General features: G+C 62.0%; 53 protein-coding genes (2 of these 53 cut by a window edge). 27 read left to right on the top strand and 26 right to left on the bottom strand.

What is annotated here, in order from left to right:
* The 6 genes from QMK50_RS19135 to QMK50_RS19110 all read right to left on the bottom strand — a co-directional run.
* Nucleotides 1–1,313, bottom strand: the 5' portion of a protein-coding gene (locus QMK50_RS19135) for a hybrid sensor histidine kinase/response regulator (protein WP_320333735.1). 979 nt of this gene lie to the left of the window's left edge; only the first 1,313 of its 2,292 coding nucleotides appear in the window; its start codon is at nt 1,311–1,313; its stop codon lies off the left edge, out of view.
* Complete coding sequence (locus tag QMK50_RS19130) at nt 1,310–1,993, bottom strand: chemotaxis protein CheW (RefSeq protein WP_095166701.1); 684 nt, start codon at nt 1,991–1,993, stop codon at nt 1,310–1,312. The genes QMK50_RS19135 and QMK50_RS19130 overlap by 4 nt, the downstream gene beginning before the upstream one ends.
* Nucleotides 1,990–3,267, bottom strand: coding sequence for a CheR family methyltransferase (locus QMK50_RS19125; protein ID WP_320333734.1), 1,278 nt, complete (start codon nt 3,265–3,267; stop codon nt 1,990–1,992). The genes QMK50_RS19130 and QMK50_RS19125 overlap by 4 nt, the downstream gene beginning before the upstream one ends.
* The gene (locus QMK50_RS19120; RefSeq protein ID WP_095166697.1) at nt 3,264–3,800 is read right to left on the bottom strand and encodes a chemotaxis protein CheW; all 537 of its coding nucleotides are present in this window, start codon (nt 3,798–3,800) and stop codon (nt 3,264–3,266) included. Before QMK50_RS19120 ends, QMK50_RS19125 begins: the two co-directional genes overlap by 4 nt.
* Nucleotides 3,800–5,362, bottom strand: coding sequence for a methyl-accepting chemotaxis protein (locus QMK50_RS19115; protein WP_413787325.1), 1,563 nt, complete (start codon nt 5,360–5,362; stop codon nt 3,800–3,802). The genes QMK50_RS19120 and QMK50_RS19115 overlap by 1 nt, the downstream gene beginning before the upstream one ends.
* 326 nt (nt 5,363–5,688) lie before the next feature.
* Entirely contained in the window at nt 5,689–6,363 is a 675-nt protein-coding gene (locus QMK50_RS19110) for a tellurite resistance TerB family protein (protein WP_159993983.1), read from the bottom strand.
* Nucleotides 6,364–6,561: 198 nt separating this feature from the next.
* Here QMK50_RS19110 and QMK50_RS19105 point away from each other — a divergent pair, with 198 nt between their 5' ends.
* From QMK50_RS19105 to QMK50_RS19055, 11 genes are all read left to right on the top strand, one after another.
* Nucleotides 6,562–7,476 (top strand): LysR family transcriptional regulator, encoded by a 915-nt coding sequence (locus tag QMK50_RS19105; protein ID WP_095166691.1) that lies wholly within the window; start codon nt 6,562–6,564, stop codon nt 7,474–7,476.
* A gap of 101 nt (nt 7,477–7,577) precedes the next feature.
* Nucleotides 7,578–9,068 (top strand): gamma-aminobutyraldehyde dehydrogenase, encoded by a 1,491-nt coding sequence (locus tag QMK50_RS19100; protein WP_320333733.1) that lies wholly within the window; start codon nt 7,578–7,580, stop codon nt 9,066–9,068.
* 87 nt (nt 9,069–9,155) lie between these two features.
* Entirely contained in the window at nt 9,156–10,307 is a 1,152-nt protein-coding gene (gene ydcS, locus QMK50_RS19095; protein ID WP_320333732.1) for a putative ABC transporter substrate-binding protein YdcS, read from the top strand.
* Between the two features lie 249 nt (nt 10,308–10,556).
* The gene (locus QMK50_RS19090; RefSeq protein ID WP_095166685.1) at nt 10,557–11,594 is read left to right on the top strand and encodes an ABC transporter ATP-binding protein; all 1,038 of its coding nucleotides are present in this window, start codon (nt 10,557–10,559) and stop codon (nt 11,592–11,594) included.
* Nucleotide 11,595: 1 nt separating this feature from the next.
* Entirely contained in the window at nt 11,596–12,543 is a 948-nt protein-coding gene (locus tag QMK50_RS19085; protein ID WP_095166683.1) for an ABC transporter permease, read from the top strand.
* A complete protein-coding gene (locus tag QMK50_RS19080; RefSeq protein ID WP_095166681.1) occupies nt 12,533–13,342 on the top strand; it encodes an ABC transporter permease in 810 nt (269 codons plus the stop codon). The genes QMK50_RS19085 and QMK50_RS19080 overlap by 11 nt, the downstream gene beginning before the upstream one ends.
* A 165-nt stretch (nt 13,343–13,507) precedes the next feature.
* On the top strand, nt 13,508–14,932 hold the full coding sequence (locus QMK50_RS19075) for a gamma-aminobutyraldehyde dehydrogenase (RefSeq protein WP_095166679.1): 1,425 nt from the start codon (nt 13,508–13,510) through the stop codon (nt 14,930–14,932).
* 182 nt (nt 14,933–15,114) lie between these two features.
* Nucleotides 15,115–16,599 carry an APC family permease gene (locus QMK50_RS19070; RefSeq protein ID WP_159993977.1) on the top strand — a complete coding sequence of 495 codons (1,485 nt, stop codon included), beginning with the start codon at nt 15,115–15,117 and terminating at the stop codon, nt 16,597–16,599.
* 60 nt (nt 16,600–16,659) lie between these two features.
* Entirely contained in the window at nt 16,660–18,522 is a 1,863-nt protein-coding gene (locus tag QMK50_RS19065; protein WP_320333731.1) for an NAD(P)-binding protein, read from the top strand.
* Nucleotides 18,523–18,699: 177 nt separating this feature from the next.
* Nucleotides 18,700–18,957, top strand: a complete 258-nt coding sequence (locus QMK50_RS19060) for a CopG family ribbon-helix-helix protein (RefSeq protein ID WP_095166673.1) — start codon at nt 18,700–18,702, stop codon at nt 18,955–18,957.
* A complete protein-coding gene (locus tag QMK50_RS19055; RefSeq protein ID WP_320333730.1) occupies nt 18,926–19,216 on the top strand; it encodes a type II toxin-antitoxin system RelE/ParE family toxin in 291 nt (96 codons plus the stop codon). Before QMK50_RS19060 ends, QMK50_RS19055 begins: the two co-directional genes overlap by 32 nt.
* Nucleotides 19,217–19,262: 46 nt before the next feature.
* Here the strand turns inward: QMK50_RS19055 and QMK50_RS19050 are convergent, their stop codons facing one another.
* Entirely contained in the window at nt 19,263–19,448 is a 186-nt protein-coding gene (locus tag QMK50_RS19050; protein ID WP_159993973.1) for a hypothetical protein, read from the bottom strand.
* A gap of 394 nt (nt 19,449–19,842) precedes the next feature.
* On the opposite strand from QMK50_RS19050, the gene QMK50_RS19045 reads away from it, so the two are divergent.
* Nucleotides 19,843–21,477: a glucan biosynthesis protein D gene (locus tag QMK50_RS19045; RefSeq protein WP_320333729.1), complete on the top strand. Its 1,635-nt coding sequence runs from the start codon at nt 19,843–19,845 to the stop codon at nt 21,475–21,477.
* Between the two features lie 76 nt (nt 21,478–21,553).
* Here QMK50_RS19045 and QMK50_RS19040 read toward each other — a convergent pair whose 3' ends face one another.
* The 3 genes from QMK50_RS19040 to QMK50_RS19030 form a co-directional block, all read right to left on the bottom strand.
* Entirely contained in the window at nt 21,554–22,660 is a 1,107-nt protein-coding gene (locus tag QMK50_RS19040) for an NADH:flavin oxidoreductase/NADH oxidase (protein ID WP_095166665.1), read from the bottom strand.
* Between the two features lie 168 nt (nt 22,661–22,828).
* Complete coding sequence (recJ, locus tag QMK50_RS19035) at nt 22,829–24,538, bottom strand: single-stranded-DNA-specific exonuclease RecJ (protein WP_320333728.1); 1,710 nt, start codon at nt 24,536–24,538, stop codon at nt 22,829–22,831.
* 81 nt (nt 24,539–24,619) lie between these two features.
* Nucleotides 24,620–25,162: a YaeQ family protein gene (locus QMK50_RS19030; RefSeq protein ID WP_095166662.1), complete on the bottom strand. Its 543-nt coding sequence runs from the start codon at nt 25,160–25,162 to the stop codon at nt 24,620–24,622.
* Between the two features lie 149 nt (nt 25,163–25,311).
* Between QMK50_RS19030 and QMK50_RS19025 the strand changes: the two genes are divergently transcribed.
* Complete coding sequence (locus tag QMK50_RS19025) at nt 25,312–26,511, top strand: CaiB/BaiF CoA-transferase family protein (RefSeq protein ID WP_320333727.1); 1,200 nt, start codon at nt 25,312–25,314, stop codon at nt 26,509–26,511.
* Nucleotides 26,465–27,418 carry a TIGR02285 family protein gene (locus QMK50_RS19020; RefSeq protein WP_320333726.1) on the top strand — a complete coding sequence of 318 codons (954 nt, stop codon included), beginning with the start codon at nt 26,465–26,467 and terminating at the stop codon, nt 27,416–27,418. The genes QMK50_RS19025 and QMK50_RS19020 overlap by 47 nt, the downstream gene beginning before the upstream one ends.
* 167 nt (nt 27,419–27,585) lie before the next feature.
* Here the strand turns inward: QMK50_RS19020 and QMK50_RS19015 are convergent, their stop codons facing one another.
* The 6 genes from QMK50_RS19015 to xerD all read right to left on the bottom strand — a co-directional run bounded on the left by QMK50_RS19015 (nt 27,586) and on the right by xerD (nt 34,212).
* Nucleotides 27,586–27,873, bottom strand: coding sequence for a DUF3509 domain-containing protein (locus QMK50_RS19015; RefSeq protein ID WP_095166656.1), 288 nt, complete (start codon nt 27,871–27,873; stop codon nt 27,586–27,588).
* A 167-nt stretch (nt 27,874–28,040) separates the two neighbouring features.
* A complete protein-coding gene (locus tag QMK50_RS19010; protein WP_320333725.1) occupies nt 28,041–29,402 on the bottom strand; it encodes a transporter substrate-binding domain-containing protein in 1,362 nt (453 codons plus the stop codon).
* A 110-nt stretch (nt 29,403–29,512) separates the two neighbouring features.
* Nucleotides 29,513–30,922: a threonine synthase gene (gene thrC, locus QMK50_RS19005; protein WP_320333724.1), complete on the bottom strand. Its 1,410-nt coding sequence runs from the start codon at nt 30,920–30,922 to the stop codon at nt 29,513–29,515.
* A gap of 63 nt (nt 30,923–30,985) precedes the next feature.
* Complete coding sequence (locus QMK50_RS19000; RefSeq protein WP_159993963.1) at nt 30,986–32,290, bottom strand: homoserine dehydrogenase; 1,305 nt, start codon at nt 32,288–32,290, stop codon at nt 30,986–30,988.
* A gap of 136 nt (nt 32,291–32,426) precedes the next feature.
* Nucleotides 32,427–33,158, bottom strand: a complete 732-nt coding sequence (locus QMK50_RS18995; RefSeq protein ID WP_095166651.1) for a DsbC family protein — start codon at nt 33,156–33,158, stop codon at nt 32,427–32,429.
* A gap of 157 nt (nt 33,159–33,315) precedes the next feature.
* A complete protein-coding gene (xerD, locus tag QMK50_RS18990; protein ID WP_320333723.1) occupies nt 33,316–34,212 on the bottom strand; it encodes a site-specific tyrosine recombinase XerD in 897 nt (298 codons plus the stop codon).
* Between the two features lie 107 nt (nt 34,213–34,319).
* Here xerD and QMK50_RS18985 point away from each other — a divergent pair, with 107 nt between their 5' ends.
* Nucleotides 34,320–36,128, top strand: a complete 1,809-nt coding sequence (locus tag QMK50_RS18985; protein ID WP_095166647.1) for a cation:proton antiporter — start codon at nt 34,320–34,322, stop codon at nt 36,126–36,128.
* A gap of 73 nt (nt 36,129–36,201) precedes the next feature.
* Here QMK50_RS18985 and rplS read toward each other — a convergent pair whose 3' ends face one another.
* From rplS to ffh, 5 genes are all read right to left on the bottom strand, one after another.
* The gene (gene rplS / locus QMK50_RS18980; protein WP_003175895.1) at nt 36,202–36,552 is read right to left on the bottom strand and encodes a 50S ribosomal protein L19; all 351 of its coding nucleotides are present in this window, start codon (nt 36,550–36,552) and stop codon (nt 36,202–36,204) included.
* A 45-nt stretch (nt 36,553–36,597) separates the two neighbouring features.
* The gene (gene trmD / locus QMK50_RS18975; protein WP_174244565.1) at nt 36,598–37,371 is read right to left on the bottom strand and encodes a tRNA (guanosine(37)-N1)-methyltransferase TrmD; all 774 of its coding nucleotides are present in this window, start codon (nt 37,369–37,371) and stop codon (nt 36,598–36,600) included.
* Entirely contained in the window at nt 37,353–37,889 is a 537-nt protein-coding gene (rimM, locus tag QMK50_RS18970; RefSeq protein ID WP_095166646.1) for a ribosome maturation factor RimM, read from the bottom strand. The genes trmD and rimM overlap by 19 nt, the downstream gene beginning before the upstream one ends.
* A 5-nt stretch (nt 37,890–37,894) precedes the next feature.
* Complete coding sequence (gene rpsP / locus QMK50_RS18965) at nt 37,895–38,146, bottom strand: 30S ribosomal protein S16 (RefSeq protein WP_003198088.1); 252 nt, start codon at nt 38,144–38,146, stop codon at nt 37,895–37,897.
* Between the two features lie 249 nt (nt 38,147–38,395).
* Complete coding sequence (gene ffh / locus QMK50_RS18960) at nt 38,396–39,772, bottom strand: signal recognition particle protein (RefSeq protein WP_095166644.1); 1,377 nt, start codon at nt 39,770–39,772, stop codon at nt 38,396–38,398.
* A gap of 208 nt (nt 39,773–39,980) precedes the next feature.
* Between ffh and QMK50_RS18955 the strand changes: the two genes are divergently transcribed.
* The 3 genes from QMK50_RS18955 to QMK50_RS18945 all read left to right on the top strand — a co-directional run bounded on the left by QMK50_RS18955 (nt 39,981) and on the right by QMK50_RS18945 (nt 43,598).
* Entirely contained in the window at nt 39,981–40,793 is an 813-nt protein-coding gene (locus QMK50_RS18955) for an inner membrane protein YpjD (RefSeq protein ID WP_095166642.1), read from the top strand.
* 12 nt (nt 40,794–40,805) lie between these two features.
* Entirely contained in the window at nt 40,806–42,047 is a 1,242-nt protein-coding gene (locus tag QMK50_RS18950; RefSeq protein WP_320333722.1) for a transporter associated domain-containing protein, read from the top strand.
* A gap of 234 nt (nt 42,048–42,281) precedes the next feature.
* Complete coding sequence (locus tag QMK50_RS18945; protein ID WP_320333721.1) at nt 42,282–43,598, top strand: MFS transporter; 1,317 nt, start codon at nt 42,282–42,284, stop codon at nt 43,596–43,598.
* A gap of 113 nt (nt 43,599–43,711) precedes the next feature.
* On the opposite strand, the gene purT is transcribed toward QMK50_RS18945, so the two are convergent.
* Nucleotides 43,712–44,893 (bottom strand): formate-dependent phosphoribosylglycinamide formyltransferase, encoded by a 1,182-nt coding sequence (gene purT, locus QMK50_RS18940; RefSeq protein WP_320333720.1) that lies wholly within the window; start codon nt 44,891–44,893, stop codon nt 43,712–43,714.
* A gap of 101 nt (nt 44,894–44,994) precedes the next feature.
* Nucleotides 44,995–45,462, bottom strand: a complete 468-nt coding sequence (locus QMK50_RS18935; protein WP_095166637.1) for a VUT family protein — start codon at nt 45,460–45,462, stop codon at nt 44,995–44,997.
* Nucleotides 45,463–45,900: 438 nt separating this feature from the next.
* On the opposite strand from QMK50_RS18935, the gene QMK50_RS18930 reads away from it, so the two are divergent.
* Entirely contained in the window at nt 45,901–46,122 is a 222-nt protein-coding gene (locus tag QMK50_RS18930) for a hypothetical protein (RefSeq protein WP_320333719.1), read from the top strand.
* A gap of 451 nt (nt 46,123–46,573) precedes the next feature.
* Here the strand turns inward: QMK50_RS18930 and QMK50_RS18925 are convergent, their stop codons facing one another.
* The 3 genes from QMK50_RS18925 to QMK50_RS18915 are packed head-to-tail and all read right to left on the bottom strand — an operon-like array spanning nt 46,574 to nt 47,959.
* Nucleotides 46,574–46,789, bottom strand: a complete 216-nt coding sequence (locus QMK50_RS18925; protein ID WP_320333718.1) for a DUF1289 domain-containing protein — start codon at nt 46,787–46,789, stop codon at nt 46,574–46,576.
* Nucleotides 46,786–47,310, bottom strand: a complete 525-nt coding sequence (locus QMK50_RS18920; RefSeq protein WP_095171168.1) for a gamma carbonic anhydrase family protein — start codon at nt 47,308–47,310, stop codon at nt 46,786–46,788. The genes QMK50_RS18925 and QMK50_RS18920 overlap by 4 nt, the downstream gene beginning before the upstream one ends.
* Nucleotides 47,311–47,359: 49 nt before the next feature.
* Complete coding sequence (locus QMK50_RS18915) at nt 47,360–47,959, bottom strand: CoA pyrophosphatase (protein ID WP_095171171.1); 600 nt, start codon at nt 47,957–47,959, stop codon at nt 47,360–47,362.
* A 148-nt stretch (nt 47,960–48,107) separates the two neighbouring features.
* On the opposite strand from QMK50_RS18915, the gene QMK50_RS18910 reads away from it, so the two are divergent.
* From QMK50_RS18910 to QMK50_RS18875, 8 genes are all read left to right on the top strand, one after another.
* The gene (locus tag QMK50_RS18910; protein WP_159993951.1) at nt 48,108–48,659 is read left to right on the top strand and encodes an NUDIX hydrolase; all 552 of its coding nucleotides are present in this window, start codon (nt 48,108–48,110) and stop codon (nt 48,657–48,659) included.
* A 40-nt stretch (nt 48,660–48,699) separates the two neighbouring features.
* Nucleotides 48,700–49,203 (top strand): L,D-transpeptidase family protein, encoded by a 504-nt coding sequence (locus QMK50_RS18905; protein ID WP_095171174.1) that lies wholly within the window; start codon nt 48,700–48,702, stop codon nt 49,201–49,203.
* Nucleotides 49,204–49,617: 414 nt separating this feature from the next.
* Nucleotides 49,618–50,349: a GntR family transcriptional regulator gene (locus QMK50_RS18900; protein ID WP_159993949.1), complete on the top strand. Its 732-nt coding sequence runs from the start codon at nt 49,618–49,620 to the stop codon at nt 50,347–50,349.
* A 32-nt stretch (nt 50,350–50,381) separates the two neighbouring features.
* Nucleotides 50,382–51,488, top strand: coding sequence for an N-acetylglucosamine-6-phosphate deacetylase (gene nagA / locus QMK50_RS18895; RefSeq protein WP_320333717.1), 1,107 nt, complete (start codon nt 50,382–50,384; stop codon nt 51,486–51,488).
* Nucleotides 51,469–52,491: an SIS domain-containing protein gene (locus tag QMK50_RS18890; protein ID WP_159993945.1), complete on the top strand. Its 1,023-nt coding sequence runs from the start codon at nt 51,469–51,471 to the stop codon at nt 52,489–52,491. Before nagA ends, QMK50_RS18890 begins: the two co-directional genes overlap by 20 nt.
* A gap of 24 nt (nt 52,492–52,515) precedes the next feature.
* Complete coding sequence (ptsP, locus tag QMK50_RS18885; RefSeq protein WP_159993943.1) at nt 52,516–55,029, top strand: phosphoenolpyruvate--protein phosphotransferase; 2,514 nt, start codon at nt 52,516–52,518, stop codon at nt 55,027–55,029.
* A 27-nt stretch (nt 55,030–55,056) separates the two neighbouring features.
* Nucleotides 55,057–56,772 (top strand): N-acetylglucosamine-specific PTS transporter subunit IIBC, encoded by a 1,716-nt coding sequence (nagE, locus tag QMK50_RS18880; RefSeq protein ID WP_159993941.1) that lies wholly within the window; start codon nt 55,057–55,059, stop codon nt 56,770–56,772.
* Between the two features lie 81 nt (nt 56,773–56,853).
* Nucleotides 56,854–57,254: the 5' portion of a membrane-targeted effector domain-containing toxin gene (locus QMK50_RS18875; RefSeq protein WP_320333716.1), read on the top strand. It continues 5,350 nt past the right edge of the window; only the first 401 of its 5,751 coding nucleotides appear in the window; the start codon lies at nt 56,854–56,856; its stop codon lies off the right edge, out of view.

Here is a 57,254-nt window from a genome sequence, read left to right as displayed (position 1 = left end):
GTAACTTTGTCGCGCAGGCTGAAGCCGGGCAGGAACAGGAACGTCAGCAGTTCCTCTTCACTCAATTGCGCCGCGGTCTCGGCCGGCGACAGTTGACGCTGGACGATGCTGCGCCGGACCCGCTCCAGGTCCACGCCGTTGCCGTCGTCGCTCAGTTCCAGCACCAGCAGGCCCGCCTGGTGGGACGCCCGCAGGCGGATCAGCCCTTCGGCCGGTTTGCCGGCCAGCAAGCGCTGCTCCGGCGACTCGATGCCGTGGTCCACCGCATTGCGCAACAGGTGCGTCAGCGGTGCTTCGAGTTTTTCCAGCACGTCGCGGTCGACCTGGGTCTTTTCGCCCTCAATCTCCAGGCGCACCTGTTTGCCGAGGCTGCGGCCCAGGTCGCGGACCATCCGCGCCTGGCCGGTCAACACGTCGGCAAACGGCCGCATGCGGCAGGCCAGCGCAGTGTCGTACAGCACCTGGGCACGCTGGCTGGCTTGCCAGGCAAACTCGTCCAGCTCTGCCGTTTGCTCCGCCAGCAATTGCTGAGACTCGGCCAGCAGCCGCCGCGCATCCTCCAGGGCCTCCTCGACTTCCAGGCTCAGGCTCTGCTCCTTGAGCTGGGCATTGAGGTTTTCCAGGGCGCGCAGGCCGTTACTTTGCATACGCTTGAGGCGCTGCAGGGTCGCCAGATAGGGTTTCAAACGCTGGGTCTCGACCAGCGATTTACTCGACAGGTCGAGCAGGCTGTTCAGGCGCTCGGCAGTCACCCGTAGCACCCGCTCGCCGCCCTCGGTGACCCGTTTGGCAGGCTTGGCGAGTTCCGCCAGCAGAGGCTCCGGCTCCGACAGTTCGAAGCGCGCGGCCGGCGGTTCGAGTTGCAACTCGGCCATCGGCAGCTCCGGCGCCAGCGGTGGCAGGCTCACCGGTGTCGGCGCCGACGCGGGATCGAGCAACTGCCCCATCAACGCCACATAGGCGTAGATATCACTGGGCCCGACCTCGTTGCCAGGCGTGGCGATGCGCATCAGCAGGTCGGTGCCTTGCAGCAACGCGTCAATGTGCTCGGGGCGCAGCAGAAGCCGGCCTTCCTGGGCACTGACCAGGCAATCCTCCATCACATGGGACACTTCGACCCCGGCATCGACGCCAACAATCCGCGCCGCGCCCTTGAGCGAGTGGGCGGCGCGCATGCAGGCTTCCAGGTGATCGGCCTGGGTCGGATCACGCTCCAGCGCCAGCAACCCGGCGCTGAGTACTTGGGTCTGGGCCTCGGCCTCCAGGCTGAACAACTCCAGCAGCGACGCGTCGCGCATTTGCTCGGGGGTCATGTGAGGCTCCGGGTCACGGCGGACAGCAACTGCTCTTCATCCAGCCAACGCAAACTGCGACCGTTAAATGGCAATACGCCTCGGGTGTACTTCGCGCTGGCCTGCTGGCCCGAGCGCGAGGCTGCGTCGAGCAGCCGTTGATCAATCGCATGGATCCCATCGACCTCGTCCACCGGTACCACCACCGGACCGCCGTGGGCGGCAATGATCAACATGCGCGGCATGACCCGCGCACCGGACGCGGCCACCGTCGAGGCCTCCAGCCCCAGCAACTCCACCAGCGACAGGCAGGCCACCAGTGCGCCGCGCACATTGGCCACCCCCATCAGCGCCCGCGAGCGCTGGTGGGGCAAGGAATGCACCGGCTGCAAAGGCGCCACTTCCACCAGGCTGCGGGTGCTCAGCGCCAGCCACTCTTCGCCCAGGCGAAACATCAGCAATGAACGGGTGGCGACCTGTACCTCGACCGTCGCCGAGCCATGGGCCTGGTCGTCCTGCTGCAGCGCATAGCGGTCCAGCAAGCGGGTAGCCGCGGCCGAGTAGACCGCGCAGTTGCGGCAATGAATATGCTCGGCCAGCAACCCACAGGACTTGTCACCGTGGACACCGATGCGGTTCCAGCAGTCGTCGATGGCCTGGGCATCGGCGTGGGTCACGTTCAACGAAACTGAACCGATCATCGTTTGCGCTCACTGTCAGCGGTACGTTCGTTGCGCGCCGCGCGCTCCTGCAAGCGTCGGCTCCCAGCCACATCGCCCTGGGACGCGAGCAACGCGGCCAGGTGCATCAGGGCTTCGGGGTGTTGCGGCTCCAGGTACAACGCCTTGCGATAAAACCCCTGGGCTTCCAGCACGCTGCCAGCCACATCACTGAGCAGGCCTAACCAGTAGAACACTTGCGCCACCGGGCCGTGGCTGCGCAGGTACGCCTCACAGGCGGCACGCGCTTGCGGGCTTTTGCCTTCGTTGGCCAGGGTCGCAATGTGTGCCAACAGCACCGCCGCATCGCCAGCGTCTGGCTGCTCGGCCCGCGGCGACACTGGGCGGGCTACGGTTGCAAAGGGTCGACTGCGCACTGGCGGCGCAGGCGCGCGGCGCACCGGCAAGCTCACTGGCAGCGCTGGCGCAATATAGGCCGGCAGTGGCTGGGGTTCAGGCTCGCTGTGGCGGCTGAAGGCAAACGACTGGGGAATGCCGATCGAGCGCATGCCCAGGCGCCCCAGCAGACTGCCTTCGGCCGGGCCGATGAACAGCACGCCATCGACGTGGGTCAGGCGCTTGAGCACTTCAAAGACCTGGGTCTGGGTCGGCAGGTCAAAGTAGATCAGCAAGTTGCGGCAAAACACGAAGTCATAGGCCGGTTCATTGGCCAGCAAGCTCGGGTCCAGTAGGTTGCCGACCTGCAAACGCACTTGTTCGCGAACCCGCTCGCTGAGGCGATAACCGTCGTCTTCAGCGCTGAAATGCCGCTCGCGAAAATCGCCCTGCTCTCCGCGAAAGGAGTTCTTGCCATAGCACGCCCGCTTGGCCCGTTCCACCGACAACGGGCTGACGTCCAGGCCGTCGACCTTGAACTGATGAGGTGCCAACCCGGCATCGAGCAAGGCCATGGCAATCGAATAGGGCTCCTCGCCGGTGGAGCACGGCAGGCTGAGGATGCGCAGAGCCCGCATGTTATTGAGCTCGCCCAGGCGTTTGCTTGCCAGCCTGGCCAGGGTGGCAAAGGATTCCGGATACCGGAAAAACCAGGTCTCGGGCACGATCACCGCTTCGATCAGCGCTTGCTGTTCGTCTCGCGAACCCAGCAAGCGTTGCCAGTATTGATCGGCCGTTTGCACCTGCTGCGCGGTCGTGCGCTGGCGTACCGCGCGCTCGATGATCGCCGGCCCGACGGAGGTCACGTCCAGGCCGATGCGTTCTTTGAGGAAGTCGAAAAAGCGCTGGTCGCTGCTCATGCTCGATCCTCAAGCATTGACAGGTCCAAGGGTGGCGACGGAAACAGCAGCGCCTGCACCTGGGCATCCAGCAGGTCCGCGACCCGCACCCATTGCAGCAGTCCCTGGGCATCTTCGCGCACGGGCCCCAGATACGGCGCCTGGCGATTGTCCAGGCCGTAGGGTTGAAACTCCGCCGGATTGCAGCGCAAGGTGTCGGTGGCCTGCTCGAGAATCAATCCCAGCAACTGCGCTGGCAGCGTGGCATCGGGTCGATAGTGCACCAGCACCAGGCGGGTGCTGGTGCGTGCTTCGGCAGCCAGGCCGAAGGTCAGCGCGCCGACATCGATCACCGGCACCACCGTCCCGCGGTAGCCGAACACCCCGGCGACCCAATGCGGCGCCTGGGCAATCGGCTTGAGCGGCAGGCGTGGCAGCACCTCCGCCACCTCGACGGCCTGCAAGGCATAACGCTCGCCACCGATGCGAAACACCAGGAACAGCGCTTGTTTCGGGGCCACACCCGCGCCCCGCTTGACCACGAGCTCGCTCATCAGACTTTGAATCGCGAGACGCCGCTGCGCAGCCCGACGGCCACCTGGCTCAATTCGTCGATGGCGAAACTGGCCTGGCGCAGCGACTCGACGGTCTGGCTGCTGGCATCGCCCAACTGCACCAGCGCGTGGTTGATCTGTTCGGCGCCGGTGGCCTGGGCCTGCATGCCTTCGTTGACCATCAGCACCCGCGGCGCCAGCGCCTGGACCTGATGGATGATCTGCGACAGTTGTTCGCCGACCTGCTGCACTTCGGACATGCCGCGGCGCACTTCTTCGGAGAACTTGTCCATGCCCATCACACCGGCCGAGACTGCGGACTGGATCTCACGGACCATCTGCTCGATGTCATAGGTGGCAACGGCCGTCTGGTCGGCCAGTCGCCGCACTTCGGTGGCGACCACGGCAAAACCGCGACCGTACTCACCGGCCTTTTCCGCCTCGATGGCGGCGTTCAGCGACAGCAGGTTGGTCTGGTCGGCGACCTTGACGATGGTCACCACCACCTGGTTGATGTTGCCGGCCTTCTCATTGAGGATCGCCAGCTTGGCATTGACCAGGTCGGCCGCGCCCATCACCGAGTGCATGGTGTCTTCCATGCGCGCCAGGCCCTGTTGACCGGAGCCGGCCAGTACCGAAGCCTGATCGGCAGCGGTGGAAACCTCGGTCATGGTGCGTACCAGGTCACGGGAGGTCGCCGCGATTTCCCGCGAGGTCGCCCCGATTTCCGTGGTGGTCGCCGCAGTTTCGGTGGCCGTGGCCTGCTGTTGCTTGGAGGTGGCGGCGATCTCGGTCACCGAGGTGGTGACCTGTACCGAAGAACGCTGGGCCTGGGACACCAGTGCGGTGAGCTCGGTCATCATGTCGTTGAAGCCGCTTTCCACGGCGCCGAACTCATCCTTGCGGTCGAGGTTGAGGCGATTGCTCAAGTCCCCGGTGCGCATGATTTCGAGGATCTTCACGATGCGGTTCATCGGCGCCATGATCGCGCGCATCAGCAGCAGGCCGCAGAGCGCCGCCGCCAGCACCGCCACCAACAACGACACGCCCATGCTGATTTTCGCCGCGACGACGGCGTCGTCGATGGCGGTGGTCGCGTGGTCGGCAACCGCCTTGTTCTCGCGGATGACATCATTGAGCTTCAGGCGGCCGGCAACCCAGGCTGGCGTCAACTGCTCGTTGAACAGCTTGATTGCCTCTTGCTCCTGGTGGTTCTTATGCAGCTCAAGGACGGTGGCCAGAATCCGCTTGAAATCCTGATGCGCTTTCTCGAAGGCATCGAACTCGGTGCGGTCCTCGACACCATGAATAGTCGCGGCGTAGTTGGCCATTTGTTCTTCGAGACGCTGCTCGAAGGCCTTGAAATCGGCGAGGTCTTGCTCATTGACCCCCTGCCCTTCCTCCAGGCCGAGCATTTTCTGGATCTTGAGGTAGCTGTCGACCCAGGCACTGCGAATCATCGAGCTGTAGTAGACCCCAGGCACGGCATCGTCGCGAACGCTGTTCTCGCTGGCTTCGATCTTCAGCAGACGTGAATAAGAGACGACCACCATCAACAGCATGATGGCGATAATCACCGCAAAGCTCGCCAAAATGCGTTGGCGCAACGTCCAGTTCTTCACAGTCAGTCCTCGGGGCCATTCAAATGGTGGGGAGTATAGCCGAGGGCGCGCTGGGTTTAAGCAGCGGTTGCGCACTGCGTCTCATCCCGAGCGAAAAGTCTGGATCCGCTCTGGGACGGCTACTTTCCGTCAGATGGGTTGGGGGCCGCCAGTGATATTTGTGTAGAAACAGACGGTGGATTGGCCATTGCGGGCGAGCCGGCGAGGCTGCGTTCGAGGACACAGTCCTCGCCGTGTTTCACTTGGCGATGGCTCACCTGCGACACTCAGAGACGCACCTGCCGCTCCAGCTCGGCCTTCAATCCTGGCTCCAACTTGAGCTGGCGGGCCAGTTCGTCGAGGTAGGACTTCTCCATGAAGTTCTCCTCGTCCACCAACATCACGCTGGCGATGTACATCTCGGCGGCCATTTCCGGGGTGCTGGCGGCGCGGGCGACGTCGGTCGGGTCCAGTGGTTTGTTGAGTTCGGCGTGCAGCCAGTGCTGCAGTTCCTGGTCGTTGTCCAGCTTGCGGAACTCGCCCTCGATCAGCTCACGCTCGCGCGCGTCGACGTGCCCATCGGCCTTGGCAGCAGCCACCAGGGCCTTGAGGATGGCCTGGCTGTGCTGCTCGACCTGCGCCGGCGGCAGGCGATCGAGGGTTTGCGGCTCGGTCTGCGGCGCCGTGCCCTGCTGGGCCTGCCAGTTGCCGTAGGCCTTGTAGGCAATCACGCCGAGTGCCGCGAGGCCGCCATAGACCGCCACCTTGCCGCCGACTTTGCGCGCCTTCTTGTTTCCCAGCAGCAGACCCATCGCGCCGGCGGCCAAGGCCCCGCCGCCAGCGCCGGAGAGCAGGCTGCCCAGTCCGCCGCCAGCTGCTTTGTTCTGGGTTCCACCGGCCTTGTTCTGCAACAGGTCCTGGCCGGACTTGAGTAACTGATCGAGCAAACCACGGGTAATCATGTGTCGCCTCCAGAAAATCACGTTTAACCAATAAATAAGGCCATCAGCCTAGATCTAAAGTGCCCGAGGCCCGTCAGCGAGAGTGCTTCCAGATGTTGCCCAGCCCTTGCGGCCGCCTTGCTAGCTGGGCTAGGGCATCGATAAAAAAGATATACACTGGGAAAAATCTATAAAAACCGCCCACCGGGTACTTTTCCCATGATGACCCTGCGTCAGATCCGTCACTTCATCGCCGTCGCCGAAACCGGCTCGATCTCGGCCGCCGCACAAGCGGTGTATATCTCCCAGTCCACCTTGACCCTGGCCATCCAGCAACTGGAGCAGGAGATTGGGGTCAACCTGTTCAACCGCCACGCCAAGGGCATGACCCTGACCCATCAGGGACACCAGTTCCTGCGCCAGGCGCATTTGATCCTGGCCACCGTGGACAATGCCAAACGCAGCCTGCAGCAGAGCACCGACCAGGTGGCCGGGCAGTTGACCATTGGAGTCACCAGCCTGGTCGCGGGCTACTACCTGGCCGACCTGCTGACCCGCTTTCAACGGGCCTACCCCAATGTCGAGCTCCGGGTCATGGAAGATGAGCGCCCGTACATCGAGCACTTGCTGGTCAGTGGCGAAATCGATGTCGGGGTGCTGATCCTGTCCAACCTCGAGGATCGTCACGCCCTGCAAACCGAGGTACTGACTCACTCGCCCCACCGCTTGTGGCTGCCGGCCCAGCACCCGCTGCTGGAGCACGACAGCATCAACCTGGCGGACGTCGCCCGCGAACCACTGATCCAACTCAACGTCGACGAGATGGACCGCAACGCCCAGCGCATGTGGCGAGCTGCCTCGCTGCAGCCACGCATCACCCTGCGCACCGCCTCCACCGAGGCCGTGCGCAGCCTGGTCGCAGCGGGCCTGGGGGTGTCGATCCAGCCCGACATGACTTACCGCCCATGGTCCCTGGAAGGCGACATCATCGAAGCACGGCCCATCGCCGACCTCAGCCAGACCCTCGATGTCGGCCTGGCCTGGCGCCGCGGCACCGCCCGCCCGGCACTGGTCGACCCCTTCCTGACGGTGGCCCGCGAACAGCCACCCGGCGGGCGCAAGCCATCTATTTAATCGAACGCTGCATTCAGTATTTAGTATTTGTCGTCCTCAAGCCCCGCCACTAGTCTTTGTACATCTATAAGACGGTCGGGGCCCCAGTCACAGGGAGCACCATGGCCACACAACAAAAGAGAATCCGAAAAATGCCCGCCGCGCAGACCCCTTTGTTCACCGCATTGCTGATCGACGGTGAATTGGTAGCCGGCCAGGGCTTTGTCGAGCCGATTCTCAATCCGGCCACCGGCGAAGTGCTGACCCACATTGCCGAAGCCAGCACCGAACAGGTCGAAGCCGCGATCCTCGCCGCCCACCGGGCCTTTGCCGGCTGGTCGCGGACCACCCCGCAACAGCGCTCGAACATCCTGCTGGAAATCGCCAACGCCATCGAAAAACACGCTGACCTGCTGGCCCGCCTGGAATCGTTGAACTGCGGCAAGCCACTGCACCTGGCGCGCCAGGATGACCTCAGTGCGACGGTCGATGTGTTCCGCTTCTTCGCTGGCGCCGTGCGCTGCCAGACTGGCCAGCTCAGCGGTGAATACCTGCCGGGCTACACCAGCATGGTGCGCCGTGACCCGATTGGCGTAGTGGCCTCGATTGCGCCGTGGAACTACCCGATCATGATGGCCGCCTGGAAAATCGCCCCGGCCCTCGCCGCCGGCAATACCCTGGTGTTCAAGCCCTCCGAACATACCCCGCTGTCGATCCTGGCCCTGGCGCCAGCGCTGGCCGAGATCCTGCCGCGCGGGGTGATCAACATCATCTGCGGGGGCGGTGAAGGGGTCGGCAGCCACCTGGTCAGCCATCCCAAAGTACGCATGGTCTCGCTCACTGGCGACATCGTCACCGGGCAGAAAATCCTCCAGGCCGCCGCCAAGACCCTCAAGCGCACCCACCTGGAACTGGGCGGCAAGGCACCGGTGATCGTCTGCAACGATGCCGACCTGCAAGCCGTAGTCGCCGGCGTGCGCAGCTACGGTTACTACAATGCCGGGCAGGACTGCACCGCAGCCTGCCGCATCTATGCCCAGGTGGGGATACACGACAAGCTGGTGGCGGAACTGGGCGCGGCGGTCAGCAGCCTGCGATTCGCCGGCAAGCGTGACGCCGACAACGAGATCGGCCCACTGATCAGCACCCGCCAGCGCGACCGCGTGGCCAGCTTTGTCGAACGCGCCCTCGGCCAGCCGCACATCGAACGGGTGACCGGCGCGGCAGTGCATTCCGGCGCCGGTTTCTATTACCAGCCAACCCTGCTCGCCGGTTGCAAGCAAAGCGATGAAATCGTCCAGCGCGAAGTGTTCGGCCCGGTGGTCACCGTGACCCGCTTCGACGAGCTGGAGCAAGCGGTGGATTGGGCCAACGACTCGGAATATGGCCTGGCGTCGTCGGTCTGGACGCAAAACCTGGACAAGGCGATGCAGGTCGCGGCGCGCTTGCAGTACGGCTGCACCTGGATCAACAGCCACTTCATGCTGGTCAGTGAAATGCCCCACGGCGGTTTGAAACGCTCCGGCTACGGCAAGGACCTGTCCAGCGACTCGCTGCAGGACTACAGCGTGGTGCGGCACATCATGGCCCGTCACGGCAATGACCTGAAATAACGCTACTAAGCTAATAACAAGCCGAAAAGGCCAGCTGCATCACGTTCAACACTGCCCCGACCATAATTTAAAGAAGAGGGAAACCCCATGTTCGTGCACAAGACCGCATTGCTCAGTGCAATCACCACCGCGCTGCTGGCCAGTGCCAGCCTCCAGGCCGCCGAACCGCTGAAAGCCGTTGGTGCCGGCGAGGGCCAACTGGACATCGTGGCCTGGCCTGGCTACATCGAACGGGGTGAAAGCGACAAGGCCTACGACTGGGTGACCGGTTTCGAGAAGGAGACCGGCTGCAAGGTCAACGTCAAGACCGCCGCCACTTCCGATGAGATGGTCAGCCTGATGGCCAAGGGCGGCTACGACCTGGTGACTGCCTCTGGCGACGCCTCGCTGCGGTTGATCGTCGGCAAGCGTGTGCAGCCGATCAATACCGCGCTGATCCCTAACTGGAAAAACCTCGACCCGCGCCTCAAGGATGCCCCTTGGTACGTGGTCAACCAGCAGACATACGGCACCCCCTATCAATGGGGCCCGAACGTGCTGATGTACAACACCAACGTGTTCAAGACGGCCCCCACCAGCTGGAACGTGGTGTTCGATGCGCAGAACCTGCCAGACGGCAAGCCCAACAAAGGCCGCGTGCAGGCCTATGACGGCCCGATCTACATCGCCGACGCGGCGCTGTACCTGAAAAGCACCAAGCCGGAACTGGGCATCCAGAGCCCCTACGAGCTGACCGAAGCGCAGTACAAGGCCGTGCTCGACCTGCTGCGCGCCCAGCAGCCGCTGATCCACCGCTACTGGCACGACACCACCGTGCAAATGAGTGACTTCAAGAACGAAGGGGTAGTGGCCTCCAGCGCCTGGCCCTATCAGGTCAACGGCCTGATGAACGAGAAACAGCCCATCGCCTCGACTATCCCGAAAGAAGGCGCCACCGGCTGGGCCGACACCACCATGCTGCACGCCGAGGCCAAGCACCCGAACTGCGCCTACAAGTGGATGGACTGGTCGCTGCAACCCAAGGTCCAGGGCGATGTCGCGGCCTGGTTCGGCTCCTTGCCAGCGGTCCCGGCGGCTTGCCAGGGCAACGAACTGCTGGGCGCCGAAGGCTGCAAGACCAACGGTTTCGACCAGTTCGAGAAGATCGCCTTCTGGAAAACCCCGCAGGCTGAAGGCGGCAAGTTCGTGCCGTACAGCCGCTGGACCCAGGACTACATCGCGATCATGGGCGGCCGCTAAAAGTCATTCCGGGAGCTGCTGCGCGTCGATTATCCGCGCCCGGGCAGTGCTCGCCTCCTCACGTACTGACGTACGCTGCGGGGGCTGTGCGCTGGCCGGACACGACTAATCGCCGCTCGCGACGCTCCCTGAACGACTTTTCCAGCTCCATCGCTTTGCCAAAAGCAGAATTGATTTTCGATTAATAGATTTTTCAGAAGTCCAGGCAGGGCCGCTGCGACGGCCCGCGCCTTTTTGGAGCACCGCACCATGACGCTTGCAGTCCAGTTCACCAACGTTTCCCGTCTATTCGGCGAAGTGAAAGCCGTAGACCGGGTTTCCATCGACATCCAGGACGGCGAGTTCTTTTCCATGCTCGGCCCTTCCGGCTCGGGCAAAACCACCTGCCTGCGGCTGATCGCCGGCTTCGAACAGCCGAGCGCGGGGTCGATCCGCATCCACGGCGAAGAAGCCGCCGGCCTGCCGCCCTATCAGCGTGACGTCAACACCGTCTTCCAGGATTACGCCCTGTTCCCCCACATGAATGTCCGCGACAACGTCGCCTACGGCCTGAAGGTCAAGGGCGTGGGCAAGAAGGAACGCCTGGAGCGTGCCGAAGAATCCCTCGCCATGGTGGCCCTGGGCGGCTACGGCGAGCGCAAGCCGGTGCAATTGTCCGGCGGCCAGCGCCAGCGTGTGGCCCTGGCTCGCGCTCTGGTCAATCGCCCACGGGTGCTGTTGCTCGACGAACCCCTGGGGGCGCTGGACCTGAAGCTGCGTGAGCAAATGCAGAGCGAGCTGAAGAAACTGCAGCGCCAGCTCGGCATCACCTTCATTTTCGTCACCCACGACCAGACCGAAGCCCTGTCGATGTCCGACCGCGTGGCGGTGTTCAACAAGGGCCGCATCGAGCAGGTCGACACCCCGCGCAACCTGTACATGAAACCGGCCACCACCTTCGTCGCCGAATTCGTCGGCACCTCCAACGTGATCCGTGGCGACCTGGCGCAACAACTGAGCGGCAACCCGCAGCCCTTCTCGATTCGTCCGGAACACGTGCGTTTCGCCGAAGGCCCGCTGGCCAGCCATGAGATCGAAGTCAGCGGTCTGCTGCACGACATCCAGTACCAGGGCAGCGCCACCCGTTACGAGTTGAAGTTGGAAAACGGCCAGACCCTGAACATCAGCAAGGCCAACAACCAGTGGCTGGACACCAGCGCCCAGCACCAGACCGGACAACGCATCAGCGCGCGCTGGGCCCGCGAGGCGATGACCCCGCTGCACGACACCGTCACGAGCGGGGTGTGAGATGAACACCGTGACCATGACACAAACGCCTTCGGGGGGCTCGCCGCTGCGCCGGTTCTCCAACCTGCTGTATCGCCGCCCCAATCTGTACCTGTCGATGTTGCTGGTGCCGCCGCTGATCTGGTTCGGCGCGATCTATCTCGGCTCGCTCCTGACCCTGTTATGGCAGGGCTTCTACACCTTTGACGACTTCACCATGGCGGTCACCCCCGACCTGACCCTGGGCAACTTCGCCGCGCTGTTCCAGCCATCGAACTTCGACATCATCCTACGCACCCTGAGCATGGCCATTGTGGTCTCGATCGCCAGCGCCATCGTGGCGTTTCCGATTGCCTACTACATGGCGCGCTACACCACCGGCAAGACCAAGGCGTTCTTCTACATCGCGGTGATGATGCCGATGTGGGCCAGCTATATCGTCAAGGCCTACGCCTGGACCTTGCTGCTGGCCAAAGGCGGCGTCGCACAGTGGTTCGTCCAGCACCTGGGGCTGGAGCCGGTGCTGCAATTCGTCCTGGGGATTCCCGGGATCGGTGGCAGCACCTTGTCCACCTCGCACCTGGGCCGCTTCATGGTGTTCGTGTACATCTGGCTGCCGTTCATGATCCTGCCGATCCAGGCTTCGCTGGAGCGCCTGCCACCGTCCCTGCTGCAAGCCTCCGCCGACCTCGGGGCCAAGCCACGCCAGACCTTCATGCAGGTGATCCTGCCGCTGTCGATCCCGGGCATCGCCGCGGGTTCGATCTTCACTTTCTCCCTGACCCTGGGCGATTTCATCGTGCCGCAACTGGTGGGCCCGCCGGGTTACTTCGTCGGCAGCATGGTCTACGCCCAGCAAGGCGCGATCGGCAACATGCCGATGGCCGCGGCTTTCACCCTGGTGCCGATCGTGCTGATCGCCATCTACCTATCCATCGTCAAACGCCTGGGGGCCTTCGATGCACTCTGAGAAAGCTTCTTTAGGTCTGCGCATCGCGGCCTGGGGCGGGTTGGTGTTCCTGCACTTCCCGATCCTGATCATCTTCCTGTACGCCTTCAACACCGAAGACGCAGCGTTCAGTTTTCCGCCCAAGGGTTTCACCCTGAAGTGGATCGGCGTGGCGTTCTCGCGACCTGACGTCCTGGAAGCCATCAAGCTGTCGGCCCAGATCGCCGCCATCGCGACCCTGATTGCCATGGTCCTCGGCACCCTGGCCTCGGCGGCGCTGTACCGGCGCGACTTCTTCGGCAAGCAAGGCATCTCGTTGATGCTGATCCTGCCGATTGCCCTGCCGGGGATCATCACCGGGATTGCCTTGTTGGCGACTTTCAAATCCCTGGGCATCGAGCCAGGTATGTTCACCATCATCGTCGGTCACGCGACCTTCTGTGTGGTGATCGTCTACAACAACGTCATCGCCCGCCTGCGCCGCACCTCCCACAGCCTGATCGAGGCCTCGATGGACCTGGGCGCCGATGGCTGGCAGACCTTCCGCTACATCATCCTGCCGAACCTCGGCTCGGCGTTGCTGGCCGGCGGCATGCTGGCGTTTGCCCTGTCGTTCGACGAAATCATCGTCACCACCTTCACCGCCGGCCATGAACGCACCTTGCCGCTGTGGCTGCTCAATCAACTGAGCCGCCCACGGGACGTGCCTGTGACCAACGTGGTGGCGATGCTGGTGATGATCGTGACCATGCTGCCGATTCTCGGTGCCTACTACCTGACACGCGGCGGTGAAAGCGTGGCCGGTAGCGGCGGTAAATAAACGGATAACTGGAGGAACAGGGCCACTGTGGGAGCGGGCTTGCCCGCGATTGCGTTGGGTCAATCATCATCAATGTTGGATGCGATGACCTCATCGCGGGCAAGCCCGCTCCCACCTGGGTTCCGGTTTCAGCAGAAAAATAAAAGCGCCAAAGAGGACATGAACATGCAAACCAAACTGCTGATCAACGGCCAACTGGTGGAGGGCGAAGGCCCGGCCCAGGCCGTCTTCAACCCGTCGCTGGGCCGTGTGCTGGTGCAGATCAACGAAGCCAGCGAAGCCCAGGTCGACGCCGCCGTACGCGCCGCCGATGCGGCCTTCGACAGTTGGTCGCAGACCCCGCCCAAGGACCGCTCGCTGCTGCTGCTCAAGCTGGCCGACGCCATCGAAGCCCACGGCGAAGAACTGGCCAAGCTGGAATCGGATAACTGCGGCAAACCCCTGAGTGCGGCGTTGAACGATGAGATCCCGGCGATTGCCGATGTGTTCCGCTTCTTCGCCGGCGCCAGCCGTTGCATGAGCGGCATGGCCGGGGGTGAATACCTGCCGGGCCACACCTCGATGATCCGCCGCGATCCAGTCGGCGTGATTGCCTCGATCGCGCCGTGGAACTACCCGCTGATGATGGTCGCCTGGAAAATCGCTCCAGCCCTGGCGGCCGGCAATACCGTGGTGCTCAAGCCGTCGGAACAGACCCCGCTGACCGCCTTGCGCCTGGCCGAGCTGGCGTCGGAGATTTTTCCGGCTGGCGTGCTCAACCTGGTTTTCGGTCGTGGGCCGACGGTGGGTAGCCCGCTGGTCACTCATCCGAAAGTGCGCATGGTGTCGCTGACCGGCTCGATCGCCACCGGCTCGAACATCATTTCCAGCACCGCTGACAGCGTCAAACGCATGCACATGGAACTGGGCGGCAAGGCGCCGGTGATCATCTTCGACGACGCCGACATCGACGCGGCCGTGGAAGGCATCCGCACCTTCGGTTTCTACAACGCCGGGCAAGACTGCACCGCTGCCTGCCGCATCTATGCCCAGGCCGGTATCTACGAGCAGTTCGTGGAGAAACTGGGGGCCGCGGTCAGCAGCATCAAATACGGCCTGCAGGATGATCCCGCCACCGAACTGGGCCCGCTGATCACCGCCCAGCATCGCGACCGCGTCGCCGGTTTTGTCGAGCGCGCCGTGGCGCAACCGCACATTCGCTTGATCACCGGCGGCAAGGCCGTGGAAGGCGAGGGTTTCTTCTTTGAGCCAACGGTACTGGCCGACGCCCAGCAGGACGATGAAATCGTCCGGCGTGAAGTGTTCGGTCCAGTGGTCTCGGTGACTCGTTTCAACGATGAGGCTCAGGTACTGGGCTGGGCCAACGATTCGGACTACGGCCTGGCGTCGTCGCTGTGGACCGCTGACGTAGGCCGCGCCCACCGTCTCGCCGCGCGTTTGCAATATGGCTGCACCTGGGTGAATACCCACTTCATGCTGGTCAGCGAAATGCCCCATGGCGGTCAGAAACTGTCCGGGTATGGCAAGGACATGTCCATGTATGGGCTCGAGGACTACACCACCGTGCGGCATGTGATGTTCAAGCACTAAAAGCATCGCCAGCAGGCTGGCGATGGCGTCACCTCGGTTTCAAGGCAGAAACCGGCAGTCCGCACCACCAGGCTCCAAACCCAAGAAGACAAAACAATAACCACCGATCCTGGCGGCGCCCTCAAGGCCCCGCCACGGTTTCGGCCATCCGAAATCTGCCGATTTTCCGGAGTATCCACGCCATGAGTGCATTACCCGAACACTCTCCCGCCGTCGCTGACAGCGATGCCGAGCAGCTACGTAAACTGGGGTACACCTCCAATTTCAATCGCAGCATGAGCCTGTGGGAAAACTTCGCCCTGGGCTTCACCTACCTGTCTCCGGTCGTCGGGGTCTATACCCTCTTCGGCCTGTGCCTGGCCGCCGGTGGCCCACCGATGTTCTGGGCCTACCTGCTGGTGGGCTGCGGCCAGATGCTGGTGTGCCTGATCTTCGGCGAAGTGGTCTCGCAGTTCCCGATCTCCGGCGGCGTCTACCCGTGGGCCCGACGCCTGGTGGGCAAGCGCTGGGCGTGGATGGTGGGCTGGATCTACTCCATTGCCCTGTGCGTGACCATCGCTGCCGTCGCGGTCGGCGCCGGCCCGTACCTGGCGGCCATGCTCGGCTTTGAACCGAACAACAACACCAACATCATCATTGCCCTGGTACTGACGCTGTTCGCCACCCTGGTCAACCTCAGCGGCACCAAGGTGCTGGCGCGCATTGCCATGTTCGGTTTCCTCTGTGAACTGATCGGCGCGGTCATCGTCGGTGTCTATCTGTTGCTGTTCGAGCGTCATCAACCCCTCAGCGTGCTGTTCAACACCTTCGACATCAGCGTCGATGGCTCCTACCTGCCGGCGTTCCTGACCGCCTCCCTGGCCGGGATGTTCCTGTACTACGGCTTCGAAGCCTGTGGCGATGTGGCCGAAGAAACCCCCAACCCGAGCAAGAAAATTCCGGTGGCCATGCGCATGACCATCTACATCGGCGGCATTGCCGCGATGTTTGCCTGCCTGGCCCTGATCCTGGCGGTGCCGGACATGCAAGCGGTGATCAATGGCACCGATAAAGACCCGGTCACCACCATCCTCAACAACGCGTTCGGCCCGGTCGGCTCAAAGGTGGTAATGGGCGTGGTGATGATTTCCTTCATCTCCTGCGTGATCAGCCTACAAGCGGCGGCCAGCCGTCTTCTGTACTCCTACGCGCGTGACGAAATGGTCATCGGCAGCGGCCTACTCAAGCGGATTTCGCCGAACACCCAGGTTCCGGTTGCCGCCTTGTTCGTCTCCGGTATCCTGCCGGCGTTGATCATCGCCCTGGGCTTTTTCCTACAGGACGCCGTCGCCACCATCGTCAGCTTCGCTGCCATCGGGATCTACCTGGCATTCCAGATGATCGTGCTCGCGGCGCTCTACGCCCGCGCTCGCGGCTGGAAACCCAGCGGCAAGTTCACCCTCGGGGCCTGGGGCCTGCCCGTGAACATCGGCGCGCTGGTCTATGGTGTCGGGGCAATCATCAACATGGCTTGGCCACGCACGCCGGATGCGCCGTGGTACGTCAACTACGCGATGGTGCTGAGCACGGCCATCGTCATTGGCCTGGGTCTGCTCTACATGTGGCTCGGCAAACCCTATGACCATGGCACCGCCCCAGCAGGCGATGCCTGGAAAGTCAGCCGGTAACGACAACGCCCTGACCCGTGCCGCGGGTCGGGGCGACTACAAAACCACCAAGGATTGAACATGGATATCACCCGCCGCGACTTCCTCAACGGTGTCGCCATCAGCATTGCCGCCGGAATGACCCCGCTGCAACTGCTCCAGGCCGCCCCTGATGGCCGCTACTACCCACCCGCCCTCACCGGCCTGCGCGGCAGCCACGTCGGCTCGTTCGAACTGGCGCACCAGATGGGCTGGGAGAAAAAAGTCTTCGACACCGACCCACTGCCGATCAGCGAAGAGTACGACCTGGTAGTCGTCGGCGCAGGCCTGAGCGGGTTGTCCGCAGCCTGGTTCTACCGCGAAAAACATCCCAAGGCACGCATCCTGATCCTGGAAAACCACGACGACTTCGGCGGCCACGCCAAGCGCAACGAGTTCTCCGCCGGCGGACGGATGATCCTCGGCTATGGCGGCAGTGAAGCCTTCCAGTCGCCCAGCCACCTCTACAGCAAGGAAGTGAATGGCCTGCTGAAGAAACTCGGGGTCGACATCAAGCGCTTTGAAAGTGCTTTCGATCGCCAGTTCTATCCTGGCCTGGGCCTGTCACGCGCGGTGTTCTTCGACAAGGAAAACTTCGGCGAAGACAAACTGGTGACCGGCGACCCAACCCCGATGGTGGCCGACGATATCGCCCCGGACCAGTTGCACGCCCGCCGCATTGAAGACTTCATCAACGACTTCCCACTGCCACAGGCCGACCGTGAAGCACTGATCGCGGTGCACAGCGCCCCCAAGGACTACCTGGCAGGCCAATCCACCGAAGACAAAACCGCCCACCTGGAGCGCACCAGCTATCGCGACTTCCTGCTCAAGGACGTCGGCCTTTCGGAACAGGCGGTGAAGTATTTCCAGAGCCGCACCAACGACTTCATGGCCCTGAGCATCGATGCCGTGGCAGCGTATGACGCCTACAACGTCGGTTTCCCAGGCTTCTCGGCGATGAACCTGGAGCCGATCAGCGAAGAAGCCCAGGCGGAAATGGAAGAGCCCTACATCTACCACTTCCCCGACGGCAACGCTTCGCTGGCCCGCCTGCTGGTACGTAGCCTGATCCCGGCAGTGGCCCCCGGTCACACCATGGACGATATCGTCCTGGCACCGTTCGACTACAGCAAACTCGACCAGGCGAAAACCCCGGTGCGCATTCGCCTCAACAGCACTGCAGTCAGCGTGCGCAACGTCGGCAACGGGGTGAACATCGGTTACAGCCGTGGTGGACAACTGAGCCAGGTGCGTGGCAAACATTGCATCATGGCCTGCTACAACATGATGATTCCCTACTTGCTGCGCGACCTCTCGGCCGAACAATCCCACGCCCTGAGCCAGAACGTGAAATTCCCGCTGGTGTACACCAAAGTGGTGATCCGCAACTGGCAGTCGTTCCAGAAACTGGGGGTCCACGAAATCTATGCCGCGACCCAGCCCTACAGCCGGATCAAGCTCGACTACCCGGTGAGCATGGGCGGCTACGATCACCCCAAGGACCCGACACAGCCAATTGGCCTGCACATGGTCTATGTGCCCACCAGCCCCAACAGCGGCATGAACGCCCGCGACCAGGCCCGTGCCGGCCGAGGTCGACTCTACGGACAGACCTTCGAGGTCCTCGAAGCGCAACTGCGCGATCAGCTGCAACGCATGCTCGGCCCGGGTGGCTTCAACCACCAGACCGACATCCTGGCCATCACCGTCAACCGCTGGTCACATGGCTACGCGTACTTCTCCAATAGCCTGTACGACGATTCCGACGAGAGTGAAAAACTGATGAACCTGGCGCGTCAGCCAGTGGGCAAGGTCAGCATCGCCAATTCCGACGCAGCCTGGAGTGCTTATGCCCATGCCGCCATCGATGAGGCGTACAGGGCGGTAGGAGAAGTGGGCTAAGGTCCAACAAGCACTGGACGGGCAAGACATCTGGTCATACTTACCGGCAGCCCTCTGGCACCTGCCCCGCTAAGGTTAACGACGACCGGCGCACGCACCGACGGTTGACTGAGGCTCGAGCGAAGCCTAGGGTGTATACCTTGATTACAGCGTATACAACCTCTACAGGAGAGCCCCATGGCTTCGCCCGTTTTGTCTTTTCGAGTCGAAGAGGTCCTGGCCCAGCAGCTGGATCAACTGGCTGCCGCGACCGATCGTGACAGGCAGTACCATCTCAAGCGTGCACTGGTTCGTTATGTGGAAGCCGAGTCCTGGCATCTGCAAGCCATCAGCGAAGGCATTGCCGATGCCGACGCTGGCAAACTGACCGAACTGGACGCCGTCAAGGCTAAGTGGGCGAACCGTGCCGAGAGTCGCACTGACCGAAAAAGCTGAAAGTGATCTGCAGGCCATTCATGAACATTACAGTGGCCTGGTCGGAGTGGCCGGCGCCGACGATGTAGTGGCCGACATCTTCGACAGGCTTGAACAACTGCAACGTTTTCCCGGCTCGGGCCGTCCGTCACAGGTACCGGATGTGCGCGAACTGGTGCTGAATCAAATACCCTTCGTCGTGCCCTATCGCCTGGCCCAGGATCAGGTCCAGGTTCTGCGGATCCTGCATCAGCGAACCGAGCGTCACCAGCAGTGGTGACGATGCTCTCCCCTGCAACTACCAGGGGAGAGTCCTACCCCCTTCTTCAGAACCGCGACACACTGCGCATTGCATCCACCAGATAGCGCATGGCAATCCGGTCACTCTCCGAGAGCTCGCGATAACGCTCCAGCAGTTTTATTTCCTCTGAACTCAACCGGCGTGACCGCCGCGAAAAGTTCATGCCTGCAAACAAACCCAGCCAACCGATGATGCCTTGCGCTTTAGCCATGGACGATGTCCCTCTGCATGTGATGAAACCCTGGTTACTCCATCGCCCTGCTGTTGCTCCAACCTGCGCCAACCCCTGGGCAAGGGCCGGTCATGAACCTAAGAATAGAAACAAAAAATCCGTTGCGAGGTATTTTTAGAGTAATTAGTCAAAAAAATAAAAACGCTTATTTTAAACACTGCATCGGACAGACGTTGAACCCCGACCACGACCTGACCCGCCGCAGTTTTGCGCAAAGTGCAAGCCAATCAGTTTGCGAGTTATTTCGAACCCTTTAACTTGTTTGGCATCTGTTTAAACTCCCATGCGTTTGGCCGAAGGTTTGTCCGAACCTCTATTTCTGATCCGTAACGCAGCCAGGAACGCCGCGGGATCGTCCAAGACAGGTTGTCCTATGCACCGCAGGAATTTGCTCAAGGCCTCCATGGCCATCGCCGCCTACACCGGCCTCTCGGCCACCGGACTGCTGGCCGCCCGTGCCTGGGCCGGCACGGCTGATGGTGAGGCGCAAGCCTTCGATTTCGAGGCGCTGAAGGTGCAGGCCAAACAACTGGCCAGCACCCGCTACGCCGACACCAAGCAGGTGCTGCCGCCGACATTGGCCAGCATGACGCCGCAAAACTTCAATGCCATTCAATACGACGCCAAGCATTCCCTGTGGAATGAACTGAACGGCCAGCTCGACGTGCAGTTCTTCCATGTCGGCATGGGCTTCAAGCAGCCGGTGCGCATGTACAGCGTCGACCCGAAAACCCGGCAGGCGCGGGAAGTGCACTTCCGCCCGGCACTGTTCAACTACCAGAACTCCAAAGTCGACACAGCACAACTCAAGGGGGACCTGGGCTTCTCCGGGTTCAAGCTGTTCAAGGCCCCGGAACTGGACCGGCACGACGTGGTGTCGTTCCTCGGCGCCAGCTACTTCCGCGCGGTGGACAACACCGGCCAGTACGGCTTGTCGGCCCGCGGCCTGGCTATCGACACCTACGCGAAAAAACGCGAAGAATTCCCCGACTTCACCAAGTTCTGGTTCGAAACCCCGGACAAGGACAGCACTCGGTTTGTGGTCTATGCCCTGCTCGATTCCCCGAGCGCCACCGGGGCCTATCGCTTCGACATCGATTGCCAGGCCAATCAGGTAGTGATGGCCGTCGATGCCCACGTCAACGCCCGCACCGCCATTGAACAATTGGGCATTGCGCCGATGACCAGCATGTTCAGTTGCGGTACCCATGAGCGGCGCATGTGCGACACCATTCACCCGCAAATCCACGACTCGGACCGCCTCGCCATGTGGCGCGGCAACGGCGAGTGGATCTGCCGTCCGCTGAACAATCCGGCGACCCTGCAGTTCAACGCCTTCGCCGACAAGGACCCGAAAGGTTTCGGCCTGGTCCAGACCGACCACGAATTTGCCAGCTATCAAGACACCGTCGACTGGTACAGCAAGCGTCCAAGCCTGTGGGTCGAACCAACCACCGCTTGGGGCGAAGGCTCCATCGACCTGCTGGAAATCCCTACCACGGGCGAAACCCTGGACAACATCGTGGCCTTCTGGACGCCGAAAAAGCCGGTGGCGGCTGGCGACTCCCTGAACTACGGCTACAAGCTCTACTGGAGCGCCCTGCCGCCCGTCGGTACGCCACTGGCACGGGTTAACGCCACCCGATCGGGCATGGGCGGGTTCACCGAAGGCTGGGCCCCGGGTGAGCATTATCCGAAGGTCTGGGCGCGGCGCTTTGCCGTCGACTTCAACGGCGGCGGTCTGGATCGCCTGCCACCGGGCACTGGCATCGAGCCGGTAGTGACCGCGTCGAACGGTGAGGTCAAGGATTTCAACGTGCTAGTGCTCGATGACATCAAGGGCTACCGGATCACCTTCGACTGGTTCCCCACCAACGACAGCGTGGAGCCGGTAGAGCTGCGTCTGTTCATCCGCACCCAGGACCGGACACTGAGCGAGACCTGGTTGTACCAGTACTTCCCGCCGGCGCCGGACAAGCGCAACTATCCGGATTGGCCTACTGCGTAAAAGGCCATGCAATAACGTTTGAACGGTCCTACAAGGGGCAGGTTGGCAAGCCTGCCCCTACCCCCCTACAAATCGATCAATCGCGTAGATCCGACTCATGGATCGGCTGATCGCGGTGGGTTGCCCGTTGGTACTGTGACGGCCAGATTGCCTTGCGTCCGCCCAGGTCGTCGTCAGCGTGCAGCGGCCAGTAAGGGTCACGCAGCAGTTCACGGGCCAGCAGGATGATGTCGGCCTGGCAGGTACGCAAAATGTGCTCGGCCTGGGCCGGTTCGGTAATCAGGCCTACGGTGCCGGTGGCGATTCCGGATTCCTTGCGCACCCGTTCGGCAAATCGCGTCTGATAACCCGGCCCGGTCGGAATCTCGGCATTCGCCGCCGTCCCACCCGAGGACACATCGATCAGGTCGACCCCCAAGGCTTTCAGGCGACGCGCCAGCTCCACGGTTTCGTCCGGATTCCAGCCGTCCTCGACCCAATCCGTGGCCGACACCCGCACGAACAACGGCAACTCCTCTGGCCACACGGCACGCACCGCCTCCGTCACTTGCAGCACCAGGCGAATGCGGTTTTCGAACGAGCCCCCATACTGGTCACGCCGCTGGTTACTCAGGGGCGAAAGAAACTGATGCAGCAGGTAACCGTGGGCTGCGTGCACCTCGACCACCTTGAAACCTGCCTCCAGGGCGCGTTTGGCGGCCTCGACAAAGGCCTGGATGACCTCGCTGATCTGCGATTCGCTCAGTTGGGTGGGCTGGCTGTGTTCCGGATCGAAGGCTATCGGCGAAGGGCCTACCGGCGTCCAGCCACCATCGGCCGGCTTGACGCTGCCGTGCTTGCCCAACCATGGCCGATGAGTGCTGGCCTTGCGTCCGGCGTGCGCCAACTGGATGCCGGCCACCGCCCCTTGGGCGGTAATGAAACGGGTGATGCGTTGCAGCGGTTCGATCTGCGCGTCGTTCCACAGGCCCAGGTCCTGGGCGGTGATGCGACCATCGGCAGTCACAGCGGTGGCTTCGGTGAACACCAGGCCAGCCCCGCCCACGGCGCGACTGCCGAGGTGCACGAGGTGCCAGTCATTGGCCAGTCCATCGACGCTGGAGTATTGGCACATCGGCGACACGGCGATGCGGTTGAGCAGGGTCAATTGACGAAGGGTATAGGGTTCAAGCAGCAGACTCATGGGGCACCTCTCGAATCAGTGGGCAGGCTCCAGGGTTCTGTTTGAATAGTCGACGAGTGACAGGAAAGGATGCAGCACCCGCCCCCGCGGGCAAAAAATGGACGATACGTCACAAGGCCAATCAAGCAGTGCTTAGAGCCTAGTCGACATCGGCGCAGCCAGCAGGGTTTAACGCGGTTCGATATGGGCAATCATCAACTGCACGGTTTCCTGGCCACGGAACTCGTTCACATCGAGCTTGTAGGCCAGTTCGACCCAGCGGATGGTCGGGTTCGGCCACACTTCGCGATCGATACCAAAGGCGATGCCGTCGAGCTTGACCGAACCGCATTCGCTTTTCAGGACCACTTTGAGGTGCCGTTCACCCACCACCCGCTGCTCGACCAACTGGAACACGCCATGAAACAGCGGCTCCGGGAAGTGCTGCCCCCATGGGCCGGCGTGGCGCAAGGCGCGGGCCAGTTCCAGGTGAAATTCTTCAACCGCCAGAGTGCCGTCCGACAGCAGACGGCCGGTCAGGTCTTCTTCACGCAACTGACGACGCACTTCGGCGTCGAACGCCTCGGCGAACAGCGCAAAGTTCGCTTGCGGCAAAGTCAGGCCCGCGGCCATGGCGTGACCACCGTACTTGCTGATCAGGTCCGGGTGCTGCGCCGCCACCACGCTCAAGGCGTCGCGAATGTGGAATCCCTGCACCGACCGCCCGGAACCTTTGAGCATGCCGTTGCCCGCATCGGCAAACGCGATGGTGGGACGGAAATAACGTTCTTTCATCCGCGACGCGAGGATGCCGATCACCCCTTGGTGCCACTCCGGATCAAACAGGCACAAGCCGAATGGCATCGACTCCACGGGCAGGTCCTTGAGCTGGGCCAGCGCTTCACGCTGCATGCCCTGCTCGATGGATTTACGGTCCTGGTTCATGCCGTCCAGTTGCGCGGCCATTTCCCGCGCCAGCTCGACGTTGTCGGTGAGCAGGCACTCGATGCCCAGGCTCATGTCGTCCAGGCGCCCCGCCGCGTTCAGGCGCGGGCCGAGGATGAAGCCCAGGTCGGTGGAGGTAATCCGCGCGTGGTCACGCTTGGCCACTTCGAGGATTGCCTTGATCCCCGGCCGCGCGCGCCCGGCGCGAATCCGTTCCAGGCCCTGGTGCACCAGGATCCGGTTGTTGGCATCCAGGGGTACCACGTCGGCCACACTGCCTAGCGCCACCAGGTCCAGCAACTCGCCGATGTTCGGTTGCGCCGTGCTGGCGTACCAGCCCAGGCTGCGCAAGCGTGCACGCAACGCCATCAGCACGTAGAAAATCACTCCGACACCGGCCAGCGCCTTGCTCGGAAAGTCGCAGCCCGGCTGGTTCGGGTTGACGATGGCATCGGCCAGCGGCAGTTCATCACCCGGCAAGTGGTGATCGGTGACCAGTACCTGGAGCCCGGCCTTTTTGGCTGCTGCCACACCTTCGACGCTGGAAATACCGTTGTCCACGGTGATCAGTAATTGCGGGGTGCGGGTCAACGCCACCTCGACGATTTCCGGGGTCAGGCCGTAGCCGTACTCAAAACGGTTCGGCACCAGGTAATCGACATGGGCCGCCCCCAACAGGCGCAAACCCAGCACCCCGACCGTACTGGCCGTCGCGCCGTCGGCATCGAAATCGCCGACGATCAGGATCCGCTGGCGCTGCTCCAGCGCCACCACCAGCAGGTCCACCGCGGCCTCGATCCCCTTGAGCTGCTGAAACGGGATCAAGCGCGCCAGACTCTTGTCCAGCTCAGCTTCCGACTGCACCCCGCGCGCCGCGTACAAGCGGGTCAGCAGCGGCGGCAGATCACCGAGAAATGGCAGGGTGGCGGGAAGCTGGCGAGGTTCTATGCGCATGGGATGACAGTGGTTTCTCTTAAATTCACAGGTTAAATACGGCGGGATTACAGGCTACTGCTCCCAGATCGGCAACAGGCCTTAGCCGCGCTCGCCCGCCAGCCATTGCAACTGGACTTCATGCTGGCCACGGTCGTCGGTGACGAAGATCGTGCCCTCGCTGATCATCACGTCCCACTTGATGACGCGGGGCATGTCCTTGGCCAGGGTTTCCAGGACTTCCTGGGGCACCGCCGCGATGTTGACGTTTTTCAGGTTCCTGATCGCCGGGATCACTTTGCCTTCCCAGACTCGCAGGCTGCCGTAGGCCAGCAGGCTGGTGCGTTCGGTGCGACGCGAGCACCAGGTCAGGCGGTCAGCGTCTGGCTGGCCGACTTCGATCCAGTGCAGAACGCGATCGTCCAGGCTCTTTTCCCACAGCGCCGGTTCGTCCACGTCCGACAACCCGCGACCAAAAGACAATTGCTCGTTGTACCAGAAGGCATAGGCCAGCAGCCGCACGGTCATGCGCTCTTCGGTTTCCGAAGGGTGACGGGCGATGGTCTGCTTGACGTTCTCGTACACGCTGCGGTCGAGGTCGGTAAGGTTCAGTTCAAACTTGTAGGTCGTGGACGGCTGGGCCATGAACGGGCTTCTTGATACGAGGAAAGGCGGCAAGTCTAACCGATGCCAGGGCTATTCAACGAATCATCACGACCATCAAGCTTGGGCGATGAGCGCCTGGCTATGATAAAAGGCTGCATTGACTCCGCTTTTGTCCTACAGGATCGCCCATGCCGCTTACCGCCAAACCGCTTTCCGGCCTGAAAGTCATCGAGCTCGGCACCTTGATCGCCGGGCCATTTGCCTCACGCATCTGTGCCGAATTCGGCGCCGATGTGACCAAAATCGAATCTCCGGATGGCGGTGACCCGTTACGCAAGTGGCGCAAACTCTACGAGGGCACCTCGCTGTGGTGGTTTGTCCAGGCACGCAACAAGAAGTCCCTGACCCTCAACCTCAAGCACCCCGATGGCCTGGCCATTCTGAAAAAGCTGCTGGGTGAAGCCGACATCCTCATCGAAAACTTCCGCCCCGGGGTGCTGGAGAAGCTCGGCCTGGGTTGGGATGTGCTGCATGCCCTGAACCCAAAACTGGTGATGGTGCGTTTGTCCGGCTTCGGCCAGACCGGCCCGATGAAAGACCAGCCCGGCTTTGGTGCGGTAGGTGAGTCGATGGGCGGCTTGCGCTACATCACCGGCTTCGAGGACCGTCCACCGGTACGCACCGGCATTTCCATCGGTGACTCGATTGCCGCGTTGTGGGGGGTAATCGGCGCGCTCATGGCTCTGCGCCATCGCGAAGTCAATGGGGGCCAGGGGCAAGTGGTGGACGTGGCGCTGTATGAAGCGATCTTCGCCATGATGGAAAGCATGGTGCCGGAGTTCGATGTGTTCGGCTTCATCCGCGAGCGCACCGGCAACATCATGCCCGGCATCACACCCTCCTCCATCCACACTAGCGCCGACGGCAAACATGTGCAGATCGGCGCTAATGGCGACGCAATCTTCAAGCGCTTCATGCAGACCATCGGCCGCGACGACCTGGCCTGCGACCCGATCCTGGCCAGCAACGATGGGCGCGACAGCCGACGTGAAGAGCTGTACGGGGTGATTGATCGGTGGGTCAGTTCGCTACCGCTAGATACCGTGATCGAACGCCTGAACGCCGCCGAGGTACCCGCCAGTCGTATCTTCAGCGCCGAAGACATGTTCAACGACCCGCAATTCCTCGCCCGGGAGATGTTCCTCCAGGCCAAGCTGCCCGACGGCAAGGAGTTCAAGATGCCGGGCATCGTGCCAAAACTCTCGCAAACCCCCGGCAGTTGCGAGTGGGTGGGGGCTGAACTGGGCGAACACAACGCCCAGGTGCTGGGTGCGCTGGGCTATGACGCGGCTCAGATCACGCGCCTGCGTGAAGATGGGGCGATCTAAGCTGAACAGGCTGTCCGCACTGGGCCGGCTGTTCGGCCGACAACAGCGTCTGGCGCTGGTTGGTGCGGCCCTGGCTGGCCTTGCGGTGATGCCGGCCGCCGCCAATGACAAGGACACCCTGGTCTGGCTGCTGCGCGATTTGCCGCCGCTGACGATTTTCGAGGGAGCGCAGAAAAACCAGGGAGCGGTCGACCAGTTCATGCCGCTGTTGATCGCCAGCATGCCCGAGTACCAGCACAGCCTGATGCGGGTCAATCGCGCGCGCGCCATGCAAATGCTCCTGGAACCAAGCTTCACCTGCGACCCATCGCTGGTGTGGAACCCGCAGCGGGCAAAACGCCTCGCCTATTCGATCCCGGCGTTTCGCATCCGCAGTAACGGCATCACCATCCGCCACAAGGACCGTGGCGCGCTGGCGCCCTACATCATCGACAACCAGGTTGACCTGGAGTTACTGCTGGCGCGCGACAACAGCAAGCTTGGCGTGGTCGCCGAACGCAGTTACGGGCAGATGGTCGATCGCATCCTGCAGCAGGCTCCCGGCAACAGCCTGTCGGCCCACTACGGCAACGACGCCCTGGGCAGCCTCCTGCAGATGCAACGTGCGGGGCGCCTGATAGCGTTGCTGGGCTACTGGCCAGAAATCCGCTATCAGGCACAGCAACAGGGCATCGCGCCCGAGGAGCTGGAGTTCTATGGGATTCGTGGCGCGGACAAGTATCAGTCGATCCATATCGCCTGTTCGGATACAGCCCAGGGGCGCCAAGCCATCAAGGCGATCAACGCCACGGTGCTCAAGCTGCGGGACAATCGCTTGATCGAGTTTTACGCGCAATGGCTCGACCCGCAGATGCGCAACGAATACCTGGAGGACGCCCGACGTTTTTTCCAGGACCAGACCCCCTGATCAAACGCCAGACAAAAGAAACCCCGAGAAGTGGGGAGACGACTCGGGGTTAAACGTGGTCAACAAGGACCCGTACCACAAGCGACAAGCACCGGAGCACAATGCTTGCTCTTGTTGGTACAGGGTCTGACTTACGGGATGTCGGGAAGGTTCCCGAAAAAACTCAATCAGTGGCCCAGCGTTGTCGGCTTGTCTTGCGCGGCATTGCGCAAGGCCGCAATTACACAGGGCTGCAGCCGCCCTTCAGCAATCAGCACATCACGATGCAAGCCGTCGACCACGTCGGTGAGCTGGCGCTTGTCGCGCAGTTGCGCCTGACTGAACTCACGCTCGACCACAATCGCACCCACGGCATTCTTCAAGGTCACCAGGCACTCTCCAGAAACACCCGACGGGGTCAGCGTTACCTGGTACGGGCTCAGTGCTTCACCCAACAATAGGCTGATACTTTCCATCTCGATCACCACTCAATAGTCCGAAACAAAGTGCCAAGGCGCGTTCACTGTAAATGACCACTGGCCCGAGAAGAAAGTTCTAGATCTCGACTGAAGGCATATCGCAACACCCTAGTTGGCAGAGCATGCCGGGAAAAGATGACAGGATAAAAACACCCCGCCAAACCTCAGCGCGGCTCCTGGTGGCGCGGCCCACGGGGCGCGGTCCAACCGCCAAGCACGCCACGCAGCACGCCCTTGGCGCTATAGAACGGCACCGTCCACTGGTAAATCTCCCGCGTGCCGTTGTTGAACGTCAGCTGACGTTCGATAAAACGGCCTTTGCGGCTGCCCAGTTGCGCCATGAACTCAGCGTGCAGCAACTGGCCCGTGGCGGCCGGCAGCGTATCGACCTCGGTCAGGCGTTTGCCCTGGACTCGGTCAAAGCGCGTCGACAGGTACTCTTCATAGCTCTTGTTGCACTGGATCAAGCGCCCCTCCAGATCCCTGACGAACACCGGATCGGGCATGGCGTTGATCAGGCATTGTTCAAACGCCAGTTGATCGTCCAGCGCCTCTTCGGCCCTGACTCGGCGCTCGACCTGGCAATTGAGCCGGCGACTCCACAACACCGAAATCAGGCCGAACACACCCGCGAGCACTCCCCCCCAGCACGCCCATTCAATCAACCGTTGCCACGGTGATGGCGGCTGCATGGGCACCACGCCACTGAGCCACTTGACGCGGATCGCGCGCAATTCGGCAGGAGGAAATGCCTCGAGAGCCTTGTTGAGGATGCTCAACAGTTGCGGCTGGCCCTTGCGCACGGCCAGATGGTCGGTGACCCAGTGGCCCTCGACGCTCATACCGATGGCCAGTCGCCCCGCCGGAAACTGATAGGCGCCATTTTCGTTCTCGATGGTGGCGTGGGCTTCGCCGCTCTCCACCAGGGCACGCGCCTCGGCGTAGGTTTTCACCGTGCGCAACTGGATCTGTGGGTAGTCGCGCCGGATACCGGCTTCCAGGGCATGCCGGGCCGGTAGTGCCAGGACCTTGCCTGAGAGCGCCTCCAGCGACTGCACAGGTTCGCCTGCGGCCAGCTCGACGAAGACCCAGCCCGACCCGCCAAAGGCGTGGCTGAAGTCGAGGAAGCCCTTGCGCTCATCGTTCACCACCAGCGTGCTGCTCATGTCCGCCTGCCCGCTTTCCAGCAGGCCCAGCAGATGCTCGGTGGAGAACGACTCCTGATGGACAAACTGCAAGCCCGTCATCCGCGAGAGTCGCAGCAGGATATCGTTGCTCAGGCCAGTCCACTGCCCCTGCTCATCCTTGAACAGGTACAACGGATACTGCACCGAAGCGACGATCACCTGCGGGTGGCGGGCGATCCACTCCCGCTCCTGCGGGCTCAGCACCAGCGGCCTGGTCGTCGCCACGCGCTGCGCTGGCGAGGCGTTCGGCGCCATCGCCAGCCCTTCCCGGCCCAGCATCAGCACGCTGAAAAAAACCAGCCAGCGCAAGGCTGGCGTCACCCGTCTCAAAAGCTGCATGCCCATGTCCTTCACATCCACTCACCCATCCTTGAGGGGCCGCAGTGTGACATGCAGAAATAAGAAAGCCCGTCAGGAGACGGGCTTCAAATGTGTCAGGTTTTTACCGATCAGAGTGGCTTGCCGCGGTTGCCATGCTGACTGACAAAGGCCTGTACCGCTTTCAGGTCATTTGGCAAAACGGTGCAACGCTCATCTCGCTCAAACAAGTCGGAAAGATGGGCAGGCAGTTCAAGCGCTTTTCCTACGCCGGCTTTTTCAACGGCCTCGGGGAACTTGACCGGGTGCGCCGTGCCAAGAATCACCATCGGGATATCCAGGCTGCGACGGCACTCACGGGCCGCCTTGACGCCGATGGCGGTGTGCGGATCGAGCAGTTCGCCGGTCTGGGCAAACACTTCGGCGATGGTCTCGCAGGTCTGCACATCGTCCACGGCCAGGGAATCGAAGAGCTTGCGCGCTTCGGTCCAACGCTCCTGTTCGACGCTGAAACCACCGCCCTGCTTGAAGTTGTCCATCAGGCCGGCGATTGCCACGCCGTTGCGACCGTGCAGGTCGAACAGCAGGCGTTCGAAGTTCGAGGAAACCATGATGTCCATCGACGGCGACAGGGTCGCGTGCAGGGTTTCCTTGACGTACTGATTGCCGCTCATGAAGCGGTGCAGGATGTCGTTGCGGTTGGTGGCGACGATCAACTGGTTGATCGGCAGCCCCATGTTGCGTGCCAGGTAACCAGCGAAAATATCGCCGAAGTTGCCGGTCGGCACCGAGAACGACACCGAACGCGCCGGGCCGCCCAACTGCAGGGCAGCGTGGAAGTAGTAGACGATCTGGGCCATGATCCGCGCCCAGTTGATCGAGTTCACCGCAACCAGGCGCGTGCCCTTGAGGAAGCTCTGGTCGGCGAAGCTGGCCTTGACCATTTCCTGGCAGTCATCGAAGTTGCCTTCGATGGCGATGTTATGGATGTTGTCGCCAAACAGCGTGGTCATCTGCCGACGCTGGACTTCCGAGACCCGGTTGTGCGGGTGCAGGATGAAGATGTCGACGTTTTCGCAGTGTTTGCAGCCTTCGATCGCCGCCGAACCGGTATCGCCCGATGTAGCACCGACGATGACCACACGCTCGCCACGCTTTTGCAGCACGTAGTCAAGCAGGCGGCCGAGCAGTTGCAGGGCAAAGTCCTTGAACGCCAGGGTCGGGCCGTGGAACAGCTCCAGTACCCATTCGTTGCCGTTGAGCTGACGCAAAGGTGCTACTGCGCTGTGGGAAAACGCGCCATAAGTGGCTTCAAGAATCTTCTTGAAATCGGCATCCGGAATGCTGCCGGCAACAAACGGGCGCATCACCCGGAACGCCAGTTCGTGGTACGGCAGGCCGGCCCAGGAAGCTATTTCTTCCTGGGTGAAACGCGGCAGGTTTTCCGGCACATACAGGCCGCCGTCGCTGGCCAGGCCCGCCAGCAGCACGTCTTCGAAATTCAGGGCCGGTGCCTGGCCGCGAGTACTGATATAACGCATAGGGGCAAACCTTCGGTTTGGGCTTCAAGCGGCAAGCACCACGCTACGCCGCTTGCCGCTGAATTAATTCAAATGTTCGACACGGATCCGTACCACCGGACCGTCCACACCTTGCAACGCTTCGAGGGCCGTGATGGCGTCGTTCATGTGCTGTTCCAGCACACGGTGCGTCAGCAGGATCATGGGCACCAGGCCGTCGTGTTCTTCGACTTCCTTTTGCATGATCGATTCGATGTTGATGCCCCGCTCCGACAGAATGCTCGCCACCTGGGCCAGCACGCCCGGATGGTCCTTGGCCTGGATGCGCAGGTAGTAGGCGCTCTCGCAGGCTTCGATCGGCAGGATCGGGTGGGCCGACAGCGAGTCCGGCTGGAAGGCCAGGTGCGGGACGCGGTTCTCCGGGTCGCTGGTCATGGCGCGAACCACATCCACCAGGTCGGCGATCACCGACGAAGCGGTTGGCTCCATGCCGGCGCCAGCGCCGTAGAACAGGGTCGAACCGGCAGCATCGCCGTTGACCATCACTGCGTTCATCACCCCGTTGACGTTGGCCAGCAGGCGGTCCGCCGGGATCAGGGTCGGGTGCACGCGCAGCTCGATGCCGCGGGAGGTGCTGCGAGCCACACCCAGGTGCTTGATCCGGTAGCCCAGGGCTTCGGCGTAGTTCACGTCAGCGGTGGTCAGCTGGGTGATGCCCTCGGTGTAGGCCTTGTCGAATTGCAGCGGGATGCCGAACGCAATGGACGCCAGGATGGTCAGCTTGTGCGCCGCATCGATGCCTTCGACGTCGAACGTCGGATCGGCTTCGGCGTAACCCAGGGCCTGGGCCTCAACGAGCACGTCGTCGAAAGTACGGCCCTTCTCGCGCATTTCGGTGAGGATGAAGTTGCCGGTGCCGTTGATGATCCCCGCGACCCAGTTGATCCGGTTGGCCGACAGGCCTTCGCGAATCGCCTTGATCACCGGGATGCCACCGGCTACCGCCGCTTCAAATGCCACGATCACGCCTTTCTCGCGCGCCTTGGCGAAGATCTCGTTACCGTGAACGGCGATCAGCGCCTTGTTCGCGGTGACTACATGTTTTCCGTTTTCGATCGCTTTGAGTACCAGCTCGCGGGCAACGGTATAGCCGCCCATCAGCTCTATGACGATGTCGATCTCAGGGTTCGTGGCCACTTCGAAGACATCGTTGGTAATCGTAATGCCGGTCGTCTGGAACTGAGGCTTTGGCGTGCGCGTGGCAATTTGTGCCACTTCGATTCCACGCCCGGCACGCCGAGCAATTTCCTCGGCGTTGCGCTGAAGTACGTTGAGGGTGCCGCCACCGACGGTACCTAACCCACAGATGCCTACTTTGACCGGATTCACTTTGAACTCCCCATAAAACGGCCGACACAAGGTCGGCCGTGAAAAACAGCCACAACCTGTGTGGCTCTCTATTAATGGAGCGCCGACCGCTGTCGTCGCTCCATGATCGTCAAAGGCTTACCGTGACGACACAGGATTATTTCGCACCCAACGCCAGTTTGGCGACTTGTGGCGCCGGCTGGTAGCCCGGAATCACCTGGCCATCAGCCAAAACGATGGCCGGAGTGCCGTTCACCCCGATCGACTGACCGAGGGCGAACTGCTTGGAAACCGGGTTGGCGCACTTGGCGGCCTTGATTTCCTTGCCATCGACCATCTTGTCCATGGCCGCTTTCTTGTCGGTGGAGCACCACACGTTCTGCAGTTGCTCATCACCCGGCGAGCCGAGGCCCTGGCGTGGGAAAGCAACATACCGCACTTCGACCCCCATTTTGTTCAAGGCCGGCACTTCGGCGTGCAATTTGTGGCAATACGGGCAGGTGGTGTCGGTGAATACGGTGATATGGGTCTTGGTTTCGCCAATGGCCGGGTAGACCACGGTCTCAGCGACCGGGATGCCGTTGACCAGCTTGGCAACGCCCAGGCGCTCGGTTTTCTCGGTCAGGTTGACCGGCTTGCCGTCCTTGAGCTGAAACAGATAGCCCTGGACGATGTATTGACCGTCGGCGCTGGCGTACAGCACGCGGCTGCCCTTGAGCTTGACTTCGTAAAGACCGGCCAGCGGACTGGCGCTGATGGTTTCGATCGGCGTGTCGAGCTGGAGGGTTTCCAGGCTCTTGCGGATGGCTTTGTCAGCCGCATCATCGGCGACGGCGAAAGTGCTGACCAACGCAATGGCTGCGGCGGTGAAAATCTGGGTCAGACGCATGAGAACTCCTGAAGGCGGACAAATGGATCGACTAGAACACCCGTGCCGGAACACCGGGTCATAACCGTCCATCGTGCAAACCGGCAAAGCCTATCACATAAGGCCCCTATGGCCGACTGTGGCTGATGAATGCACCGCAACCCCGTAACAGTTCGATTCAACCTCTTGGATGGTGCTTGGCATGCAGGTCCTGCAGGCGAGCGCGGGCCACGTGGGTGTAGATCTGGGTGGTCGACAGGTCGCTATGGCCGAGCAACATCTGCACCACCCGCAGGTCGGCGCCATGGTTGAGCAAATGGGTGGCGAAGGCGTGGCGCAACGTATGGGGCGACAGGGACTTGCCGATACCGGCGACCTTGGCCTGGTGCTTGATCCGGTGCCAGAACGTCTGGCGGGTCATCTGCTCGCCGCGCAGGCTGGGGAACAGCACATCACTGGGCCGCCCGCCCAATAGCTCGCCACGGGCATCACGCATATAGCGTTCGATCCAGACGATCGCCTCCTCTCCCATCGGCACCAAGCGCTCCTTGCTGCCCTTGCCCATGACCCGCAGCACACCCTGGCGCTGGTTGACCTGCTCCAGGGTCAGGCTGATCAGTTCGGTGACCCGCAGACCGCAGGCGTACAGCACCTCGAGCATCGCCCGATCCCGCTGGCCGATCGCCTCACTGAGATCCGGCGCCGCCAGCAAGGCCTCAACGTCAGCTTCCGACAAGGATTTAGGCAACGGCCGACCCAATTGCGGCATGTCGACCCGCAGCGTTGGGTCGACGCTGATCAGCTTTTCGCGCAGCAAATAACGATAAAACCCACGCACACCCGAGAGAAATCGTGCGGTGGAGCGCGGCTTGTAATTCTGCTCCAGGCGCCAGGCCAGGTGGTCGAGGATCAACTCGCGACCGGCGTTGAGCAACTCCAGCCCCTGCTCCGCAAGCCAGCCGTTGAACAGCGCCAGATCACTGCGGTAGGCGTCGCGTGTATTGTCCGCGAGGCCTTTTTCCAACCACAAGGCGTCGAGAAACTGGTCGATCAGGGGATGTTCGATAGCAGGCATGGATACTCAAGACACGCAGGCCGGGCGCTGCGCGTAAAAAAACAGGGAACGGTAAGGATGCCCGCTAGTCTTTCATAGCCAGCTATTTCAAGGAACAGGGAGCATCAATGAACGAGCAGCAAATTCTTTTGGCCTTCGGTGGCATTGGTGCAGCGGCGTTAGGCTGCCAATGGCTGGCCTGGCGCCTGAAACTACCGGCGATTCTGTTTCTGCTGTTGACCGGGATTGTGGTGGGACCTGTATTGGGCTGGCTCGACCCACAGGAAATGTTCGGCCCGCTGCTGATGCCCCTGGTGTCGCTGGCCGTGGCGCTGATCCTGTTTGAAGGCAGCCTGACCTTGCACCTGTCCGAATGGCGCGAGATCGGCAGCGTAGTGCATCGGCTGGTGACCATCGGCGCCTTGGCAACCTGGGTGGTGATCGCGGTGGCCACCCACTGGCTGCTGGGTTTCGACTGGCTGCTGGCGATCCTGTTTGGCAGCCTGACCCTGGTTACGGGCCCTACGGTCATTGTGCCGATGCTGCGGGTGGTGCGCCCGAAGGCCTCGATCGCCAACATCCTGCGCTGGGAAGGTATCGTCATTGACCCAATTGGCGCGTTGCTCGCAGTGGTGGTCTATAGCTTCATCATCGCCAGCGCCGAAGGCCACGGCATCAAGCACAGCTTGCTGACATTCGCTGGGGTGATCCTGTGCGGCAGCTTGTTCGGCATCGGCGGTGGCTGGGCCCTCGGCACCCTGATTCGGCGCCAATGGCTGCCGGAATACCTGCACAACCTGGCGTCGCTGGCCGCCGTACTGGCGATCTTCATCGCCGCCAACGAGGTGATGCACGAGTCCGGACTGCTGGCGGTGACCCTGATGGGGATGTGGCTGGCCAACATGAAGGGCGTGGATGTGCGGCACATCCTGCACTTCAAGGAAAACCTCAGCGTGCTGCTGATCTCCGGCCTGTTCATTCTGCTGGCGGCCCGACTGGACTTGAACGCGATGATCGCCCTCGGGCCGCTGGTCCTGCTGCTATTACTGGTAATCCAGTTCATCGCGCGGCCGCTGAACGTGGTGCTCTCGACCTTGGGCTCCACCCTCAACTGGCGCGAGCGCGCCCTGCTGGCCTGGATCGCGCCACGGGGCATCGTCGCGGCGGCAGTCTCGGCAATCTTTGCGATACGCCTGCATGAGGCCGGTCATCAAGGTGCGCTGCTGCTGGTACCCCTGACGTTTGCGGTGATCATCGGCACGGTGGTGTTGCAAAGCGCCACTGCCCGCCCCCTGGCGCGCCTGCTGAAAGTTGCCGAACCCGCCCCCAGCGGATTTCTCATCGTTGGCGCCAATGGCCCTTCTCGGGCGCTGGGCAAGGCCCTGCAGCAACTGGGCAGCCGTGTGCTGCTGACCGACTCGAGCTGGGAAAACATTCGTGCAGCCCGCATGGAGGGGCTGCCCACCTACTTCGGCAACCCGGCCTCGCAGCACGCGGATGCGCACCTGGACCTGGTCGGCCTCGGCCACCTGCTGGCGCTCTCCCCTTCGGGAGAACTCAATACCCTGGCAACCATGCGCTTTCGCCATGAGTTCGGGCAGCAGCGCATGTTCGCCCTGGCCAGCGGCCAGGAAAGCCGGCGCACCGACAAGCACCGCGCCAGCCACGAGCACCGTGGGCAACTGCTGGGCAGCCAGGTCCTGACCTACACCAAGCTGGCCAGCCTGCTCAGCCAGGGCGCCGAACTCTATACCACCCACCTGACCGACGGTTTTGCCTGGGAGGACTATCAGGCCCTGCACGGTGATCGTGCGACCCTGCTGTTTGCCCAGGACCCCAGCGGCTGGGTCTACGTGCTGACACCCGGAAGCGTGATCAAACCCGCCGCCGGCTGGACCCTGGTGGCGCTAATCCAGCCAGAGGCCAATGGCGCCTGACCAGCGCCAGAGGTAAATTGCGGGCACAAAAAAGCAGCCCGTAGGCTGCTTTTTTCTGCATCGGAAGCTGGACTTAAGCCAGTTTTTCCTTGATGCGAGCTGCTTTACCCGACAGGTCACGCAGGTAGTACAGCTTGGCTTTACGTACGTCACCGCGACGCTTGACAGCCATGCTGTCGATTTGCGGGCTGTAGGTCTGGAAAGTACGCTCTACGCCAACACCGTTGGAGATCTTACGTACGGTGAAAGCACTGTTTACGCCGCGGTTACGCTTGGCGATTACAACACCTTCGAACGCTTGCAGACGCGAACGGTCGCCTTCCTTCACTTTCACCTGAACGACAATGGTGTCGCCCGGGGCAAAGGTAGGGATCTCTTTGGTCATCTGCTCTGCTTCGAGTGCAAGGATGATTTTGTTAGTCATGCTGTGCTCCTAAGGTAAGTCATCGGACCTACCATCGATACGTTGTTAACTATCGTCCCGCTCGCGGATGTATTCCTCGAGCAGCTTCTTCTCTTCTCCAGAAAGCGAGCGGCTTTCCAGAAGATCGGCGCGTCGTTCAAAGGTCCTACCAAGGGACTGCTGTAAACGCCAACGCCGGATATGCGCGTGATTGCCACTTAGCAACACGTCGGGAACACGCTGATCCGCATACACCTCCGGTCGGGTGTAGTGCGGGCAATCCAGCAGACCATCCGTAAAGGAATCTTCCTCGGCGGAGTCCGCATGCCCTAAAGCTCCAGGCAGCAGTCGTGTAACCGCGTCAATCAGGACCATCGCCGGCAGCTCGCCGCCAGACAGTACATAGTCACCAATCGACCACTCTTCATCGACATGAGCTTCAATAAATCGCTCGTCAATGCCTTCATAGCGACCGGCAATCAGGATTAATGCTTCCTCATTCGCCAACTCGCGTACCGCCGACTGAGTCAGTTGACGGCCTTGGGGCGACAGGTAAATGACCTTCGCCGCCTCCCCGGCTGCTGCCTTGGCCTGAACCAGAGCATCTTCCAGGGGCTTGATCTTCATCACCATGCCCGGGCCACCGCCAAATGGGCGATCGTCCACAGTGTGATGTCGATCCGTCGTGTAGTCTCGCGGATTCCAACAGGTCAGCTGCAAGAGCCCCTGTTTCACCGCCCGACTGGTGATGCCGTACTCGCTGATGGCGGAGAACATCTCGGGAAACAAACTGATCACTTCTACGCGCAAGTTAGCCACGCTTAGAAGTCCGCATCCCATTCCACCTTCATCTCGCCTGCTGCCAGGTCGACTGCCAACACACATTGCTCCGTATAGGGCAACAGGCGTTCGCGATCATCCAGGCTGCCAGCGCAAGGCTTGACCACCATTACATCATTGGCGCCGGTTTCCAGAAGATGATCGATCTTCCCGAGCAATTGCCCGAGTTGGTCAATGACCTTCAGACCTTCGAGCTGGTACCAGTAGTACTCGCCGTCGGTCAGTTCAGGGAACAGGTTGCGCGGCACGCAGATCTCGTAACCGGCCAGAAGACGCGCTTCTTCACGATCATCAAGACCCTTGAGCTTTGCGACCAGGAACTTGTCGTTCCCACGTCCGCTGACCAGCTCAACCTGCTTTACGCTGCCTTCGCGCTTGAGCGTCCAGGTTTTGTACTGCAAGAGGTTTTCAGTCGGATCAGTAAAGGAATACACCTTCACTTCGCCGCGAACGCCATGAACAGAATAAATTTTGCCGATAACGATCAAATCATCAGCATTGGCTGGCGTCGCGTTCATATTGCTCAGGCCGCAGCCTTAGCAGATTCCTTCAGCAACTGAGCAACGCGCTCAGAAGGTTGTGCACCAACGCTCAGCCAGTAGGCTACGCGCTCTTGGTTCACGGACAGACGGACTTCTTGACCACGAGCAACAGGGTTGAAGAAACCAACCTGTTCTTTGTGCGAACCGTCGCGCGGGTTGCGGCTGTCGGTTACGGTCAAGTGGTAGAACGGGCGCTTTTTGGAGCCGCCAAGGGCAAGACGGATTGTTAGCATGTGAACATAGTTCCTGTAGTCGGTGCTGCAAATCTAAATGCACAGCGGGCATAGGTGCCCGAAAGGCCGCATATTCTAAGGAATATCCGGACTTTTGCAAATGTCTTTTTCTGGCGCCTATCGGCGTGCCATCCAGATTTGCGGTAGAGCCGTTGTCTCCAACGGCGAGTCAGCGCCCGCCAAGGCGGGCTACTGCTGGCCCCACGTCCATGTGGGGGCCGCGCCGACAAGACTGTCGGCGCGAATTCTTTACATTTTTGGCATGCCGCCGCCGGGCAACATACCGCCCATGCCGCGCATCATTTTGGCCATACCGCCTTTGGCGGAGAATTTCTTCATCATCTTCTGCATCTGCTTGTGTTGCTTGATCAAGCGGCCGATGTCCTGCACCTGGGTGCCGGAACCCATGGCAATCCGACGCTTGCGCGAACCGCTGATCAGCTCAGGGTCGCGGCGCTCGGCCGGGGTCATGGAGTTGATGATGGCTTCCATCTGCTTGAACTGTTTCTCTGCCGCGCCCTGGGCATTGCCCATTTGCGCCAGGTTGACACCGCCGATGTTCGGCAGCTTGTCCATCAAGCCGCCGAGGCCGCCCATGTTTTTCATCTGTTGCAGCTGATCGCGGAAGTCTTCGAGGTCGAAGCCTTTGCCCTTCTTCAGCTTTTTCGCCAGCTTGTCGGCCTTGTCCTTGTCGAGGGTCTGTTCAGCCTGCTCGATCAGACTGAGCACGTCACCCATGCCGAGGATGCGCGAAGCGATACGCTCGGGATGGAACGGCTCCAGGGCTTCAGTCTTCTCGCCCATACCGATGAACTTGATCGGCTTGCCGGTGATGGAGCGAACCGACAACGCCGCACCGCCACGGGCATCACCGTCGACCTTGGTCAGGATCACCCCGGTCAGCGGCAGCGCATCGCCAAAGGCCTTGGCCGTGTTGGCGGCGTCCTGGCCGGTCATGGCGTCGACCACGAACAGGGTCTCGACCGGCTTGATCGCGGCATGCAGGGCCTTGATCTCGCCCATCATCTCTTCGTCGATGTGCAGGCGACCGGCGGTATCGACGATGACTACGTCGATGAATTTCAGGCGTGCTTCTTTAATGGCGGCTTCGGCGATATCGACCGGCTTCTGGCTCAGGTCGGACGGGAAGAACGTCACGCCAATGTCGTTGGCCAGGGTTTCCAGCTGTTTAATCGCCGCCGGACGGTAGACGTCCGCGGACACCACCATCACCGACTTCTTCTTGCGCTCCTTGAGGAAGCGCGCCAGCTTGCCAGCAGTGGTGGTTTTACCGGCACCCTGCAGACCGGCCATCAGGATCACGGCTGGCGGCACGGCACTCAGGTTCAGATCTTCGTTGGCCTCGCCCATCAGGCTTTCGAGTTCGGCCTGGACGATCTTCACGAACGCCTGGCCCGGCGTCAGGCTGCGCGACACCTCGGTGCCGACAGCGCGCTCCTTGACCGAATTGACGAAGTCCTTGACCACCGGCAGGGCGACGTCGGCTTCGAGCAACGCCATGCGCACTTCACGCAGGGTGTCTTTGATATTGTCTTCAGTCAGCTTGGCTTTGCCGGTGACATGGCGCAGCGTCTGCGAGAGACGGTCGGTTAAGTTTTCAAACATGCGCGATCCTTTCAGGCCCTATGGAGACCGAGGTAATGGCGGCCCAGACCGTGAAAAACATGTGCTCGGCGAGCCTGCGGCGTGGGCAGGTCGCGGATTATAGCGAAGACTGCGTCTGGCGCACACCCGCCGTCTGGTTGTGCGGTCTTTCATGCGACAAGGGTTGTATGCCAAACTCATTCTCTTTCGGGCTTGCCTAACAGGATTTATGCTCCCCTTGTCACCCAGTTTGCTCACGACACTCGCCGCCGCCTGCTTATACGCCGCTGCGACTTTCTACCAAGGCTCTCGCCTGGCCACAGGCGCCAAGGTGAACAAACGCCTGCTGGTCATGCTCGGCATCCTCGCCGTCCTGGCGCACAGCGCGAGCCTGTTCACCCACTTGGTGACGCCGATCGGCCTGGGCCTGGATTTTTTCAGCGCCGCCAGCCTGATTGCCGCCGCAGTGATTGCCCTGACCCTGCTGGCGTGCTCACGCATCCCGGTGGAAAACCTGCTGCTGCTGTTGTTCCCACTGGGACTGGCCACGGTGCTGCTGGCGCAGTTCGCGCCGTCGGGCACGGTGCAGGTGATCGACGAGGAACCCGGAATTCTCGCCCATATCCTGCTGTCGATCCTGGCCTACGGCATGTTCACCATCGCTGTGTTCCAGGCGCTGCTGGTACTGGTGCAAGACTATCAACTCAAGCACAAGCACCCCTCAGGGCTGATCAAGAACTTCCCGCCGCTGCAAACCATGGAGAGCCTGCTGTTCGGTTTCCTCTGGGCCGGCTGGACCCTGCTGTCGCTGTCACTGATCTCCGGCTGGTTGTTCGTCGAGAACCTGTTTGCCCAGCACCTGGTGCACAAGACCCTGCTGGCGTGCCTGGCCTGGATCGTCTTCAGCGTGTTGCTGTGGGGCCGCAATCGCCTCGGCTGGCGCGGACACAAGGCCATTCGCTGGACCCTGGCCGGCTTCTGCCTGCTGATGCTGGCCTATTTCGGCAGCAAGCTGGTCCGCGAATTCATCTTGCACATCTGACGGGCATTCGTTATGGATAACCTGCCCATAGGGCCCTTGCTCGCCGTGCTGGCCCTGCTGATCCTCTGGTCGGGCCTGTTTACCGCCATCGAAGCGGCGCAACAGCAACTGCTGGCTCAACGCACCGCCTCACGGGCGAACGACAAGCCGGTGGCCAGGCTCAACTTCCCGCTCAGCAGCCTGATTCTGTGCAATACCTTGTGCCGGGCACTGGTGGTGGTCATCAGCACCCTGCTGGCGGTATTCGGTTGGGCCGACAACGGCCCCTGGCTCGCCTGCCTGAGCGCCACGGCGGCCTTGCTGATATTCGCCGATTACCTGCCGCGCACCCTCGCCAGCCGCTATCCGGATACCATCCTGGCGCTGGGCAACACCCTGCTCGGCGTGCCATTGAAGATCCTCTACCCGCTCGCCTGGCTGCTCAGCAGCATCAGCCTGCTGCTGCTCAAGCCCCTGGCACGCAAACCCAAGGTGGTACAACAGAGCGAAGACGAGCCACAGCCCATTCCGATAAACGACAACGAGCACGAACATGCCGCCTGTCGCCCCCACGCCCTGGCCGGCATTCATGCGCTGGACAACATCACCGTCAACGACATCCTGGTGCCACGCAGCGAAGTGGATGGGATCAACCTCGACGATCCGCTCGAAGACATCATCGAACAGCTGCGCACCAACAAACGCACGCGCCTGCCGGTGTTCCACAGCGATATCAACCAGGTCGAGGCGGTACTCAACACCCGGCAGATCCGCCACTTGCTGCCCGATGCCAGCCTGACCAAAGAGGCCTTGCTGGCGGCCTGCCACGAACCGTATTTCGTGCCGGAAAGCACCCCACTGCAACTGCAGCTGCTGAACTTCCACAAACAGCAGCGGCGCCTGGGGATGGTGGTCGACGAATACGGCGAAGTGCAGGGCATCGTGACCCTGGAAGACATTCTCGAAGAAATCGTCGGTGAGTTCGAAAGCCAGCACAGCCTCGACAACCCGCACATTCACCCGCAAGCCGATGGACGGCTGGTGATCGACGGCGCAGCGTCCATCCGCGAGCTGAACAAGACCCTGGGCTGGCACCTGCCCAGCGACGGCCCGAAAACCCTCAACGGCCTGGTGACCGAGGCGCTGGAAACCATTCCGGACTGCCCGGTGTGCCTGAAAATCGGCCGCTATCGGTTGGAGATCCTCGAAACCGAGGAAAACCGCGTCAGCCAGGTGCTGATCTGGCACACCACGTCCGTGCCTGCAATTGGCTGAAAGAGCACTGCACCGCCTCTTGTTGAATCGTTAGCCCCCTTCCTATAATCACGACGCTTACCCAAGCCCCGCCGCAGACCGTGCTACCCGCACCCAGTGTCTTGCGGCCAGTTGCACGACTCTGCGGCGAACGCTCCTACCTGGAGCGCCCTCCGCGCCCCACCCCAACATCCCTGGGTGCTTCAACCATAATAATTCGCTCCTCGCGAGCACATGACTGTCAGGGATAACCGCATGACGACGAGCACCACTTACGGCGAAGCCACACCTGCCCAACCGACTAACTCCGCCACCCGAGTGGCCACCGCGAGTTTTATCGGCACGGCCATCGAGTTCTACGACTTTTATGTCTACGCCACTGCCGCGGCACTGGTGATCGGCCCGGTATTTTTCCCCCAGACTTCCGGCACCGCGCAAATGCTGTCGGCCTTCCTGACCTTCGGCATCGCCTTTCTGGCCCGGCCGTTGGGTTCGGCGCTATTCGGCCACTTCGGTGATCGTATCGGGCGCAAATCGACCCTGGTCGCCTCGCTGCTGCTGATGGGCGTCTGCACCACCTTGATCGGCGTACTCCCGGGTTACAACAGCATTGGCGCCTGGGCGCCGATCCTCCTGTGCGTGCTGCGCTTCGGCCAGGGCCTGGGACTGGGCGGGGAATGGGGTGGCGCTGCCTTGCTGGCCACGGAAAACGCGCCACCGGGCAAACGCGCCTGGTTCGGCATGTTCCCGCAACTGGGTCCTTCGATCGGCTTCCTGGCCGCCAATGGCCTGTTCCTGACCCTGGCCATGACCCTGGACGACGAACAGTTCCGTTCCTGGGGCTGGCGCATTCCGTTCCTGCTCAGCGCCGCACTGGTGATGGTGGGCCTGTATGTGCGCCTCAAGCTGCACGAAACCCCGGTGTTCGCCAACGCCGTGGCACGCCAGGAACGGGTGAAGATCCCACTGGTCGAGCTGTTCAGCCAATATTGGGCACCGATGTTGCTGGGCGCAGGCTCGATGGTGGTGTGCTACGCACTGTTCTACATTTCCACCGTGTTCTCCCTGAGCTACGGGGTTTCGACCCTGGGCTACAGCCGCGAAACCTTCCTCGGCCTGCTGTGCTTCGCGGTGCTGTTCATGGCCGCCGCCACCCCACTGTCGGCCTGGGCCAGCGACCGTTACGGACGCAAGCCGGTGCTGATCGTCGGTGGTGTGCTGGCGATTCTGTCGGGGTTCCTGATGGAGCCGCTGCTGACCCAGGGTTCGACCTGGGGCGTGGCGCTGTTCCTGTGCATCGAACTGTTCCTGATGGGCGTGACGTTTGCGCCGATGGGCGCGCTGCTGCCGGAACTGTTTCCGACACACGTGCGCTACACCGGCGCATCGGCAGCCTACAACCTGGGCGGCATTGTCGGAGCCTCGGCGGCGCCGTTCTTTGCGCAGAAGCTGGTGGCGATGGGCGGTTTGAGTTATGTCGGCGGGTATGTGTCGGGGGCAGCGGTGCTCAGCTTGATTGCCGTGCTGTACCTGAAGGAGACGCGTAACAACGATTTGAATCGGGTGGCCTGATAAGACGCCATCGCGGGCAAGCCCGCTCCCACAGGATGTTCGGCTGATCACAAATTTTGTGTACACCAGAAACCCTGTGAGAGCGGGCTTGCCCGCGATAGCCGCGCTGCAGTTTAGAGCTCTACCACTACAGCCTGAGAAGCGCGGGTTGCTTTAGCCCGGGCCAATTCAATCGACTCATCGCGCGCCAGCGCCACACCCATGCGACGCTGACCGTTCACCTCTGGCTTGCCGAACAAGCGCAACGCGGTATCCGGCTCGCTCAAGGCAGCCCCCAGGTTGGCAAACGCAGTCTGGGTCGACTGTCCTTCCACCAGAATCACCGCCGAAGCCGAAGGACCGAACTGACGGATCAATGGGATCGGCAGGCCGAGAATTGCCCGGGCGTGCAGCGCGAACTGCGACAGGTCCTGGGAAATCAGAGTCACCAGGCCGGTGTCATGGGGACGCGGCGAGACTTCGCTGAACCACACCTGATCACCCTTGATGAACAGCTCGACGCCAAACAGACCACGCCCACCCAGAGCCTCGGTCACAGCCTTGGCTACCCGCTCGGATTCCGCCAGGGCAATCGGGCTCATGGCTTGTGGCTGCCAGGACTCCTGGTAATCGCCCTTCTCCTGACGGTGACCGACGGGGGCACAGAAAGTGGTGCCGCCAACGTGGCGCACGGTCAGCAGGGTGATTTCGTAGTCGAAGTCGATGAAGCCCTCGACGATCACCCGGCCTTTACCGGCACGCCCGCCTTCCTGCGCGTAGTCCCAGGCGCTCTGCACGTCATCGGCACTGCGCAGCAAGCTCTGGCCCTTGCCCGAGGAACTCATCACCGGCTTGACCACACAAGGGAAGCCCAGGTCCTCGACCGCCTTGCGATAGTCTTCGACGGTATCGGCGAAGTGGTACGGGGAAGTTGGCAGGTCGAGCTCTTCGGCGGCCAGGCGACGGATGCCTTCGCGGTTCATGGTCAGTTGCGCGGCACGGGCGGTAGGGATCACGGTGAAGCCTTCGGCCTCCAACTCCACCAGGGTAGCGGTGGCGATGGCTTCGATTTCCGGCACGATGAAGTGCGGCTTCTCGGCTTCGATCACTGCCCGCAGCGCGGCACCGTCGAGCATGTTGATCACGTGGCTGCGGTGCGCCACCTGCATCGCTGGCGCGTCGGCGTAACGATCCACGGCAATCACTTCAACGCCCAGGCGTTGCAGCTCGATCACCACCTCCTTGCCCAACTCACCACAGCCACACAGCAATACGCGGGTCGCGGTTGGCGACAATGGAGTTCCGATACGAGTCATCTGAAGTTCCTCAAAGGAGCGGATCATCGAGGGATATGGCGCAGCGCGCACTTCCCATGGGGAGAAAGCGCGGCATTTTACATGAACCAGCGGCTTTGGCCTTAGCTGACGATCGCCTGTTTGCGCAGGCGCCAGGCCATGATCAGCCACACGGCCGTCACGCCGGCGAACTTCGAGCCCAGGGCGGTGAGCAGCACGCCGGGAGTCAGGGCGTCGATCATGCCGAAGAAAATGAAGGTATCCAGGGGAATGCTCAGCGCCGAACTGATCCACAACCGGTCGTGCAAGGGCCGCTTGGTGATGCTGAACACCAGCCAATCGATGCACTCCGACACTGCAAACGCAGTGGCGCTGGCCAGGGCGATGGAAGGGTCGGATGTCAGGTACGACAACACCAGCGCCGCCAGCATGGCAATGATCGCGCCATGGCCGAAGCGGATCTGCACCATGTCGCGCAGCACGAACACCAGCCCACCCCAGGCCGACCAGATGATGTCCAGGTGTGGTGCAGTGGAAAAGGCGTAGTTGATCAGCACGACGCTGCTGATGTAGGCGATCAGGAAGAGCATGGGGCGCGGGGATACCTGGCAGATTGGCGCATAGGGTACTGCAGCGGCGCGAAGCCGCCAAATCCCAATGCGGCTGTCTGCTGTCTGCTGTCTGCTATCGGTAGGAGCAAGGCTTGCCCGCGATGGGCATAGGTATCTACACAGCTGTGGTTCGACGTTGCGCCTGTGGGCCGACTGGGGTGTTGGATCAGGCCGAGTACATATCCATTTCTGCGGTAACGGCCTCCTATGGTTCCGCTTTTACAGCGGCTCACTTTTGGAGGAGCCCAAAAGTAAGCAAAAGGCTCTTGCCCCACCACTTGGCACCTCGCTTGGGCTCGGTGTTCCCTCACTCCGGCTTGAATCCGTGGGCCGCCGCCACGCGCCATCCATGGCGCGTGGCGGCTAACCCGGCGTCCTGCCGGGTTACCCACGGCTTCAAGCCTGCGTTCGGCCAGCGTGGTTAACGGGGCGCCCAAGATCAAAAGCCAGAGCCAGAGCCAGAGCCAGAGCCAGAGCCAGAGCCAGAGCCAGAGCCAGAGCCAGAGCCAGAGCCAGAGCCAGAGCCAGAGCCAGAGCCAGAGCCAGAGCCAGAGCCAGAGCCAGAGCCAGAGCCAGATCAAAAGATTGCTGACTTCGTCAGCGTCTTGGGAAGTAGAAGCCACACCGCGCATGCCCTAGCGATCAGGTCGGCTTTCAGGCCGCCTCGCTTTGTTTTTGATCCTGGGCGCCCCGTTAACCACGCTGGCCGTACTTCGATATTGATTTGGGGGTAAACCGGCAGGACGCCGGTTTAGCCGCACTGGGCCAGGGAGGGCCCATTGCGGCGGCCCCCAAATCAATGTCGGAGTACGGGCATGCCGAGCCTAAGCGAGGCACCGAGTGGTGGGGGTAAGAGCGTTTTGCTTACTTTTGCGCTCCTCAAAAGTGAGCCGCTGTAAGAGCGGAGCCATAGGTGGCCGTTACCGAAGAAATGGATATGTACCCGGTCTAATCCAACACCCCAGAGGCCGCCACGCGAGCAAGCTCCCTCGCCACAGGCCGCTACAACGTTGTGTAGATACCTATGCCGCGATGGGTCTAAACGCGTAGTCCATCGCAGGCAAGCCTTGCTCCTACCGAAAAGGGTCGCTCAAGGCGCCGGGGTTTTGCCTAGCATCCACACTAGCCCGCTGGCCTTGGCGCGTTCATGGCACAACCCCAGCACCTGGCGGCGCTCGTCGTTGTCCATCCGGCTCCAGCGGGTAATTTCGCCGACAGTACGCTGGCAACCGGTGCAGATGTCCTGCTCGTCCAGCGCGCAAATATTCACGCAGGGCGACATCACGGGTCTTTCAGGGAGAGTCATGGTTCCTGCTCGACCAAGTCCACGGCGTACCGCTGGGAGCGATGCACATAGTGTGCGGCAGAAGCTTGGAGCATCTTTATCTGCGGCTCGGTCAGCTCGCGCACCACTTTGCCAGGCGAGCCCATGACCAGAGAACCATCAGGGATCTGCTTGTTTTCGCCGATCAGCGAGTTGGCGCCGATGATGCAGTTCTTGCCGATCTTCGCCCCATTGAGGATCACCGCGTTAATCCCGATCAGGCTGTTGTCGCCCACCGTGCAGCCGTGGAGCATGGCGTTGTGGCCGATGGTAACCCCGGTACCGAGGGTCAGCGGGTAGCCCATGTCGGTGTGCATCACGGTACCGTCCTGCACATTGCTGTTCTTGCCTATCAGGATCAGCTCATTATCCCCACGCAAGACCGCGTTGAACCAGACACTGGCGCCCTCTTCCAACTTGACCTTGCCAATCAGCACGGCATTCGGTGCAACCCAGCTCTGCGGGTGGGTCTCGACACGGGCGTCGCCCAGGCGGTATTTCATCGTTGTTATCCTCATGGCTCAGGCAGCCGCGGGTAAATGCCGGATGGCGTCAGGTATTGATAAAGCTCTTGGGAGGTTGATGCAGGCTGATCTTCGCGTCATAGAGCAGATTGATCAACTCGACAATCATGATCGCGGTCAGGCCCCAGATCTTGTATTCGCCATAACGGTAACTCGGCACATACCAACTGCGCCCCTGATAATCAATGCGGTGCGTGTGTTCACGTGGGTCCGTGCGAAAGAACTCCAGCGGCACACTGAACACTGCGGCAATCTCCGCATCGTTGGCGCGGTACTCGACGAAGTCCGGAATCACCGCCACATATGGCGTGACCTTGATTCCGTGCAGCGAGATCAGCGGACTCAGGGGCCCGATCACTTCCACCAGCCCCGGCGGCAGGCCGATTTCCTCTTCGGCTTCACGCAGGGCGGTGAACACCAGGTCCGGGTCTTCGGGATCGCGCCGCCCGCCAGGGAAGGCCACTTCACCGCCATGGGTCGAGAGCCCGCTGGCGCGCAGGGTCAGAACCAGTTCCGGTTCGTCACTGCGGGTTATGGGCACGAGCACCGCGGCTTCAGGGAAACGTCGGTCGGTTTCCAGCGTACGTGGCGTGTGATTGCTTACCCGGTGCAGTAGCTCGTCCAGCATGAGTGCTCTCGATCTGTTGGCTACCTTGCATCATGCACCAAACCTACAGGCCGCCCAACCCCTGGGCTGCAGCATGTCGCTAAACGACAACTTGCCGACAGACACTGTGGCACGCCAAGATAGGCGCGGCCTATTCGGAAGACCCAGCATGAAATTCTGCAGCCAGTGCGGTAACCCAGTAACGCAACGTATCCCCGAAGGCGATTCGCGCCTGCGGTTTGTCTGCGACAGCTGTCAGACCATTCACTACCAGAACCCCAACATCGTCGCCGGCTGCCTGCCAACCTGGGGCACCCAGGTACTGCTGTGCCGTCGCGCCATCGAACCACGCCGGGGTTACTGGACCCTGCCGGCCGGCTTCATGGAGAACGGCGAGACCGTCGAACAGGCGGCCGTGCGCGAAACTGCCGAGGAAGCCTGCGCAAGGGTGCGCAACCTGAACATCTACACGCTGATCGATGTACCGCACATCAGCCAGGTCCACGTATTCTTCCGCGCCGAACTGGTCGACCTGGACTTTTCCGCAGGCCAGGAAAGCCTGGAAGTGCAGCTTTTCGAGGAAGCGGACATCCCTTGGTCAGAGCTGGCTTTCCGCACGGTGGGCCGTACCCTAGAATGCTACTTCGCTGACCGCTTGCGGGGGGATTACCCGGTGCGCAGCGAGTCCATTCCTCCGCTTGCTCAGCCTGCGATCACTTAAACAACAAAAAGTACGCCGTACTCTCAGGGATATCGTTTTAATGCGCTGGTTGCTCGCGTTCCTCTGCCTGTCGTTCGCTGTCGTTTCCCAGGCTTCCAGCGTGGAAACCCTGGACGGCAAAATCGTCGAAAAAGTCCTGGTGCTCAAATCTGCCCGTCAGTTGCAACTGATCAATGACGGTAAGCCCATCAAGACCTACCGCATCTCATTGGGCCGCAACCCCAAGGGCCAAAAGCTCATGGAAGGCGACCGACGCACCCCCGAAGGCCTGTACTGGCTGGACTGGCGCAAAGTCAGCGAGCGCTTCAACCTGGCCATGCACATCTCCTACCCGAATATCAGCGACGCTGCGCGCTCACGCCGCGAGGGCGTGGCCCCAGGCGGCATGATCATGATTCACGGCACCCCGGACACCGAAGAAAACCCCGAAGACCTGTTCCACACCCTGGACTGGACCGACGGCTGCGTCGCCATGCGTAACGTCGACATGCGCGAAGTCTGGGGCCTGGTGCCGGACGGCACGATGATCGAAATCCGCCCGTAACCCCCTCTTCCCCCTGATCATTCCCATGCTCCGCGTGGGAATGCCTCTACGGACGCTCCGCGTTCGGCTGTTGATGTGGCGCAGAGCGTCGCGGACTGCATTCCCCCACGCAGGAGCGTGGAAACGATCTCCCCCGTCATCATTTATCAAAAATAATTCAAAAAAAATTCAGTCCGAACCAACAGCCCACCTGCAATACCACCTCCTTTCAAAAACACCGGTGCAGACCCTGATCTGATCCGTTGTCAGCGGCACCTCTAATACCACTTCAAACCCAACGCCACCACGCCCTCCAGCGGAGCGAGCCTTGGCTCGTCCGGAGCGAACCACCAGCGTTGACATGGTATTTAAGTGGTATTAGTTTTTCGCCATCACCGGGCGACAACACTCCAATATCCGCATCGGAAACCGCACATGAATCACATCCTGACCCTGCGCCCTGACGACACCCAGCCCACCCCGCTGTACCTGCAACTGGCACGCAACCTGGAAGCCGCGATTCATGCCGGCCTATGGAAAGCCGAACAGGCGCTGCCGTCGGAGCGCAACCTCAGTGAGACACTGAACATCTCCCGCGTGACCGCCCGCAAAGCCCTGGAAGTGCTGTTCGAACAAGGCCTGATCCGGCGCAGCCAAGGCTCAGGCACCTTCATCACGCCACGCCTGGAACAACCGCTGTCGCGGCTGTCCGGCTTCAGCGAAATGCTCCGCCTCAAGGGGTTCGTGCCCAGCTCGCAATGGCTGGAGCGGGAAATCACCCAGCCGACCCACGAAGAACTGATCCGCCTCGCCCTGTCGCCCTACGACAAAGTGGCGCGCCTCAAGCGCTTGCGCAAAGCCGACGACACCGTGATGGCCATCGAGATGAGCACCCTGCCCGCCTCGATCATTGCCCAGCCGCAAGCCATCGGCGATTCGCTGTATCAATACCTCGACAGTATCGGCAAGCCGGTGGTGCGCGCCCTGCAACACATTCAGGCGATCAATGCCTCGGACGAGTTCGCCGCCCTGGTGGGCATCGCACCTGGCACCGCCATGCTGCTGATGACCCGGGTCGGCTACCTGGAAGACAACACCCCGATCGAAGTCACCGACACCTATTGCCGCAACGACTACTACGACTTTGTAGCCGAACTGCGTCGCTAAAAAACGCGCCGTCAGCGCCTGAGAGCTGCCCTATGTCCGAAGACAACATCCTCACCGCCCAAGGCTGGATTCGCGGCCGGCTGATCCATGAGCACGGCCGGATCGTGCGCATCGAAGGCCAGCCCTGCGACCCGGCGGACAACGACTTGCCATACCTGCTGCCGGGCTTTATCGACCTGCACGTACATGGCGGTGGGGGCCGGGACCTCATGGAAGGTACGCCCGCCTTCGAAACCATTACCCGCACCCATGTTCGCTTTGGCACCACGTCGCTGCTGGCCACGACCATGACCGCGCCGACCGAAGAGATCACTCGCGTTCTGGGGCAGGTCGGTGAATTCTGCGAACAGCGTCTCGAAGGCTGTGCCCGGGTCCTGGGCGTGCACCTCGAAGGGCCGTACATCAACCCCGGAAAACTGGGCGCCCAACCGAACTTCGCTCACACCGCGTTGCTGGCCGAGGTCGAGGCCTATCTGGCACTGGCGCCAATCCGGGTGATCACCATTGCCCCGGAAATCGCCGGTCACGACAAACTGATCCGTGCCTTGAGCGACCGTGGCGTACGCATGCAGATCGGCCACACCCAGGGCAGTTACGAGGAAGGCGTCGCGGCACTTGAAGCCGGTGCCACCAGCTTCACCCACCTCTACAACGCCATGAGCCCGTTGCATCACCGCGAACCGGGGATCGTCGGCGCGGCACTGGCCCACGCCCAATACGCCGAATTGATTCCGGACCTGCTTCATGTGCATCCCGGGGCGATCCGCGTGGCCCTGCGCTCGATCCCGTGCCTGTATTGCGTCACCGACTCCAGCGCCGCCGCCGGCATGCCGGATGGCGAGTACAAGCTGGGCAGCCACACCGTGACCAAATGCCTGGGTGGCGTGCGCTTGCCCGACGGCACCCTGGCCGGCAGCACCCTGACCATGGATCAGGCCCTGCGCAACCTGGTGAAGATCGGCCTGCCACTGTGCGAGGCCTCGCAACGCCTTTCGCAATTTCCCGCCGACTACCTCGGCCTCCCTGAGCGCGGCCGCCTGCAACCCGGCGCCTGGGCCGACTGCGTACGCCTGGATCGCTCACTCACACTGACCGCCGTGATGGTCGAAGGAGAAGACATTGACTTCAAAAATGCTTGAAGAGGCCCTGTCCTCGTACAAGGCTGTCGAACGCCAGTTGCAGCAACTCGATCCACAGATGATCGAGATCGCCGGGCGCCTGAACCGTCAGCCACCGCAAGTGGCGATGACCGTCGCCCGTGGCAGTTCCGATCATGCCGCAAGCTACTTCGCCTATCTGGCCATGCAGCATGTAGGCGTACCGGTGGCATCGTTGCCGATGTCGGTGGTCACCCTGCAGCAGGCGCCGCTGAAGGTCAGCGGCCAGGCGGTATTCGCTTTCTCGCAGTCCGGGCAGAGTCCTGACCTGGTCAACAGCCTGCGCCTGTTGCGCAAGCGCGGCGCCTTGAGCATTGCCATGGTCAACGCCGAGAACTCGCCACTGGAGGCCGCGTGCGAGTTCAGCCTGCCTCTGTGTGCCGGCACTGAAAGCAGCGTGGCCGCGACCAAAAGCTTCATCGCCACCCTCACTGCCAGTGCACGCTTGATTGCCCACTGGAAGCAGGACGCCGAGTTGCTGGAAGCCGGCCTCGCCCTACCCCAGGGGCTGCGCGAAGCCGCAACCCAGGACTGGAGCCTGGCCGTCGATGTCCTGCGCGATTGCCAGCGGCTGATGGTGATCGGCCGTGGCGCCGGCTTTGCCATCGCCCAGGAAGCCGCCCTGAAACTCAAGGAAACCTCGGCGATCCAGGCCGAAGCCTTCAGCAGTGCCGAAGTGAAGCACGGCCCCATGGCCCTGATCGACGACCACTATCCGCTGCTGGTGTTCGCCCCCCGGGGTGCCGAACAGGCTGGCCTGTTGAGCCTGGCCGCCGAGATGCGCCAGCGTGGTGCCCATGTGTTGCTGGCCGCCCCCGATGACATCGGCGAACGCGACCTGACGCTGAGCCGCGCCGAACACCCGGCGCTGGACCCGATCCTGGCGATCCAGAGTTTCTACGTGATGGCCGCCGGCCTCGCGCAAGCCCGTGGCATGGACCCTGACCAGCCACGTCACTTGAGCAAAGTGACCCGCACCCACTAACACGCCTGAGTCGAGTAGCGAGCCATGCACAACAACAATAAAGAACTGACCCTCAGTGCCCCGCTCAGCGGTCCGGTGCTCACGCTGGCCAAGGTCCCGGACCCGGTGTTCGCCAGCGGCGCCATGGGCGACGGGATTGCCATCGACCCACTCAGCGATTGCCTGCATGCGCCCTGCGATGGCGTGATCATTCAGGTGGCCCGCACCGGGCATGCACTGACTCTGCGGGCCGACAACGGTGCTGAAATCCTGCTGCACGTGGGCATCGATACGGTCGAGTTGAAGGGCGAAGGCTTTGCCCTGCTGGTCAAAGAGGGCGCACGGGTCAACAACGGCCAAGCGTTGGTGCGCTTTGACCTGGACCGCATCGCCCGCCAATGCAAAAGCCTGGTCAGCCTGATCATTCTCACCAACAGCGATCAGTTCGAACTGCAACCGCTGGCGCAGCACTCGGTCACCCTGGGAGAGCCGCTGCTGCGCATCGTGGCGCGCCAGGTATTAACCCTTCCGCCGGCACCCGTCGAAGATGCCCATCGCGAAGCCAGCGCCAGTGTCCGCGTGACCCACCGCGGCGGCCTGCATGCGCGCCCCGCCGCTCTGATTCGCAAGACCGCACAGGGCTTCAGCAGCCGGATCGAGTTGCACGTTGCCGGCAAGTCGGCGGCCTGCGACAGCCTGATCGGCCTGATGGGCCTGGGGATTGGCGAACAGGATGAGGTGCAAGTCACCTGTCGCGGCAAGGATTGCGAGGCGGCGCTGCAAGCCTTGCTCGCCGCACTATCGGTGGTTAGCCACGAGGACGCCCCCGCCCCGGTAGCCGTTCCCCCGCGTCGCGCGCCCGCCGAAGCCGGAGTGTTGCAAGGTGTCTGCGCCGCCCCCGGGCTGGTCTGCGGGCCATTGTTCCGGTTGAACGGGATTGAGTTGCCAGCGGACCCGCGCAATCACTCGGCTGACGAGCAACTGCAACAACTGGATGGTGCCCTGGAGCAGGTTCGCGGCGAAATTCGCCACACCCTGGACCACGCTCGTCAGCGCAAGGAGCTGGAGGAAGAAGAAATCTTTGCCGCCCACCTGGCGCTGCTGGAAGACCCGACCTTGCTCGAAAGCGCCACCCGTGACATCGAACAGGGCAGCGCCGCCACCCACGCTTGGCGTGATGCGATCCAGGCCCAATGCGCGGTGTTGCTGGGGTTGGGCAAACCGTTGTTTGCCGAGCGCGCCAACGATCTGCGGGACTTGCAGCAGCGGGTATTGCGCGCGCTGCTGGGCGAGGCCTGGCATTTCGAGTTGCCGGCCGGCGCGATCGTCGTCGCCCATGAATTAACCCCCTCGGACCTGCTGCAATTGAGCGAACAAAACGCCGCTGGCATCTGCATGGCCGAAGGTGGCGCAACCTCCCATGTGGCGATTCTCGCCCGGGGCAAAGGCTTGCCGTGTGTGGTTGCGCTGGGCGGCGAGGTGCTGGAGGTGCCTCAAGGCCAGCGGGTGGTGCTGGACGCCGCCAACGGTCGCCTGGAGCTGACTCCCAACGAAGCACGCCACGCCGAAGTCCACCAGATCCGCGATGCGCAAAAGCTGCGACGCCAACAGCAACAAACCCAGGCACAAGCGCCGGCGCAGACCCGCGATGGCGTTGGCATTGAAGTAGCGGCCAATGTCGCTTCCAGCCGCGAGGCGCAAGTCGCCTTTGAAAACGGCGCTGACGGCATTGGCCTATTGCGTACCGAATTCCTCTTCGTTGATCGTCGCACCGCGCCTGATGAACAAGAGCAACGCTTGGCCTATCAAGCCGTGCTGGATGCCATGGGCGACAAGCCAGTGATCATCCGCACCATCGACGTCGGCGGCGACAAGCAACTGGACTACCTGCCGCTGCCGGCGGAAGCCAACCCGGTACTCGGCCTGCGGGGCATTCGCCTGGCCCAGGTGCGTCCGGAACTGCTGGACCAGCAACTGCGCGCCCTGCTGCAAGTCAGCCCGTTGGCACGCTGCCGGATCCTGCTGCCGATGGTCAGCGAAGTCGACGAGTTACTGCACATCCGCCAACGCCTGGATGAGCTGTGCGCCGAACTGGCGCTGACCCAGCGCCCGGAGCTGGGGGTGATGATCGAAGTGCCCGCCGCCGCGTTGATGGCCGAGCAGTTGGCCGAACATGCCGACTTCCTGTCCATCGGCACCAATGACCTGTCCCAGTACACCCTGGCCATGGACCGCGACCACGCCGGCCTTGCCGCACGGGTCGATGCCCTGCACCCGGCGCTGTTGCGGCTGATCGCCCAGACCTGCGCCGGTGCGGCAAAACATGGCCGTTGGGTCGGCGTGTGCGGCGCATTGGCGTCCGACCCAACGGCCACCCCGGTACTGGTCGGCCTGGGCGTGAGCGAGCTGTCCGTCAGCCCGCCGCAAATCGCTGAAATCAAGGACCGCGTCCGTCACCTGGACGCGGCGCAATGCCGGCAACTGAGCCAGGGCCTGCTCAACCTGGGCAGCGCCAAGGCCGTTCGCCAAGCCTGTCAACACCACTGGCCGCTGAGCTGACAACAACAAGAAAAATGGAGACTCGCCATGTACCAACACTTTATCGAAGGCCTGCAACGCCTGGGCCGCGCACTGATGCTGCCGATCGCGATCCTGCCCATCGCCGGCCTGTTGCTGCGCCTGGGCGACACCGACCTGCTGAACATCGCGGTGATGCACGACGCCGGGCAAGCGATCTTCGCCAACCTGGCGCTGATCTTTGCCATCGGCATTGCCGTGGGGTTTGCCCGAGACAACAACGGTACGGCGGGGCTTGCAGGGGCGATTGGCTACCTGGTGATGATCTCCACACTCAAGGTGCTGGACTCGACCATCAACATGGGCATGCTCGCCGGGATCGTCAGCGGCCTGATGGCCGGCGCGCTGTATAACCGTTTCAAGGACATCAAACTGCCGGAGTACCTGGCGTTTTTTGGCGGACGACGGTTTGTGCCGATTGCCACCGGGTTCTCGGCCGTTGGCCTGGGGGTGATCTTCGGGCTGATCTGGCCACCGATCCAGCACGGCATCAACAGCTTCGGCGTGTTACTGCTGGAAAGCGGCAGCTTCGGTGCATTTATCTTCGGCGTATTCAATCGCTTGCTGATCGTCACCGGCTTGCACCACATCCTCAACAACATGGCCTGGTTCGTGTTCGGCAGTTTCACCGACCCGATGACCGGTGCCGTGGTGACGGGCGACCTGACCCGCTACTTTGCCGGTGATCCGAAAGGCGGCCAGTTCATGACCGGCATGTTCCCGGTGATGCTGTTCGGCTTACCCGCCGCCTGCCTGGCGATGTACCGTAATGCCCTGCCGGAGCGGCGCAAGATCATGGGCGGGATCTTCTTGTCGATGGCCCTGACCTCGTTCCTCACCGGCGTGACCGAACCGATCGAATTCGCCTTCATGTTCCTCGCGCCCTTCCTGTATTTGCTGCATGCGCTACTGACCGGTTTGTCGATGGCCATTACCAACTTGCTGAACATCCATCTGGGTTTTACGTTCTCCGGTGGTTTTATCGACATGGTCCTGGGCTGGGGAAAATCCACCAATGGCTGGTTGGTGATGCCCGTGGGCCTGGCCTACGCCGTGGTCTACTACAGCGTGTTCAGCTACTGCATCCGGCGCTTCAACCTGAAGACGCCGGGGCGCGAAGACACTCAAGTCGCACCGGCCGAAGTCATGAGCGACCATCAGCGTGCCGGCGCCTACATCCGGGCCTTGGGCGGCGCCGCCAACCTGCTGAGTGTCGGAGCCTGCACCACGCGTCTGCGCCTGGACATGGTGGATCGCAACAAGGCCGTGGACGCCGATCTGAAAGCGCTGGGTGCGATGGCTGTGGTTCGGCCAGGCAACGGTGGCAGCTTGCAGGTAGTGGTCGGGCCGATGGCCGACAGCATCGCCGACGAAATCCGCTTGGCCATGCCAATGTCGGGCAAGGCACCGTTGCCAGGCACAGCCATGCCGCCTCAGGCGCCCCCTGTCGCAACGCCTCAGGCTCAACAATGGCTCGATGCGCTGGGCGGCCATGACAATGTGCGGCAACTGGACTGCGTGGCCATGACCCGTATTCGTCTGCAACTGGCGGACAACAAGGCGCTCTCGCAAACCGCGCTCAAGGCGCTGGGATGCCAGGGCGCCAGCCTGCTCGATGATGGTGGCGATGGTGTCTGGCACTTGCTTTTGGGGGACAGGGCCTCGGGCCTGAGCGAGGCGCTCGAGTCACTGATCAAGCACAACACCGAACGCGCCAAGGCCTGATCCCGATATCTATTTACCGCCTGCCTACAGGCACCGCCCTGCATGCTGATGACTTCACTTATCAGCATGGAGAGCGTGCCCATGAATACTGCCAGCCCCCGTACCTCCACGTCATTTGACGAAATCAAAGGCTATCTCAACCAGATCGGCCAGTACCTGTTTCAGGTTGAAACTCCCTGGATCCCCGAAAGCCAACCGTCGGCCGAACAACGCTACCTCAATCGCTTGAACGGCCTGATCCAGACGAGCCGCCAGCAATATCTCGACAAGGCCCGTGCCCACTATCAGCCATTGAAAGACAGCAACCTGCACAGCGAGGAAGGGCAGCAACTGCTCACCACCCTCAAGTCCACGCTCAATGACCATCTGCTGGAACTCGATCTGCGCCACCAGATTGACGCTAAGCCACGCAAGTCCTTCATGACCTACGATGCCGGGTTCACCGCGCTGGAGCACGAAGCCAGGCTCGGCGTTCAAGACCG

This window comes from Pseudomonas sp. P5_152, from assembly GCF_033989915.1.
In the GTDB taxonomy this organism is placed as follows: Bacteria; Pseudomonadota; Gammaproteobacteria; order Pseudomonadales; family Pseudomonadaceae; genus Aquipseudomonas.
Note: the sequence above shows the minus strand (reverse complement) of the source record. Positions and strands in the feature narration are given on the sequence as shown.

Excerpts from the sequence above, each read along its gene's own strand:
- QMK50_RS19025 (WP_320333727.1), top strand. The coding sequence starts at position 25,312 with ATGCCGCTTACCGCCAAACCGCTTTCCGGCCTGAAAGTCATCGAGCTC.
- QMK50_RS18950 (WP_320333722.1), top strand. The coding sequence starts at position 40,806 with ATGGATAACCTGCCCATAGGGCCCTTGCTCGCCGTGCTGGCCCTGCTG.
- QMK50_RS19060 (WP_095166673.1), top strand. The coding sequence starts at position 18,700 with ATGGCTTCGCCCGTTTTGTCTTTTCGAGTCGAAGAGGTCCTGGCCCAG.
- QMK50_RS19130 (WP_095166701.1), bottom strand. The coding sequence starts at position 1,993 with ATGATCGGTTCAGTTTCGTTGAACGTGACCCACGCCGATGCCCAGGCC.
- QMK50_RS19100 (WP_320333733.1), top strand. The coding sequence starts at position 7,578 with ATGGCCACACAACAAAAGAGAATCCGAAAAATGCCCGCCGCGCAGACC.
- QMK50_RS19010 (WP_320333725.1), bottom strand. The coding sequence starts at position 29,402 with ATGCAGCTTTTGAGACGGGTGACGCCAGCCTTGCGCTGGCTGGTTTTT.
- QMK50_RS18920 (WP_095171168.1), bottom strand. The coding sequence starts at position 47,310 with ATGAAATACCGCCTGGGCGACGCCCGTGTCGAGACCCACCCGCAGAGC.
- QMK50_RS19125 (WP_320333734.1), bottom strand. The coding sequence starts at position 3,267 with ATGAGCAGCGACCAGCGCTTTTTCGACTTCCTCAAAGAACGCATCGGC.
- QMK50_RS19110 (WP_159993983.1), bottom strand. The coding sequence starts at position 6,363 with ATGATTACCCGTGGTTTGCTCGATCAGTTACTCAAGTCCGGCCAGGAC.
- QMK50_RS19120 (WP_095166697.1), bottom strand. The coding sequence starts at position 3,800 with ATGAGCGAGCTCGTGGTCAAGCGGGGCGCGGGTGTGGCCCCGAAACAA.
- QMK50_RS18910 (WP_159993951.1), top strand. The coding sequence starts at position 48,108 with ATGAAATTCTGCAGCCAGTGCGGTAACCCAGTAACGCAACGTATCCCC.
- recJ (WP_320333728.1), bottom strand. The coding sequence starts at position 24,538 with ATGCGCATAGAACCTCGCCAGCTTCCCGCCACCCTGCCATTTCTCGGT.
- nagA (WP_320333717.1), top strand. The coding sequence starts at position 50,382 with ATGTCCGAAGACAACATCCTCACCGCCCAAGGCTGGATTCGCGGCCGG.
- QMK50_RS18955 (WP_095166642.1), top strand. The coding sequence starts at position 39,981 with ATGCTCCCCTTGTCACCCAGTTTGCTCACGACACTCGCCGCCGCCTGC.
- ydcS (WP_320333732.1), top strand. The coding sequence starts at position 9,156 with ATGTTCGTGCACAAGACCGCATTGCTCAGTGCAATCACCACCGCGCTG.
- QMK50_RS18915 (WP_095171171.1), bottom strand. The coding sequence starts at position 47,959 with ATGCTGGACGAGCTACTGCACCGGGTAAGCAATCACACGCCACGTACG.
- QMK50_RS19080 (WP_095166681.1), top strand. The coding sequence starts at position 12,533 with ATGCACTCTGAGAAAGCTTCTTTAGGTCTGCGCATCGCGGCCTGGGGC.
- QMK50_RS19020 (WP_320333726.1), top strand. The coding sequence starts at position 26,465 with ATGACGCGGCTCAGATCACGCGCCTGCGTGAAGATGGGGCGATCTAAG.
- QMK50_RS19070 (WP_159993977.1), top strand. The coding sequence starts at position 15,115 with ATGAGTGCATTACCCGAACACTCTCCCGCCGTCGCTGACAGCGATGCC.
- QMK50_RS18935 (WP_095166637.1), bottom strand. The coding sequence starts at position 45,462 with ATGCTCTTCCTGATCGCCTACATCAGCAGCGTCGTGCTGATCAACTAC.
- QMK50_RS19065 (WP_320333731.1), top strand. The coding sequence starts at position 16,660 with ATGGATATCACCCGCCGCGACTTCCTCAACGGTGTCGCCATCAGCATT.
- QMK50_RS18925 (WP_320333718.1), bottom strand. The coding sequence starts at position 46,789 with ATGACTCTCCCTGAAAGACCCGTGATGTCGCCCTGCGTGAATATTTGC.
- QMK50_RS19115 (WP_413787325.1), bottom strand. The coding sequence starts at position 5,362 with ATGCTGTTGATGGTGGTCGTCTCTTATTCACGTCTGCTGAAGATCGAA.
- purT (WP_320333720.1), bottom strand. The coding sequence starts at position 44,893 with ATGACTCGTATCGGAACTCCATTGTCGCCAACCGCGACCCGCGTATTG.
- QMK50_RS19045 (WP_320333729.1), top strand. The coding sequence starts at position 19,843 with ATGCACCGCAGGAATTTGCTCAAGGCCTCCATGGCCATCGCCGCCTAC.
- QMK50_RS19015 (WP_095166656.1), bottom strand. The coding sequence starts at position 27,873 with ATGGAAAGTATCAGCCTATTGTTGGGTGAAGCACTGAGCCCGTACCAG.
- QMK50_RS18900 (WP_159993949.1), top strand. The coding sequence starts at position 49,618 with ATGAATCACATCCTGACCCTGCGCCCTGACGACACCCAGCCCACCCCG.
- QMK50_RS19105 (WP_095166691.1), top strand. The coding sequence starts at position 6,562 with ATGATGACCCTGCGTCAGATCCGTCACTTCATCGCCGTCGCCGAAACC.
- QMK50_RS19090 (WP_095166685.1), top strand. The coding sequence starts at position 10,557 with ATGACGCTTGCAGTCCAGTTCACCAACGTTTCCCGTCTATTCGGCGAA.
- rimM (WP_095166646.1), bottom strand. The coding sequence starts at position 37,889 with ATGAACGCGACGCCAGCCAATGCTGATGATTTGATCGTTATCGGCAAA.
- thrC (WP_320333724.1), bottom strand. The coding sequence starts at position 30,922 with ATGCGTTATATCAGTACTCGCGGCCAGGCACCGGCCCTGAATTTCGAA.
- nagE (WP_159993941.1), top strand. The coding sequence starts at position 55,057 with ATGTACCAACACTTTATCGAAGGCCTGCAACGCCTGGGCCGCGCACTG.
- QMK50_RS19040 (WP_095166665.1), bottom strand. The coding sequence starts at position 22,660 with ATGAGTCTGCTGCTTGAACCCTATACCCTTCGTCAATTGACCCTGCTC.
- ffh (WP_095166644.1), bottom strand. The coding sequence starts at position 39,772 with ATGTTTGAAAACTTAACCGACCGTCTCTCGCAGACGCTGCGCCATGTC.
- QMK50_RS18985 (WP_095166647.1), top strand. The coding sequence starts at position 34,320 with ATGAACGAGCAGCAAATTCTTTTGGCCTTCGGTGGCATTGGTGCAGCG.
- QMK50_RS18995 (WP_095166651.1), bottom strand. The coding sequence starts at position 33,158 with ATGCGTCTGACCCAGATTTTCACCGCCGCAGCCATTGCGTTGGTCAGC.
- rpsP (WP_003198088.1), bottom strand. The coding sequence starts at position 38,146 with ATGCTAACAATCCGTCTTGCCCTTGGCGGCTCCAAAAAGCGCCCGTTC.
- QMK50_RS19075 (WP_095166679.1), top strand. The coding sequence starts at position 13,508 with ATGCAAACCAAACTGCTGATCAACGGCCAACTGGTGGAGGGCGAAGGC.
- QMK50_RS19085 (WP_095166683.1), top strand. The coding sequence starts at position 11,596 with ATGAACACCGTGACCATGACACAAACGCCTTCGGGGGGCTCGCCGCTG.
- QMK50_RS18905 (WP_095171174.1), top strand. The coding sequence starts at position 48,700 with ATGCGCTGGTTGCTCGCGTTCCTCTGCCTGTCGTTCGCTGTCGTTTCC.
- QMK50_RS19050 (WP_159993973.1), bottom strand. The coding sequence starts at position 19,448 with ATGGCTAAAGCGCAAGGCATCATCGGTTGGCTGGGTTTGTTTGCAGGC.
- QMK50_RS19030 (WP_095166662.1), bottom strand. The coding sequence starts at position 25,162 with ATGGCCCAGCCGTCCACGACCTACAAGTTTGAACTGAACCTTACCGAC.
- QMK50_RS18945 (WP_320333721.1), top strand. The coding sequence starts at position 42,282 with ATGACGACGAGCACCACTTACGGCGAAGCCACACCTGCCCAACCGACT.
- ptsP (WP_159993943.1), top strand. The coding sequence starts at position 52,516 with ATGCACAACAACAATAAAGAACTGACCCTCAGTGCCCCGCTCAGCGGT.
- trmD (WP_174244565.1), bottom strand. The coding sequence starts at position 37,371 with ATGGGATGCGGACTTCTAAGCGTGGCTAACTTGCGCGTAGAAGTGATC.
- xerD (WP_320333723.1), bottom strand. The coding sequence starts at position 34,212 with ATGCCTGCTATCGAACATCCCCTGATCGACCAGTTTCTCGACGCCTTG.
- rplS (WP_003175895.1), bottom strand. The coding sequence starts at position 36,552 with ATGACTAACAAAATCATCCTTGCACTCGAAGCAGAGCAGATGACCAAA.